50 protein-coding genes, 4 pseudogenes and 1 riboswitch are annotated in these 53293 nt (G+C 71.5%); of the genes and pseudogenes, 34 read left to right on the top strand and 20 right to left on the bottom strand.

The genetic code is table 11. The annotated features are described in order from the left end of the window. Positions 1-95 precede the first annotated feature (95 nt). Positions 96-938, bottom strand: coding sequence for a 3-hydroxybutyrate dehydrogenase (locus tag ACF08M_RS36635; protein ID WP_392189614.1), 843 nt, complete (start codon positions 936-938; stop codon positions 96-98). A gap of 440 nt (positions 939-1378) precedes the next feature. On the opposite strand from ACF08M_RS36635, the gene ACF08M_RS36630 reads away from it, so the two are divergent. Continuing rightward, entirely contained in the window at positions 1379-1822 is a 444-nt protein-coding gene (locus tag ACF08M_RS36630) for a hypothetical protein (RefSeq protein ID WP_392189613.1), read from the top strand. 72 nt (positions 1823-1894) lie between these two features. On the opposite strand, the gene ACF08M_RS36625 is transcribed toward ACF08M_RS36630, so the two are convergent. The 3 genes from ACF08M_RS36625 to ACF08M_RS36615 form a co-directional block, all read right to left on the bottom strand. Further along, positions 1895-2104: a hypothetical protein gene (locus ACF08M_RS36625; protein ID WP_392189612.1), complete on the bottom strand. Its 210-nt coding sequence runs from the start codon at positions 2102-2104 to the stop codon at positions 1895-1897. A 168-nt stretch (positions 2105-2272) separates the two neighbouring features. After that, positions 2273-2506 carry a ferredoxin gene (locus tag ACF08M_RS36620; RefSeq protein WP_392189611.1) on the bottom strand — a complete coding sequence of 78 codons (234 nt, stop codon included), beginning with the start codon at positions 2504-2506 and terminating at the stop codon, positions 2273-2275. Then, entirely contained in the window at positions 2506-3966 is a 1461-nt protein-coding gene (locus ACF08M_RS36615) for an aldehyde dehydrogenase (RefSeq protein ID WP_392189610.1), read from the bottom strand. Before ACF08M_RS36615 ends, ACF08M_RS36620 begins: the two co-directional genes overlap by 1 nt. A 245-nt stretch (positions 3967-4211) precedes the next feature. Here ACF08M_RS36615 and ACF08M_RS36610 point away from each other — a divergent pair, with 245 nt between their 5' ends. The 8 genes from ACF08M_RS36610 to ACF08M_RS36575 all read left to right on the top strand — a co-directional run bounded on the left by ACF08M_RS36610 (position 4212) and on the right by ACF08M_RS36575 (position 13075). Further along, positions 4212-4709 carry a lipocalin-like domain-containing protein gene (locus tag ACF08M_RS36610; protein WP_392189609.1) on the top strand — a complete coding sequence of 166 codons (498 nt, stop codon included), beginning with the start codon at positions 4212-4214 and terminating at the stop codon, positions 4707-4709. Between the two features lie 311 nt (positions 4710-5020). Continuing rightward, complete coding sequence (locus tag ACF08M_RS36605) at positions 5021-6061, top strand: MBL fold metallo-hydrolase (protein WP_392189608.1); 1041 nt, start codon at positions 5021-5023, stop codon at positions 6059-6061. A gap of 52 nt (positions 6062-6113) precedes the next feature. Next, positions 6114-6249, top strand: a riboswitch (cobalamin riboswitch). Positions 6250-6356: 107 nt separating this feature from the next. Then, positions 6357-7631 carry a prenyltransferase/squalene oxidase repeat-containing protein gene (locus tag ACF08M_RS36600; RefSeq protein WP_392189607.1) on the top strand — a complete coding sequence of 425 codons (1275 nt, stop codon included), beginning with the start codon at positions 6357-6359 and terminating at the stop codon, positions 7629-7631. Further along, complete coding sequence (locus ACF08M_RS36595) at positions 7628-8314, top strand: SCO2322 family protein (RefSeq protein ID WP_392189606.1); 687 nt, start codon at positions 7628-7630, stop codon at positions 8312-8314. Before ACF08M_RS36600 ends, ACF08M_RS36595 begins: the two co-directional genes overlap by 4 nt. Next, complete coding sequence (locus ACF08M_RS36590) at positions 8311-9465, top strand: energy-coupling factor transporter transmembrane protein EcfT (protein WP_392189605.1); 1155 nt, start codon at positions 8311-8313, stop codon at positions 9463-9465. Before ACF08M_RS36595 ends, ACF08M_RS36590 begins: the two co-directional genes overlap by 4 nt. Beyond that, a complete protein-coding gene (locus tag ACF08M_RS36585; RefSeq protein WP_392189604.1) occupies positions 9462-11243 on the top strand; it encodes an ABC transporter ATP-binding protein in 1782 nt (593 codons plus the stop codon). Before ACF08M_RS36590 ends, ACF08M_RS36585 begins: the two co-directional genes overlap by 4 nt. Then, a complete protein-coding gene (locus ACF08M_RS36580; RefSeq protein WP_392189603.1) occupies positions 11240-12058 on the top strand; it encodes an ECF transporter S component in 819 nt (272 codons plus the stop codon). Before ACF08M_RS36585 ends, ACF08M_RS36580 begins: the two co-directional genes overlap by 4 nt. Before the next feature lie 384 nt (positions 12059-12442). After that, positions 12443-13075, top strand: coding sequence for a hypothetical protein (locus ACF08M_RS36575; protein ID WP_392189602.1), 633 nt, complete (start codon positions 12443-12445; stop codon positions 13073-13075). A gap of 66 nt (positions 13076-13141) precedes the next feature. Here the strand turns inward: ACF08M_RS36575 and ACF08M_RS36570 are convergent, their stop codons facing one another. Both ACF08M_RS36570 and ACF08M_RS36565 read right to left on the bottom strand, forming a co-directional pair. Then, the gene (locus ACF08M_RS36570; protein WP_392189601.1) at positions 13142-14485 is read right to left on the bottom strand and encodes an alpha/beta hydrolase; all 1344 of its coding nucleotides are present in this window, start codon (positions 14483-14485) and stop codon (positions 13142-13144) included. Positions 14486-14591: 106 nt separating this feature from the next. After that, on the bottom strand, positions 14592-15761 hold the full coding sequence (locus ACF08M_RS36565; RefSeq protein ID WP_392189600.1) for a steroid 3-ketoacyl-CoA thiolase: 1170 nt from the start codon (positions 15759-15761) through the stop codon (positions 14592-14594). Positions 15762-16042: 281 nt separating this feature from the next. Between ACF08M_RS36565 and ACF08M_RS36560 the strand changes: the two genes are divergently transcribed. Beyond that, positions 16043-17314 (top strand): cytochrome P450, encoded by a 1272-nt coding sequence (locus tag ACF08M_RS36560; protein ID WP_392189599.1) that lies wholly within the window; start codon positions 16043-16045, stop codon positions 17312-17314. 274 nt (positions 17315-17588) lie between these two features. After that, on the top strand, positions 17589-17759 hold the full coding sequence (locus ACF08M_RS36555; protein ID WP_392189598.1) for a hypothetical protein: 171 nt from the start codon (positions 17589-17591) through the stop codon (positions 17757-17759). A gap of 306 nt (positions 17760-18065) precedes the next feature. On the opposite strand, the gene ACF08M_RS36550 is transcribed toward ACF08M_RS36555, so the two are convergent. Continuing rightward, positions 18066-20051: a bifunctional glycosyltransferase 87/phosphatase PAP2 family protein gene (locus tag ACF08M_RS36550; RefSeq protein ID WP_392189617.1), complete on the bottom strand. Its 1986-nt coding sequence runs from the start codon at positions 20049-20051 to the stop codon at positions 18066-18068. Between the two features lie 219 nt (positions 20052-20270). On the opposite strand from ACF08M_RS36550, the pseudogene ACF08M_RS36545 reads away from it, so the two are divergent. After that, positions 20271-20381 (top strand): annotated as a pseudogene (locus tag ACF08M_RS36545) (DUF2330 domain-containing protein); the annotation flags it as partial. Between the two features lie 59 nt (positions 20382-20440). Then, a complete protein-coding gene (locus ACF08M_RS36540) occupies positions 20441-20917 on the top strand; it encodes a GNAT family N-acetyltransferase (protein ID WP_392189597.1) in 477 nt (158 codons plus the stop codon). A gap of 189 nt (positions 20918-21106) precedes the next feature. Here ACF08M_RS36540 and ACF08M_RS36535 read toward each other — a convergent pair whose 3' ends face one another. After that, positions 21107-23158: an MFS transporter gene (locus tag ACF08M_RS36535; protein WP_392189596.1), complete on the bottom strand. Its 2052-nt coding sequence runs from the start codon at positions 23156-23158 to the stop codon at positions 21107-21109. Positions 23159-23399: 241 nt separating this feature from the next. Here ACF08M_RS36535 and ACF08M_RS36530 point away from each other — a divergent pair, with 241 nt between their 5' ends. The 3 genes from ACF08M_RS36530 (at position 23400) to ACF08M_RS36520 (ending at position 26878) form a co-directional block, all read left to right on the top strand. Then, on the top strand, positions 23400-23819 hold the full coding sequence (locus ACF08M_RS36530) for a helix-turn-helix domain-containing protein (protein ID WP_392189595.1): 420 nt from the start codon (positions 23400-23402) through the stop codon (positions 23817-23819). A gap of 9 nt (positions 23820-23828) precedes the next feature. After that, entirely contained in the window at positions 23829-24245 is a 417-nt protein-coding gene (locus ACF08M_RS36525) for a VOC family protein (protein WP_392189594.1), read from the top strand. A gap of 194 nt (positions 24246-24439) precedes the next feature. After that, complete coding sequence (locus tag ACF08M_RS36520; protein ID WP_392189593.1) at positions 24440-26878, top strand: excinuclease ABC subunit UvrA; 2439 nt, start codon at positions 24440-24442, stop codon at positions 26876-26878. A 154-nt stretch (positions 26879-27032) separates the two neighbouring features. On the opposite strand, the gene ACF08M_RS36515 is transcribed toward ACF08M_RS36520, so the two are convergent. Genes ACF08M_RS36515 through ACF08M_RS36505 form a run of 3 tightly spaced genes read right to left on the bottom strand, consistent with a single transcriptional unit; the run spans position 27033 to position 29772 of the window. Beyond that, positions 27033-27530: a hypothetical protein gene (locus ACF08M_RS36515; protein ID WP_392189592.1), complete on the bottom strand. Its 498-nt coding sequence runs from the start codon at positions 27528-27530 to the stop codon at positions 27033-27035. Further along, entirely contained in the window at positions 27527-29083 is a 1557-nt protein-coding gene (locus ACF08M_RS36510) for an ATP-binding protein (RefSeq protein ID WP_392189591.1), read from the bottom strand. Before ACF08M_RS36510 ends, ACF08M_RS36515 begins: the two co-directional genes overlap by 4 nt. Next, positions 29080-29772, bottom strand: a complete 693-nt coding sequence (locus ACF08M_RS36505) for a response regulator transcription factor (RefSeq protein WP_392189590.1) — start codon at positions 29770-29772, stop codon at positions 29080-29082. The genes ACF08M_RS36510 and ACF08M_RS36505 overlap by 4 nt, the downstream gene beginning before the upstream one ends. Positions 29773-29907: 135 nt before the next feature. On the opposite strand from ACF08M_RS36505, the gene ACF08M_RS36500 reads away from it, so the two are divergent. The 5 genes from ACF08M_RS36500 to ACF08M_RS36480 all read left to right on the top strand — a co-directional run bounded on the left by ACF08M_RS36500 (position 29908) and on the right by ACF08M_RS36480 (position 34500). Then, the gene (locus ACF08M_RS36500; protein ID WP_392189589.1) at positions 29908-30564 is read left to right on the top strand and encodes a hypothetical protein; all 657 of its coding nucleotides are present in this window, start codon (positions 29908-29910) and stop codon (positions 30562-30564) included. Continuing rightward, positions 30561-31643 (top strand): peptidoglycan-binding protein, encoded by a 1083-nt coding sequence (locus ACF08M_RS36495; protein ID WP_392189588.1) that lies wholly within the window; start codon positions 30561-30563, stop codon positions 31641-31643. The genes ACF08M_RS36500 and ACF08M_RS36495 overlap by 4 nt, the downstream gene beginning before the upstream one ends. Continuing rightward, entirely contained in the window at positions 31640-32359 is a 720-nt protein-coding gene (locus ACF08M_RS36490) for an ABC transporter ATP-binding protein (protein WP_392189587.1), read from the top strand. Before ACF08M_RS36495 ends, ACF08M_RS36490 begins: the two co-directional genes overlap by 4 nt. After that, positions 32356-33549 (top strand): ABC transporter permease, encoded by a 1194-nt coding sequence (locus ACF08M_RS36485; protein WP_392189586.1) that lies wholly within the window; start codon positions 32356-32358, stop codon positions 33547-33549. Before ACF08M_RS36490 ends, ACF08M_RS36485 begins: the two co-directional genes overlap by 4 nt. A 291-nt stretch (positions 33550-33840) precedes the next feature. Next, positions 33841-34500 carry an HAD-IA family hydrolase gene (locus ACF08M_RS36480; protein WP_392189585.1) on the top strand — a complete coding sequence of 220 codons (660 nt, stop codon included), beginning with the start codon at positions 33841-33843 and terminating at the stop codon, positions 34498-34500. 59 nt (positions 34501-34559) lie between these two features. Here ACF08M_RS36480 and ACF08M_RS36475 read toward each other — a convergent pair whose 3' ends face one another. After that, positions 34560-35351 carry an ABC transporter permease gene (locus ACF08M_RS36475; protein WP_392189584.1) on the bottom strand — a complete coding sequence of 264 codons (792 nt, stop codon included), beginning with the start codon at positions 35349-35351 and terminating at the stop codon, positions 34560-34562. Between the two features lie 267 nt (positions 35352-35618). On the opposite strand from ACF08M_RS36475, the gene ACF08M_RS36470 reads away from it, so the two are divergent. The 3 genes from ACF08M_RS36470 (at position 35619) to ACF08M_RS36460 (ending at position 38368) form a co-directional block, all read left to right on the top strand. Further along, on the top strand, positions 35619-36263 hold the full coding sequence (locus tag ACF08M_RS36470) for an HNH endonuclease family protein (RefSeq protein WP_392189583.1): 645 nt from the start codon (positions 35619-35621) through the stop codon (positions 36261-36263). Positions 36264-36962: 699 nt separating this feature from the next. After that, positions 36963-37418: a DoxX family protein gene (locus ACF08M_RS36465; protein WP_392189582.1), complete on the top strand. Its 456-nt coding sequence runs from the start codon at positions 36963-36965 to the stop codon at positions 37416-37418. Between the two features lie 266 nt (positions 37419-37684). Continuing rightward, positions 37685-38368 carry a DedA family protein gene (locus tag ACF08M_RS36460; protein ID WP_392189581.1) on the top strand — a complete coding sequence of 228 codons (684 nt, stop codon included), beginning with the start codon at positions 37685-37687 and terminating at the stop codon, positions 38366-38368. Here the strand turns inward: ACF08M_RS36460 and ACF08M_RS36455 are convergent. From ACF08M_RS36455 to ACF08M_RS36445, 3 genes are all read right to left on the bottom strand, one after another. Then, positions 38355-38579: a DUF2277 domain-containing protein gene (locus ACF08M_RS36455; protein ID WP_392189580.1), complete on the bottom strand. Its 225-nt coding sequence runs from the start codon at positions 38577-38579 to the stop codon at positions 38355-38357. The genes ACF08M_RS36460 and ACF08M_RS36455 overlap by 14 nt on opposite strands. Before the next feature lie 202 nt (positions 38580-38781). Continuing rightward, positions 38782-40134, bottom strand: a complete 1353-nt coding sequence (locus ACF08M_RS36450; protein ID WP_392189579.1) for a DUF1254 domain-containing protein — start codon at positions 40132-40134, stop codon at positions 38782-38784. 154 nt (positions 40135-40288) lie between these two features. Then, positions 40289-40723, bottom strand: coding sequence for a hypothetical protein (locus ACF08M_RS36445; RefSeq protein ID WP_392189578.1), 435 nt, complete (start codon positions 40721-40723; stop codon positions 40289-40291). A gap of 357 nt (positions 40724-41080) precedes the next feature. On the opposite strand from ACF08M_RS36445, the gene ACF08M_RS36440 reads away from it, so the two are divergent. From ACF08M_RS36440 to ACF08M_RS36425, 4 genes are all read left to right on the top strand, one after another. Continuing rightward, positions 41081-41155: a 50S ribosomal protein bL37 gene (locus tag ACF08M_RS36440; RefSeq protein WP_099504217.1), complete on the top strand. Its 75-nt coding sequence runs from the start codon at positions 41081-41083 to the stop codon at positions 41153-41155. Between the two features lie 408 nt (positions 41156-41563). Continuing rightward, on the top strand, positions 41564-43192 hold the full coding sequence (locus ACF08M_RS36435) for an IS200/IS605 family accessory protein TnpB-related protein (RefSeq protein WP_392189616.1): 1629 nt from the start codon (positions 41564-41566) through the stop codon (positions 43190-43192). Between the two features lie 55 nt (positions 43193-43247). Further along, positions 43248-44699 carry a sensor histidine kinase gene (locus ACF08M_RS36430; RefSeq protein WP_392189577.1) on the top strand — a complete coding sequence of 484 codons (1452 nt, stop codon included), beginning with the start codon at positions 43248-43250 and terminating at the stop codon, positions 44697-44699. A gap of 40 nt (positions 44700-44739) precedes the next feature. Continuing rightward, positions 44740-45393: a response regulator gene (locus ACF08M_RS36425; RefSeq protein ID WP_392189615.1), complete on the top strand. Its 654-nt coding sequence runs from the start codon at positions 44740-44742 to the stop codon at positions 45391-45393. An 87-nt stretch (positions 45394-45480) separates the two neighbouring features. On the opposite strand, the pseudogene ACF08M_RS36420 reads toward ACF08M_RS36425, so the two are convergent. Then, positions 45481-45699, bottom strand: a pseudogene (locus ACF08M_RS36420) (phosphatase PAP2 family protein); the annotation flags it as partial. Between ACF08M_RS36420 and ACF08M_RS36415 the strand changes: the two are divergent. Further along, entirely contained in the window at positions 45608-45919 is a 312-nt protein-coding gene (locus ACF08M_RS36415) for a hypothetical protein (protein WP_392189618.1), read from the top strand. The pseudogene ACF08M_RS36420 and the gene ACF08M_RS36415 sit on opposite strands and share 92 nt — an antisense overlap. Before the next feature lie 181 nt (positions 45920-46100). On the opposite strand, the gene ACF08M_RS36410 is transcribed toward ACF08M_RS36415, so the two are convergent. Next, positions 46101-46505 (bottom strand): hypothetical protein, encoded by a 405-nt coding sequence (locus ACF08M_RS36410; RefSeq protein ID WP_392189576.1) that lies wholly within the window; start codon positions 46503-46505, stop codon positions 46101-46103. 59 nt (positions 46506-46564) lie between these two features. On the opposite strand from ACF08M_RS36410, the gene ACF08M_RS36405 reads away from it, so the two are divergent. After that, positions 46565-47506, top strand: coding sequence for an N-acetylmuramoyl-L-alanine amidase (locus tag ACF08M_RS36405; protein WP_392189575.1), 942 nt, complete (start codon positions 46565-46567; stop codon positions 47504-47506). Positions 47507-47616: 110 nt separating this feature from the next. Here ACF08M_RS36405 and ACF08M_RS36400 read toward each other — a convergent pair whose 3' ends face one another. After that, positions 47617-48018 (bottom strand): hypothetical protein, encoded by a 402-nt coding sequence (locus ACF08M_RS36400; RefSeq protein ID WP_392189574.1) that lies wholly within the window; start codon positions 48016-48018, stop codon positions 47617-47619. Positions 48019-48278: 260 nt separating this feature from the next. Here ACF08M_RS36400 and ACF08M_RS36395 point away from each other — a divergent pair, with 260 nt between their 5' ends. Both ACF08M_RS36395 and ACF08M_RS36390 read left to right on the top strand, forming a co-directional pair. Beyond that, entirely contained in the window at positions 48279-48575 is a 297-nt protein-coding gene (locus ACF08M_RS36395) for a GYD domain-containing protein (RefSeq protein WP_392189573.1), read from the top strand. A 463-nt stretch (positions 48576-49038) separates the two neighbouring features. Next, positions 49039-51132: a WD40 repeat domain-containing serine/threonine protein kinase gene (locus ACF08M_RS36390; protein ID WP_392189572.1), complete on the top strand. Its 2094-nt coding sequence runs from the start codon at positions 49039-49041 to the stop codon at positions 51130-51132. A 26-nt stretch (positions 51133-51158) separates the two neighbouring features. On the opposite strand, the gene ACF08M_RS36385 is transcribed toward ACF08M_RS36390, so the two are convergent. After that, entirely contained in the window at positions 51159-51314 is a 156-nt protein-coding gene (locus tag ACF08M_RS36385) for a hypothetical protein (protein ID WP_392189571.1), read from the bottom strand. A gap of 500 nt (positions 51315-51814) precedes the next feature. Then, positions 51815-52234 carry a DUF6578 domain-containing protein gene (locus tag ACF08M_RS36380; protein ID WP_392189570.1) on the bottom strand — a complete coding sequence of 140 codons (420 nt, stop codon included), beginning with the start codon at positions 52232-52234 and terminating at the stop codon, positions 51815-51817. Positions 52235-52247: 13 nt separating this feature from the next. Between ACF08M_RS36380 and ACF08M_RS36375 the strand changes: the two are divergent. Next, positions 52248-52493: pseudogene (locus ACF08M_RS36375) on the top strand (transposase); the annotation flags it as partial. A 158-nt stretch (positions 52494-52651) separates the two neighbouring features. Beyond that, positions 52652-53201, top strand: a pseudogene (locus ACF08M_RS36370) (IS630 family transposase); the annotation flags it as partial. Positions 53202-53293 lie beyond the last annotated feature (92 nt).

The raw sequence follows: 53293 nt of genomic DNA, 5'->3' as shown, positions 1-53293 counted from the left end.
ACCACCCCCCAGGTCATCCGTTCGACAGGGGGCAACAGTCATGCCGGGCCCGGAGGCCAGCGGCCCTCTTGCAGGACCGCGAAAAACATAACGGGTCAGTTGGCGGTCCAGCCGCCGTCCATGGAGAGCGAGGTGCCGGTGATGTGTCCGGTACGCGGCCCGCAGAGCCACAGCACGGCCTCGGCGACCTCTTCGGGTTCGATCAGGCGCTTGATCGCGCTGCGTTCCAGCATGACCCGGCCCACCACCTCCTCCTCGGAGATGCCGTGGGTACGGGCCTGGTCCACGATCTGGTTCTCGACCAGAGGGGTGCGTACGTACCCGGGGTTGACGCAGTTGCTCGTCACCCCGTGCTCCGCCGCTTCGAGCGCGACCACCTTGCTGAGTCCCTCCAGTGCGTGCTTGGCCGTCACATAGGCCGATTTGTAGGGGCTGGCCCGCAGGCCGTGCACGGACGAGATGTTGACCACGCGCCCCCAGCCGCGTTCGTACATGCCCGGCAGGGTCCGGCGCAAGATGCGGAACGGAGCCTCCACCATGACCCGCTGGATCAGTGCGAAGCGGTCCGGCGGGAATTCGTGCACCGGGGCGACGTGCTGGAGCCCGGCGTTGTTGACCACGATGTCCGCGTCGGCGGGCAGCGCGTCCACCGCGTCGGGGTCGGAGAGATCGACCACCCGGGCCGTCCCGCCGATCGCCCGCGCCAGCTCCTCGGCGGCGTCGGCGGCCTTGTCCACGACGTGGACCCTGGCTCCCGCGGCGGCCAGGGCCTGCGCGCAGGCCCGCCCGATACCGCTCGCCGCCCCCGTCACCAGGGCGGTGCGCCCGGCGAGGAGCGGGTCCGTGGACGACGGCGACGGACCGGCGGCGAGCGGCGGGACGGTGGCCGGGGCGGTGTGCGGGGCGGACCCGTGGTCCGGGCTCTGAGGAGTCTCCATGGTCGTCACCGTAAGGAGGCCGGAGCCCGCGTCACACGGGGCCGGTGCACACACCGCCGTAGGTCGGCATGGTGGCGGCGTACATGGTGCAGGTCCGCGCCGGGGACCGTCAGCGGGCCGTGTCCGCCGCCGCCCGCTGCTCCGTGGTCGGCTCCAGGTCCGCCGCGGCCGAGCTGAGAGAGTCACCGGCGGGATATTTCGTGATTGCCGACACCGGTTGTACGAACGGGTGAGCCTCTCTCGAACTGAGAGAACCACATGAATCACGTCGATTCGGCGGACCGCATACTCCGGGAAGCCAAAGCCGAATACCGAAATGGCCGTTTCACAGGTGAAATAAACCGCGCCCGCCGAGATCCGGGTGTCTGATATTCGGCCGGTTCTGCTTTTATTCACGGTGGAGTGCGGAGCGTGCATGACACCCTTGGGCGGTGCTGCTCATGGATCACGAACATCGCATCGAATTGCGTCCGCTGCGCTACCAGTTTCCGGCAGTCATCGGCGACCGGTACGACGACAACTGGCTGGTCGTCGAGGGCAGAGTGTCCACCTCCGGGGCCAGTTGGTCCTTCACCGACCCGTGCCTGCTGACCGAAGAGGCACGCCAGATCTCTCCGTGGCTGCGCGCCGCGGGTGGGGAGACACTCACGGGCACCCTGCCGGACCTCTCGTTCCTGGAGCCCGTTCTGTCGTTCAGTCATGCCGCGGGGCGCCCCGGCGCCGGGGCGGTCCGGGTACACCTCCGCTACGAGGCGGCGCCCGCGCGGCGCGACGGCGGTGACGGCCCGGACGAGTACGTGATCGAGATCAGGGCCACCGGCGAGGAGCTGCGCCGGGCGGCGGACGAATGGGACCACTGTCTGGCCCCGTTCCCACCCCGCTGACCCGGCCGGTCCCGCACCCCTGCGGACCGCACTTGGGAGCCGCGGTCTTCCGGGGTGCGGCGGTCCGGCATTTCAGGACTTGTGGGACCAGCCGATCATGGAGTTGTGGACCGCGGCGGAGCGGAAGGCGGCACGGTTGTGCTGGGCATCGCCCCGTGCCCGCTGCTCCAGGAGAAGGCCGTCGGCGTTCTCCGTACGGGAACTTCCGCGCCGAAGCAGAACGACAATCAGACATGTGGCCGCCGACGCCAGGAGGCCGAACATCACCAGAATTTCCACCATGACAGACGCCCCCTCGCATCGGTCACCGCAGAAAAACGCTTCCTGCGGTGACCCGATCGTATCCGGGCTCCGGGCGGCGTTCACTGCCTGAATCCGGCAGCGCAGGCCGCTCCGGGCCTTCCGGGGCAGGGCAGTCGCGGGGCACGTCCGCCCAAGGGCCGTCCCCGGCTATTCCTCCGGGGGGAAGACCGCCTCCCCCGAACCGGTCAGCGTGATCGTGATCGCCTCGACCGGGCAGCCCTCGGCAGCGGCCAGGACCTGCTCGTTGGCGTCGGTCTCCGGCGCCGACGGACGGGACTGCCGGGCGGAGTCCAGCGCGAAGCCGCCCGGCGCGTGGTTCACGCACATCCCGGAGCCGATGCAGACCCCGCGGTCGACCTCGACGGACCAGCGGTCCCCCATCACGCCCCCTCGTATCCGGCCGGCAGATGGATCATCTTGTGCTCGAAGTACTCGGCGTATCCCTCGGGCCCGAACTCCCGTCCCAGACCGGAGTTCTTGTAGCCGCCGAAGGGGCCGAGCATGTCGAGGCTGAAGGTGTTCACGCTGTATGTGCCGGTCCTGACCCGGCGGGCGACGTCGATGCCGCGCTCCGTGTCGGCGGTCCAGACGCTGCCGCTGAGGCCGTATTCGGAGTCGTTGGCGATCCGTACGGCCTCGTCCTCGTCGTCGTACGGGAGGAGGCAGATGACGGGGCCGAAGATCTCCTCGCGGGCGATGCGCATGGAGTTGTCGACATCACCGAAGAGGGTCGGCTCGACGTACCAGCCCCGCTCCTGGGAGACCGGACGACCGCCGCCGGCAAGGAGTTTGGCGCCCTCGTCCTGGCCGATCCGGATGTAGTCCAAGGAGCGCTGCTGCTGTCGCCGTGCGACGAGCGGGCCGAGTTCGGTGGCGGGATCGAGCGGGTCGCCGACCTTCAGCGCACCCGCGGCGGCGGCGAACGCCTCGGCCGTCTCGTCGTAGCGGGAGCGGGGGGCAAGGATGCGGGTCTGCGCGACGCACGCCTGACCGTTGATCATCCAGGCGAAGGGGACGATGCCCGCGACGGCCGCGTTCAGGTCGGCGTCCGGCAGGATCACGGCGGCGGACTTGCCGCCCAGCTCCAGCGTGACCCGGGTGAGGTTGCGGGAGGCGACCTCCATCACCCGGCGCCCCGCGGCCACGGACCCGGTGAACGACACCTTGTCGACGCCGGGATGCCCGACCAGGTACTCGCTGACCGCACGGTCGGCCGGAAGGATCGACAGCACCCCCTCCGGCAGCCCGGCCTCGGCGGCGATCTCGGCCAGGACGTAGGCGTCCAGCGGAGTTTCGGGCGAGACCTTGAGCACGGCGGAGCAGCCGGCCAGCAGCGCGGGCGCGAGCTTCGCGGCGGCGGTGAACTGCGGAACGTTCCACGGCACCACGGCCGCGACCACCCCGGCCGGCTCCCGCCGCACCAGCAGCGGCCCGAGAACCCCGTCCCGCCGCTCCTCGTACGAGAAGGAGCGGGCGACGGTGATCGCCGCGTCCCACACCATCATCGCGGCGAGCGACTGCACCATGACACCGGACGTGTACGGGGTGCCGTTCTCCGAGCTGATGATCCGGGCGATCTCCTCGTACCGCGCGGCGAACGCGTCCTTGATCCGGGTGATCACCGCGATCCGCTCGTCCACGGTCATCCGCGGCCAGGGCCCCTCGTCGAACGCCCGCCGGGCAGCGGCGACGGCCCGGTCCACGTCCCCCTCGCAGGCGTGCGGCACCCGGCCGATGACGTGCTCGGTGTGGGGCGAGACGACCTCGATGACATCCCGGCCCAGCGGGTCGACCAACTCCCCGCCGATGAACAGTTTTCCGTGTTCGACAAGCTCGGTCATGGCTGCTGCCTCCCGCGACCCGGAACGTTTCCCGACTCCCCAACTGACTCAGTGTCAGAACTGATACCAGTTCCAGTTCCAGGAGTCCACGGCCGCGACAACACCCGCGCGGGCTTCCGCCGCGTGCCGCACGGGTAGGGACGAGGACGAATCCGTCCGCACACATCCCAGAACCCCGGACGCAACCGAGAACCCCAGGACACCGGGAAAGCCCCGAAGCCCTGGAAGCCCAGGAAGGACATCACGTGCACACCCCATCCCGCACCGAACCGCATCGCCGGTCCGCCCCCCGGCCACACAGCTCCGAACACCCACTCGTGGGCGCCTGGCTGCTCAGCACCGTCGCCATCGTGGACGGTTCCGGTCACACACTCGAACACCCCCTGGGGCCGCACCCGACCGGGCTGCTCGCCTACACCGCCGACGGCCACGTGTCCGTGAGCATGCTGAACCCGGAGCTGGAGTCCGAGCCGGCGCCGGGTACGGCCGGGCCGGTCGACACCGCGACCCTGTTCAGGACCTCTCCCTATCTGGGATACGCGGGCACCTACGAGGTGGCGGGCGACCGGGTCGTCCACCATCTGAAGGTGGCGTCGTTGCGCCCCTGGGTCGGCGCCACGCAGGAGCGCCGATGGGAGATAGCGGGGGACCGATTAACGCTGCACCCCCCGACGGAGGGGACCGGCCAGAACGCACGCACCCCGCGACTGGTGTGGCACCGGCCCGCCGCGGACGCGGTGTGAGCAGCGGCGGATCCGCGCCGGCCGGCCCTCCGGTCCCGCACCCCGGTCACGCGCGCTGACCCATGAACCGTGGCCAGCGTGCCGCGTGAACGGCGCACGCGGGCCATGGCCGGGACGGCGGGACGGGAGGCGCCCGTGCCGCACCTCAGCTTGGCGTTTCGACACTGAACGCCAAGCTGAGAGCCTGTCGACGCCGAGCAGATGGCCGACCGGGGCTACTACTGGAACAAGTTCTCGTTACAGTGGGTGCGGTGCACCGCACACCCGTGCGTCCGGTACACCGGCCATGCCTCGGAGAGAGAGGGCAGCCCATGACGCAGGTGACCGACCACGGCGGGGGCGTGCACAGCATCAAGGTCCCCATCCCGGACAATCCGCTCGGCCACACCCTGGTGCACGTCCTCGACACCGATCGCGGGCCGGTCCTGATCGACACGGGCTGGGACGATCCGGAGGCGTGGGACACGCTCACCGCCGGGCTCGCCGCCGTCGGTACGGGGATCGGTGACATCCACGGCGTGGTCGTCACCCACCATCATCCCGACCACCACGGCCTCTCCGGGCAGGTGCGCGAGGCATCCGGGGCCTGGATCGCCATGCATGCGGCGGACGCCGCGATCGTGCGCCGGACCCGTGAGTCCCGGCCGGGCACCTGGCTGTCGTATCTCGCGGCGAAGCTCACCGCGGTCGGTGCGCCCGAGGAGCATCTCGCGCCGTTGCGGGCCGCCGCGGCCGAGCGGGGCCGGGCACGCCTCCTGCCCGGACAGCGGGCCGCGCTGCCGGACCGGGAGATCGTTCCGGGGGAGCTCCTCGGTCTGGCGGGGCGCGCGCTGCGGGCCATCTGGACACCGGGGCACACGCCCGGCCATGTCTGTCTGCATCTGGAGGAGCGGCATCCGGGGAATCTGCCCGGCCGGGGCCGGCTCTTCTCCGGGGATCATCTGCTGCCGGGGATCAGCCCGCACATCGGCCTGTACGGGGACCCGGACGACGCCGCGGTCACCGATCCTCTCGGCGACTACCTCGACTCGCTGGAGCGCATCGGCAGGCTCGGGGCCGCGGAGGTGCTGCCCGCCCATCAGTACGCGTTCGCGGACGCCGCGGGGCGCGTACGGGAACTCCTGGCCCATCACGAGGAGCGGCTGACCGGGCTGCTCGGGCTGCTGGTCACCGCCCTGACCCCGTGGGAGCTGGCCGAGCGGATGGAGTGGAACCGGCCGTGGGACCGGATCCCGCACGGCTCGCGGAACATCGCCGTCTCGGAGGCCGAGGCGCATCTGCGGCGGCTGGTGAAGCTGGGGCGCGCGGAGGCCGTGGCGGGGAGCGACCCGGTGACGTACATCGCGGTGTGACCACCCCACGACGGGGCCCGCTGCGGCCACCGGCCCGGAGCCCGGCCCTCCCCGCCCGGTACAGTGGGCGGGTCGTCATCATGCCCGTTCAGGGGGAAGCCGGTGCAAATCCGGCGCTGACCACGCAGCCGTGAGCCGTCGTCCGCGACGGTGAGCCGGAATGCCCTGTCCGCGGTCGTGACCGGCTCCCGCCACCGGGCCCCCGGTGGTCGGCACCGTCGAGGAATACGGGGCCGGAGCCTGGTGCCTGAGCGTGCCTGTGCCCTGATCCCCCGCAGGAGAGGCCCCGCCCGCCATGACCGTACGCCGCAGAGCAGCAACGCTCGCCGCCACCGCCACCGTGCTCTGTGCGGCCGCTGCCCCGGTCGCGGTCGCAGCGCCGTCCCCGTCGCCCTCGCCGTCCGCGGCACTGCCGTCGGGGCTGTACGGCACGAAGGACCCCACCTACGACGGTGTCTGGCGGCAGTCGCTCGCCTTCCTCGCCCAGCGGGTCGAGGGCGTCACGCCCGCCACGAAGTCGGTGGACTGGCTGATCTCCCAGCAGTGCTCCAACGGTGCCTACGCCGCGTACCGGCCCGACGTCTCCCAGCCGTGCACCGCGAAGACCGTGCTGGACACCAACGCCACCGCGGCGGCCGTCCAGGCGTTCGTCGAGGTGGACGGGCACCGGGACACCGTGAACAACTCGGTCCGCTGGCTGAAGTCCGTGCAGAACGAGGACGGCGGCTGGGGCTACGCCCCGGGCGCGCCCAGTGACGCCAACTCCACCTCGCTGGTGATCGGCGCCCTCGCCCGGCAGGGCCAGCGGCTCGGGGACATCACGACCCACGGCGGCAAGACCCCCTACGCCCCGCTGCTGAAGCTGTCGATCCCGTGCGGTGACAAGGACGGGGGCGCTTTCGCCTACCAGCCCGACAAGGCCGGGAAGCTCGCCGCCAACGCGGACGCCACCGCGGCCGCCGTGCTCGGCACGATGGGCAAGGCCCTGGCCGTCGGGAACAACCCCTCGGCCAAGGAGCCGACCTGCCACCCGGGGCCGGGGCTCACACCCGAGCAGGCCGCCCAGAACGGCGCCCACTACCTCGCGGACGCGCTCGCCACCAGCGGCCATCTCGACCTGCCGCCGATGCCCGGAGCCGACGACTCCACCCCGCAGCCCGACTTCGGCAACACCGCGGACGCGGTCGTCGCGCTGTCCGCCGCGGGCCACCAGGACAAGGCCGCCAAGGCCGTGACCTGGCTGAAGAAGAATTCCGGCGCCTGGGCCGAACAGAGCGGTCCCGCCGCCTACGCGCAGCTGATCCTGGCCGCCCACGCGACCGGCTCCGACGCCCGCGACTTCGGCGGCGTCAACCTGGTCGACCGGCTGAACGCGTCCGGTCCCGCACCCGCGGCCATCACGACGCCCGTCCCGTCCGCCGACACCGGGTACGTGGCCACGGAGAAGGACCAGGTCCACAGCGGCGACGACGTGATCGGCGGCGTGTGGTGGTACATCGGCATCGGTCTCGTCGTCGGCGCGGGCGCAGGCTTCCTGATCAGCGGTCGCCGGAAGAACCAGCAGCTGTGAGGCGGACGGGAAGAGCCACGGTCCTCCTGGTGGTCCTGGGGGCCGTCCTGACCGTGCTCGGCGCGGGGACGGCCCGGGCGGACGGGTACCGGTACTGGTCGTTCTGGGAGGGCTCCGGCACCGACTGGACGTACGCCACCGAGGGACCGTCCCTGGCCCGGCCGGACGACGGAGCGGTACAGGGCTTCCGTTTCTCCGTGAGCGAGGACTCGCAGGACTCGGCGAAGCCGCGCCGCTCCCCCGGGTTCGCGGAGATCTGCGCGGACACCCCGGCCGAGGACGGCAGCAAGCGGGTCGCGCTGGTCATCGACCCGGGCACGGCGGCGGACGCGCCGGCCGGGGAGACTCCTCCCGCGCCGCGTACCGCGTGCGCGCGGGTCGCCCCGGACGCGAGCACCGCGGAGGCACTCGCCTCGGTGGCCAAGCCGCTGCGTTACAACAGCGACGCGCTGCTCTGTGCCATATCCGGCTATCCGGGCTCGGGCTGCGGCGAACAGGTCTCGGGCACCGGGCACGGGACGCCGGCCGCCTCCGCGTCCGCGTCCCCGGCCGAGTCCGCGGCCGGCCCGGACGACTCCGGCGGCTCCGGCGGCGGTCCCTCCGCCGGGGCGCTCGTCGGGGTCGGCGCCGTTCTCCTCCTCGGCATCGCCGCAGTCGTGCAGGCCCGCCGCCGCCGCGGATGACGGCCTCGACCACCCGCCCGGTCCGGCCGCACCGCCCACTGCGCGCCCCCGGGGCGACCCGTGGCAACGCCCTGCCCGCCGGGGCCTGGTGGCTGTGGGCGCTCGGTCTGGCCACCGCCGCGTCCCGGACCACCAATCCGCTGCTGCTCGGGCTGCTGGTGGGGGTGGCGGGGTACGTGGTCGCGGCACGCCGCACGGACGCGCCGTGGGCCCGTTCGTACGGGGCGTTCGTCAAGATCGGGCTGTTCGTCGTCGGCGTGCGGCTGGTCTTCTCCGTCTTCCTCGGTTCGCCGGTCCCCGGTACGCATCCGGTGTTCACGCTCCCCGAAGTGCCGCTGCCCGACTGGGCGAAGGGGGTCCGGATCGGCGGCCGGGTGACCGCCGAGCAACTGCTCTTCGCGCTGTACGACGGGGCGAAGCTGGCCGCCCTGCTGATCTGCCTCGGCGCGGCGAACTCGCTCGCCAACCCGGCCCGGCTGCTGAAGTCGCTGCCCGGGGCCCTGTACGAGGCGGGGGTCGCCGTCGTCGTCGCGATGACGTTCGCGCCGAACATGGTCGCCGATGTGGCGCGGCTGCGCACCGCCCGGCGGCTGCGGGGCCGTCCGACCGGTGGCGTCAAGGCGGTCCTCCAGATCGGGCTGCCGGTCCTGGAAGGCGCGTTGGAGCGGTCGGTCGCGGTCGCGGCCTCGATGGACGCGCGCGGGTACGGGCGCAGCGCGCAGGTCCCGCCCGCGGTCCGCCGCACCACGAACGTCCTCACGCTCGGCGGGCTGCTCGGGGTGTGCGCGGGAACGTACGGGCTGCTGGCCGCGCAGGGCGCGGTGTACGGCCTGCCGCTGCTGATCACCGGCCTCGTCGCCGCGATGGCCGGGCTGCGGCTCGGCGGGGCCCGCTCGGTCCGTACCCGCTACCGGCCCGACCGCTGGGGCGCGCGGGCCTGGCTGGTGGCCGGTTCGGGGATCGCCGTGGCCGTGGCGATGATCTGGGCGGGCGGCGTCGACGCGGAGGCGCTGCACCCCGGAGTCGTACCGCTGACCGCGCCGGTGCTTCCGCTGTGGCCCGCGGCCTCGGTGTTGATCGGGCTGCTGCCCGCGGTGGTGGCGCCGATGCCGCCCCCGGTGGGCGCCCCTCATTCCAAGGAGAGCCAGTGATCCGGTTCGAGCAGGTCTCGGTGGAGTACGAGGGGACCGGGCACCCCACCCTCGCCGGTGTCGATCTGACCGTTCCCGAGGGCGAACTGGTGCTGCTCGTCGGCCCGTCGGGGGTCGGCAAGTCGACGTTGCTGGGCGCCGTCTCCGGTCTCGTGCCGCACTTCACCGGCGGCACGCTGCGCGGCCGGGTCACGGTCGACGGGCGCGACACCCGTACCCACAAACCACGCGAACTCGCCGACCTGGTCGGCACGGTGGGCCAGGACCCGCTGTCCCACTTCGTCACCGACACGGTCGAGGACGAGCTGGCGTACGGGATGGAGTCGCTGGGACTCGCCCCCGACGTGATGCGGCGGCGGGTCGAGGAGACGCTCGACCTGCTGGGTCTGGCCGGGCTGCGCGACCGGCCGATCGCCACGCTCTCCGGCGGTCAGCAGCAGCGGGTCGCAATCGGCTCGGTCCTCACCCCGCACCCGAAGGTCCTGGTCCTCGACGAGCCGACGTCCGCGCTGGACCCGGCGGCGGCCGAGGAGGTCCTCGCCGTACTGCAGCGGCTGGTGCACGACCTGGGCACGACGGTCCTGATGGCGGAGCACCGGCTGGAGCGGGTGGTGCAGTACGCGGACCAGGTCGTCCTGCTGCCGTCGCCGGGCGCCGCACCGGTCATGGGGGCGCCCGCGGACATCATGGCCGTCTCCCCGGTCCACCCGCCGGTCGTGGCGCTGGGCCGGCTGGCGGGCTGGGAACCGCTCCCGCTCTCGGTCCGCGACGCCCGGCGCCGGGCGTCGGATCTGCGCGAGCGACTGACCCGGGCACAGCCGTCCGGGCCGTCGCCCCGGGCGGGCGTGCGGGCCGGGACGACCGGCGCCACCGGTACGGTGGGTGCCGGTGCGGTGGGTGCCGCCGATGCGGTCGTGGCACCGCTGCCCGCCGCCCCGGCGGCACGGCGCGGGGTGCTCGCCCGGCTGCTGGGCCGCGGCGCACCCACCGCCACCGCCGTTCCCGGAACCGTCGTCGACGCCCCGGCGCGGGTCGAGCGGCTCGGCGTGCGGCGTGGGCGCATCGAGGCGCTGCGCCGGGTGACGCTCGCCGTAGCCGCCGGCGAGACCGTCGCTCTCATGGGCCGCAACGGGGCGGGCAAATCCACCCTGCTGGCCACGCTCGTCGGCATGGTCGAGCCCACCGCGGGCACCGTCCTCGTCGGGGGCCGGACCCCGCACCGTACGCCGCCGCGCGAGATGGTGCGCCGGGTCGGGCTCGTACCGCAGGAACCACGCGATCTGCTGTACGCGGACACGGTCGCCGCCGAGTGCGCCGCGGCCGACGCCGACGCGGGTGCCGCCGCGGGCAGCTGCCGGGCCCTGGTCTCCGAGCTGCTGCCCGGTGTACCGGACGACACCCATCCCCGTGATCTCTCCGAGGGCCAGCGCCTCGCGCTCGCCCTGGCCGTCGTACTGACCGCGAGGCCCCCGCTGCTGCTCCTGGACGAGCCGACCCGCGGACTGGACTACGCGGCGAAGGCCCGGCTGGTCGGGGTGCTCCGCGGCCTCGCGGCGGAGGGCCACGCGATCGTCCTGGCCACGCACGACGTGGAGCTCGCCGCCGAGCTGGCCCACCGGGTGGTGATACTCGCCGACGGGGAGGCCGTCGCGGACGGGGAGACCCGGCAGGTGGTGGTCTCCTCCCCTTCCTTCGCCCCGCAGACCGCGAAGATCCTCGCCCCGCAGGAGTGGCTGACCGTGGCGCAGGTGCGCGGCGCCCTGGGAGACCCGTCATGAGCGGGCCCCGGGTACGGCCGGTACGGCTCGGGCCGCGCGCGATCGCCGCGCTCGTCCTCGTCAGTGCGATCGGCGTCGTCGCGTTCGGCTGGCCGCTGCTGGCCGGTGCGGACTCCGGTCTGGCGCACTCCCAGGACGCGCCGTGGCTGTTCGCCGCGCTGCTGCCGTTGCTGGTCGGTGTGGTGGTCGCCATGATCGCGGACTCCGGCCTGGACGCGAAGGCGGTGGCGATGCTGGGGGTGCTGGCGGCGGTCGGCGCGGCGCTGCGCCCGCTGGGCGCGGGTACGGCGGGGCTGGAACCGATGTTCTTCCTGATGGTGCTGAGCGGCCGGGTGCTCGGGCCCGGCTTCGGCTTCGTGCTCGGCTCGGTGACGATGTTCGCGTCCGCGCTGCTCACCGGTGGAGTGGGTCCGTGGATGCCGTTCCAGATGCTGTCGATGGGCTGGTTCACGATGGGCGCGGGCCTGCTGCCGGGCCCGGACCGGCTGCGCGGCCGGGCCGAGCTGCTGATGCTCGCGGGGTACGGGTTCGTGGCGGCGTTCGCGTACGGCACGGTGATGAACCTGTACGGCTGGACGATCGTGCCCGGCCTCGGCTCGGGGATCTCCTTCCAACCGGGCGACCCGCTGCCGGAGAATCTGCTCCGCTTCCTCGCCTACTGCGCGGCCACATCGCTCGGCTGGGACCTGGGCCGGGCCGTGCTCACCCTGGTGCTGACCCTCACCATCGGCGCGACGCTGCTGAAGGCGCTGCGCCGGGCCACGCGGCGCGCCGCCTTCGAGGCCCGGGTCACCTTCGACGCCTCCGGCGAGTGAGGAGCCCCGCAGGCCCTTCGTCCTCCACTACGCGGGGCAGTGGCCCCCGCGCCACGTACCGGCGCCTCCGCGCCACCCCGCACCAGTTCCGGCAGGCCGACCACTGGTACTGAGCCGGCGCCCCCCTGAGCTCGCCGAAGGCCCCGGCGCTCGGGGCCTTCGCCGCGTTCGGAAACGGTCAGCACCGGTCACCACCGATCGCCCAAGAAATGACCACCTTCCTATAACTTGGCCAACTAAATTACTCGTTGGTCCATCTAGGCGCATTTCACTCGGCTATCCGTGCCCAGCAGCCCCCGAAGCGTTGTCACCTACGTGGAACCTCGCGAATTCTGGGATCGAAACACCATCCTGGCGGAAGCTTTTTGCGCCAGTGACGAACGCATGCGCTGTGCACAGGCGTTGCTGGACGAGGCGCGGGCGGAGCGGAGCAGGGCGCTCGCGGCCTTCGCCGTCACGGTCGGCGACGACGGCTCGATCGCGGATCTGATGGGCCTGAACGAACGCGAGGTGCGATTAGCGCGACGCACGGTGGGCCGCACCGATGCGCGGTCCCTCGCCGAGAAGATCCTGAACCAGACCACGCAAGCGGCGCGGGAAGGGGTGGCCGAGCCCCCTCCCGCGCCGGAGGTCCCCGTGCCGCATCCGCGCGAGGAGATGCTCGTCGCACCGCTCGCCGCGCCCCCGGATACGCCACCGGTCCCGCCCCCTCCCCCGTCTCCCCCGCTCCCGCCGGCCGAGATGGACGTCACCGTCGCCTGGTCGCCCAGCATGGACTCCGTACTGCTGTGGAGCTGGGAGTCCGGACTCGACGTACAGACGGTCGCCGCCGAACTCGGCCTGGACGTACGGGCACTGCTGACGCGCGTGCAGGAGCTCGCCAACGACGGACGGCTCACGCTCTCGCCCTCGGTCGCCGAGGTGAGCCGGTCCGGTCGGCACCGCCGTCAGTACGAGGAGGGGTACGCCTCGCTGTTCGGCCCCATGCCCGCCTTTCCCTCCCCCGCGCCGTACTGAGCGGTGGGTCCGTCCGTCGGGGCGGCTGCCGGGCCCCGGCCGGCCCGGCCCTCGGCGGCACCGGGCTCAGCGCCGCGCGGCGACCGTGTCGAACCAGCGCACGATCTGCGGTCCCGACTTCATGTACGTGGCGTTGTGGCCGGTCGATCCCTGGTCGACCACCTGGGCCACGGCACCGTGCGCGGCCAGATCGGCGGCGCAGTCACGGGAGTTGGCGATCGGCACGTCGGTGTCGCCGGACGAGGAGTAGAGGCGCACCGGGACGTCGGGCTTCCAGGCGCAGTTGCCGTCCTGGGCGCGCACCGCCGCCAGCAGGGCGCCGGTGGGGTGCTGGACCTGCCGGTAGTAGTCGTCGGTGAGCAGTTCCTTCAGCGTCGCGGGGAGCGCCGGGATGATCTGTTCCTCGGTGTGGTTGGTGTCGAAGAGGTCGTCGACAACTCCCGCGTACGGCTCGCGGAAGGCTTCGGAAGGGTCCTTGTAGAGCGGGTGCAGCCTGTTCTGCGCGGTGAGGAAGTAGGTCATGTAGAAGACGCCGCTGGTGTCGTTGATCCGGCCGTCGAAGAGGCCGGGCGTCTCCGCGTGTTCGATGTCGTACGGCCCCGAGACGGGGGCGAGAGCGCGGAGCCTGAAGTGCCGGTCGGCGCCGCCGTCGATGGCCCTGGCCAGGGCCATCGCCACCTGGCCGCCCTGGGAGAAGCCGCTCGCGTACACCTCGCCGGTGAGCGGCCGGCCCAGGCGCAGCGCGGCCGTGCGGGAGGCTCGCAGCATGTCGACGGAGGCGGTGACGGAGGATTTCGTGTCCATGTACGGGTGGCGGCCCGGGCCCTTGCCGAGGCCCAGGTAGTCGGGGGCGGCGACGGCGCGGCCGGCCGAGGCGTGGAGGTAGGGGGCGAAGCGGCCGAAGTCCTCGCCGACGGAGGGGGCGTAGTCCCGGTGCACCATGGTGCCGTGCGTGTCGGAGACCAGGTCCAGCCGGTGCGGGCCGCCCTTGGGGAGGACGAGGAGTCCGGTGGCGGTGGTGGGGGTGCCCTGCGGGGTGATGGTGCGGTAGGTGAGGCGGTAGGCGCGCAGGCCGTGCCGGACGGTGGCGGTGTCCATCCCTCCGGAGGCGAGGAAGCGGGCGACGTCGGCGCGGCCGAGGTCGGCCACGGGGGCGATGTCCACGAGGGCGCCCCTGCCGTGCGCGGCGGCCGGGCGGGACGGGGCGGCTGCGCCGGGGGCCTGTTGGGCGACGGCCGGCGCGGTGCCGAGCACGGCGAGAACCACCACGGCGGCGGCCGCCGCTCTTCGGCGGGCGGCGCGGCGGTGTCGGCGCGCCTTCCACGTGGCGTCGCTGACAAGGCTGTTGCTGCCCGTACGGCTGTTGTTGTCCGTACGGCTGTTGTTGTCCATACGGCTGTTGTTGTCCATGGACAAGACGCTAGGCAACCGCGCCCGGCGCCGGTATCGGCGTGGACCCCCGACCGGGGGTACACCTGACAACACCCCGGTCGGCGGGTTTCCCGACGATGCCGTGTCACAGCCGCTGGATGATGGTCCCGGTCGCCAGCGCACCGCCCGCGCACATCGTGATCAGTGCCAACTCCTTGTCCTGGCGTTCCAGTTCGTGTAAAGCGGTGGTGATCAACCGGGCGCCGGTGGCGCCCACCGGGTGGCCGAGCGCGATGGCCCCGCCGTTGACGTTGACCTTTTCGAGGTCCTGCCCGAAGACCTGGGCCCAGCTCAGCACCACCGAGGCGAAGGCCTCGTTGATCTCGACGATGTCGATGTCCTTGAGCGACATCCCGGCCTTGCCGAGCACCGCGCGGGTCGCGTCGATCGGTCCGTCGAGGTGGAAGTGCGGGTCGGCGCCGACCAGCGCCTGCGCGACGATCCGGGCGCGCGGCCTGAGCTTGAGCGCCCGCGCCATCCGCTTGGACGCCCACATGATCGCGCAGGCGCCGTCGGATATCTGCGAGGAGTTGCCCGCGGTGTGGACCGCGGTGGGCATGACCGGCTTGAGCCGGCCGAGCCCCTCCATCGTGGAGTCCCGCAGCCCCTCGTCCCGGTCGACCAGACGCCACATGCCCTGCCCGGCCGCCTGTTCCTCCTCGGTGGTCGGCACCTGGACCGCGTACGTCTCCCGCTTGAACCGCTCCTCGGCCCAGGCCACGGCCGCCCGCTCCTGCGAGATCAGCCCGAGCGAGTCGACGTTCTCCCGGGTCAGGCCGCGGTTGCGGGCGATGCGCTCGGCGGCCTCGAACTGGTTGGGCAGGTCCACGTTCCACTCGTCGGGCCAGGGCTTGCCCGGCCCGTGCTTGGATCCGCTGCCCAGCGGCACCCGCGACATGGCCTCGACACCGCAGCTGATTCCGATGTCGATCACTCCGGCCGCGACCATGTTGGCCACCATGTGGGATGCCTGCTGCGAGGACCCGCACTGGCAGTCCACGGTGGTGGCGGCGGTCTCGTAGGGAAGTCCCACGGCGAGCCAGGCGTTGCGGGCCGGGTTCATCGACTGCTCGCCGGCATGGGTGACCGTGCCGCCGACGATCTGTTCGACGCAGTCGGCGTGGATGCCGGTGCGGGCGAGGAGCTCTCGGTAGGTCTCGCCCAGCAGATAGGCGGGGTGCAGATTGGCGAGCGCGCCTCCGCGCTTGCCGATGGGGGTGCGTACGGCTTCGACGATGACGGGTTCCGCGGCCATGAGCTCGTCCTCTCCTCGCGCCTCCGCGGGGCGTCCCGGCGCCCACGGAAGGGAACTAGTACGCGTTCTAGTTCTGCGAGCAGTCTTATGAGGCTTACCCCCGGTACGCAAGGGTCTTGCACACACCTTGCGTCCGCTTCATGCCTGCCTCACCCACTCTTCACGCAACAGATCGGGCCACTCCTCTTGCCAGTTGTAGAACTCGTTACTACCTTTCGGGCAACTTCTGATGGGTCGTCACACATCGTTCGGGCGGCTCTCGGACCGACCTGGAGTTGCCGATGTCCTGCCCCCATCTGCCCGAAGGGTTCGACTTCACCGACCCCGACCTGCTCCAAGCCCGCATTCCGCACCCGGAGTTCGCACAGATGCGGCAGACCGCACCGGTCTGGTGGTGCGCCCAGCCGGCCGGTATCTCCGGCTTCGACGACGAGGGCTACTGGGTCGTCACCCGGCACGCGGACGTCAAGTACGTCTCCACCCACCCGGAACTGTTCTCCTCGAACACCAACACCGCGGTCATCCGCTTCAACGAGTCGATCAGCCGCGACCAGATCGACGTCCAGAAGCTGATCATGCTGAACATGGACCCGCCCGAGCACACCCGGGTCCGCCAGATCGTCCAACGGGGTTTCACGCCACGGGCGATCCGCTCCCTGGAGCAGGCCCTGCGCAGCCGCGCCCGCTCGATCGTCGAGACGGCGATGGCCTCGGCCGACGACGACGGCTCCTTCGACTTCGTCACGAACATCGCCGTCGAACTGCCGCTCCAGGCCATCGCCGAACTCATCGGCGTACCGCAGGAGGACCGGTCCAGGATCTTCGACTGGTCCAACAAGATGGCCGCGTACGACGATCCCGAGTACGCGATCACCGAGGAGGCCGGCACCGAGGCGGCCATGGAGATCGTCTCGTACTCGATGAACCTGGCGGCCGCCCGCAAGGAGTGCCCGGCCAAGGACATCGTCTCCCAGCTGGTCGCCGCGGAGGGCCAGGGGAACCTCTCCTCCGACGAGTTCGGCTTCTTCGTGATCCTGCTCGCCGTCGCCGGCAACGAGACCACCCGCAACGCCATCAGCCACGGAATGCATGCCTTCCTCACCCACCCCGACCAGTGGGAGCTCTACAAGAACGAACGGCCGGAGACGACCGCCGAGGAGATCGTCCGCTGGGCCACTCCCGTGGTCTCCTTCCAGCGGACCGCCACCCAGGACGTCGAACTGGGCGGGCAGCAGATCAAGAAGGGCGACCGGGTCGGGCTGTTCTACTCCTCGGCCAACAACGACCCCGAGGTCTTCGAGAACCCGGAGGCGTTCGACATCGCCCGCGATCCCAACCCGCATCTCGGCTTCGGGGGCGGCGGTCCGCACTTCTGCCTCGGCAAGTCCCTCGCGGTGATGGAGATCAACCTGATCTTCAACGCGGTCGCGGATGTGATGCCGGACCTGCGGCTGGTCGGCGATCCTCGGCGACTGCGCTCGGCGTGGCTCAACGGGATCAAGCAGCTTCAGGTCGCCAGTGCGGCCGCGAGCGCCACGACCGCCGGGAGCTGACCGCTGCCGGGAGCTCCGGACGGCGGGGCCTTCCCCCTCAGAGCCTGTCGGGTGACCTCCGACCGGGCGGCCACGCCCCGGCCCCCGCCGTCCGTACCGGCAGCCCCTGTCCCGTGCGAGCCCCCGCGCGGGACACGCACCCCCGCGCGAGGATCATGGCGGGCATGCACGCCCTGCTCTCCGCCTTCGCGCCCATCTGGATGCTCACCGCCATCGGGTACGCGGTCGGCCGCAGCGGTCTCCTCGGCGAACAGGCGGAAGCCGTGCTCGGCCGGTGCTGGCCGTCGTGCTCTGTTCCACGCTGCCGACCGCTCAGAACGCCTTCATCTACGCCCAGCAGTACGGACTCGACACCCGTGTGGTCCGCAACTCCGTCGTGGCCTCGACGGTGGTGTCCATGGCCACGCTCTCCCTCGCCTCCTGGGCGCTGGGGGCAACTCCCTGAACCGTTCGAGTGGCGGCCCCGGGCCGATGGGCGGATGCTGGTCGGGCGGCGATCCATACCGAAGGGGTACGGGGGACGACTCGTCGTCCCCCGTACCCCTTCGGCCCGCGCGGATGTGCGCCGGTCCCGCACAGGCAGGCAGCACCCACTGCTGCGCGGCCTCCACGGTTTGCAGGTACGGATCAGCAGCTGCGCACCGCCCACGGCGCCGTCCTCGGCATGCAGGCAGCGGACCTGCCGCCCCGTCGAACGCTCTCCCCCATCGCTGTCCCGCCCCGGGCCGAACGCCCGCCGACGCGCCCGCTCCTACGCGCCGCCCGATCTGCTGCCCACCGCGTCGCCGGTCGTCCTCGGCGACGGCACCGGCACCGGCAGGTCGTCCTGCGGTTTCGCCGCCGCCGGCACGGCCGGCGCCCGCAGCTTCCGGGGCCCCGCCAGTACGTAGGTCAGCCCGAAGCCGAGGGCGACGACGAGCGCGCCGCCCACCGCGTCCAGCACCCAGTGGTTGGCCGTGGCGATGATCGCGGAGACCGTGAACAGCGGGTGCAGCAGCCCCAGCGCCTTCATCCACAGCTTCGGGGCCAGCATGACGATGACCACACCGCACCAGAGCGACCAGCCGAAGTGCAGCGAAGGCATCGCCGCGTACTGGTTCGTCATCGAGGTCAGCGATCCGTAGTCCGGCTTCGCGAAGTCCTGGACGCCATGGATCGTGTCGATGAAACCGAGCCCCGGCATCAGCCGGGGCGGGGCCAGCGGGTACAGCCAGAAGCCGACCAGCGCGAGAAACGTGGCGAAGCCGATGGAACTGCGGACCCAGCGGTAGTCCGCGGGGCGTCGTACGTACAGCACGCCGAGGATCGCCAGCGGCACGATGAAGTGGAACGTCGAGTAGTAGTAGTCGAAGAAGCCCCTCAGCCAGCCGACCCCGACGACCGCGTGGTTGACCCAGTGCTCGATGTCGATGTGCAGCCACTGTTCGAGGGAATGGATCTGGCGGCCGTGCTCTTCGGCGGTGGCACGGCCCGCCGTCGCCGCGAGCCTGACCTGCGCGTACGCGGAGTACACGACCCGGATCAGGAGCAGTTCCAGCAGCAGGTTGGGCCGGCTGAGCACCCGCCGCCAGAACGGCAGCAGGGGGACGCGGCTCCAGCGGGCCGGGGCCGGGGCCGCGTGGTCCGTGGGGATCGGCTGCTGCCAGTACGGGGAGGTGCGCAGCAGGAACGGTGCGGCGCAGGCCGCGCCGAGCGCCGCGATCAGCAGCACGTTGTCGCGCAGCGGGAAGACCACCGCCTTGTTCGGCAGCAGCATCTTCCCCGGCAGCGTGCTCACGAGCACCACGACCGTCGGCCACACCAGCCGGTCGGAGGCCCGCTTGCCCACCCGGCCGACCACGGCGAGCAGCACCCACAGCAGCTGGTGCTGCCAGGCGGTCGGCGAGACGGCGACGGCGACGCAGCCGGTCACGGCGACGGCGAGCAGCAGCTGCCCGTCGCGCGCGTACCGCACGGCGCGGCGCAGTCCGAGCCAGCAGACGGCAGCCGCCAGCACCACGAACAGCACTCTTTCGAGCGGGCCCGCCAGACCGAACCGGAGCAGCGCGCCGTGCAGGGACTGGTTGGCCAGACTGTCCGGGCTGTCACCGAGCCCGGCGCCCGCGACATGGTGCACCCAGTAGGTCCACGAGTCGCTCGGCATCGCGGCCCAGGCCAGTGCGGTGCAGGCGGCGAACGCGGCACCGCCGGTCACCGCGGCCTGCCGGCGGCCGGTGAACCAGAGCAGGACCGCGAAGAGCAGCACGGCCGGCTGGAGCGCGGCCGCGAGCCCGATCAGCAGTCCCGAGGCGCGTTCCCCGCGAACGGCGAAACAGGCCAGCAGCACCAGCAGGACCGGCAGGATGCTGGTCTGCCCCAGGTGGAACGCGTTGCGGACCGGCAGGGACAGCATCAGCAGGCTGATCGCGACAGGGGCGGCCAGCAGTGAGGTGCGGCGGCTGACGGGGCCCGGCAGCGCGCGGGCGGCGACGATGCCCAGGGCGACGACGAGCAGCAACGAACCGAAGGTCCAGACGACGCCCAGGCTCTGTTCCGCGGTCCGGGTCAGCGGCTTCAGCACCAGCCCGGCGAACGGGGTACCGGTGAAGCGGTCGTTGTCGTACAGCGAGCCCGTCACATGCAGGACACCGTTCTCACCGATCCAGGTCTCCAAATCGGTGAGCCGTTCCCCCGGTGGCTGACGCAGCACCACCGCCATCTGCCGTACGGCCAGTGCGGCCACAACCAGCCAGAGCAGAGCCCGGGCAGCCCCGGTCCTCGCCTCCGTCGCCGCATCTTCGCGCACACTGTGCTCCGCATTCGCCACGCTGCGCCGCCCCTCCCGCCGTTTCCGTGCCCGTCCCTCGACCTGGGCGTGCTGTGAAACCTTCGCATTGCGCTATGAGGTAGACACAATCAACCCCCTCTTCGCCTGACTGTCATCCTCCTTTTTCCGAAAGAATGACCGAAACGCCGCAGGCTCGCCTCGACGCCGCAGCAGCTCGGCCTGTACGTCCTGGCGGCGCACCGGATGGAGCCGCGCGGCGCGATCGGCGGCGATGCGCCGCAGGTGACGTACGCGGGCAGGAGCGCCGCCTGCGGACAATCCGTTCGCACCTCTGATCATGCTCAGGCCAGAATGACGGCATGACCTGGACCGCGGCCGCCGAGCCCTTCGACTCCCCCGATGCCGCGCTGCTGCGTCGCGACTACTACGACGAGGTCGCCAGTCGCTACTGGGGCCGGCCGGCCACCGCCGAGGAGATCGACGAGGGGCTCACCGACGACGGTGCCGACCGGCTCGTCCCGCCCACCGGCCGGTTCCTCGTCGGCCGGTTCGGCGGGAAGCCGGCGGCCTGCGCCGGGTTCCTGCTGGTGGACGCGGGGCTGGCGGAGCTGACCCGGGTGTTCGTACGCCCGGAATACCGCGGCACGGGCGGCGGCGGGCTGCTGCTGGCGGCCGTCGAGAGCGCGGCGCGCGCCGTCGGCGTACGAACCATCAGGCTCGACACCCGCAGCGATCTGGTCGAGGCACGGGGGCTGTATGCCAAGCACGGGTACCGGGAGGTCCCGGCGTTCCACCGCCGGCAGTTCGCGGAACACTGGTTCGCCAAGGAGCTGTAAGGGGCTGAGGGGCTCCGGAAATCACCGGAGCCCCGGCGGGGTCCCCGGGGGGCGGAGTTCCGGTGGGGTCCCCGGGGGCGGAGTTCCGGTGGGGTCCCCGGGGGCCGGAGCTCCGGCGGGGTCCCCGGGGGCCGGAGCTCCGGCGGGGTCCCCGGGGCCCGGAGCTCCCGGGGCTGTTCGCAGGGCGGCTCACGCGGGTCCGGCCGCGTGGTTCCGCCTCGGCTCGGGGCTGCGCGGCCGTTCCTTGCTCGATCCGCTCGTCTCGGCGGTCAGCTCCGCCACGAGCCTGACCAGATCGGTCGGCCGCTCCGGCCCCCACCAGTCGCCCAGCAGTTCCGCCATCGACTGTTCCCGGGCCTCCGCCAGCTTCACCACCACTTCCGCACCGGCCTCGGTGAGCACCAGCTGTACCCCTTCGCGCCGGACCAGTCCGCGCTCCTCCAGCTGACGCGCCGCCGCGGTGATCACCCGCACCGGCACCGGGGCGTCGTCGGCGAGCCGGGCGGGTTCGACCGTCCCGTGCCGCCTGATCCGCAGCAGCATCCAGCTCGCCGCGGGCAGCAGGTCGTATCCCGCCCGCTCGGTGATCTCCTCGTAGATCTCGCGGCGGCCCTCACGGGTGGCGAGCACCGAGAGAGCCCGGGCGCATTCGTCGTACGAGGACCGCTCGACCGGGTTCGTCGCCAGGGTCTCGGTGGGTTCCGGGGCGGTCACCGAGCCGCGCAGCCTGTCCTCCTTGAGGAACCAGGCGAAGGCGAAGGCGACCAGGACGACGGGTGCCGCGTACAGGAACACATCGGTGATCGAGGTCGAGTACGCGTGGAGCACCGGGGGCCGCAGCGCGGGCGGCAGCCGGCCGATGGCCCGCGGGTCGGCGGCCAGCCCCCCGGCACCGGCCCCGGGCGGCAGGGTGCGGCCGGCCAGCGCCGCGGCCAGCTTGTCGGTGAGCCGGTTGGTGAAGATCGTGCCGAAGACGGCGACGCCGAACGAGGCCCCGATGGAGCGGAAGAAGGTGGCTCCGGAGGTGGCGACACCGAGGTCCTCGTACGTGACGGCGTTCTGCACGACCAGCACCAGGACCTGCATCACCAGGCCGAGCCCGGCACCGAAGACGAAGAAGTAGACGCTCATCTCCGCCGTACTGCTGGTCTCCGTGAGCCGGTGCAGGAGCAGCAGTCCGATGGTGGTGATGCCGGTGCCCGCGACCGGGAAGACCTTCCAGCGGCCGGTGCGGCTGACGATCTGTCCGGACGCGGTCGAGGTGAGGAGCAGACCGGCCACCATGGGAAGCATGTGCACACCGGACCAGGTCGGCGTGATGTTGTGCACCACCTGCAGGAAGGTCGGCAGATAGGTCATCGCGCCGAACATCGCGAACCCCACCACGAAGCTGATGACGGAGACGAGGGTGAAGGTCCTTGTCCGGAACAGCTCCAGCGGGATGACGGGCTCATCGGCACGGCGCTCCACCTGTACGAAGGCGATCAGCAGCAGCACGCTCAGCACGGCGAGACCGATGCTCTGCGCCGAGCCCCAGGCCCAGGTGGTGCCGCCGAGCGAGGCGACGAGGACGAGGCAGGTGGCGACGGAGGCGATGAGGAAGGTGCCGAGATAGTCGATGGTGTGCTTCGTGCGGTGGACCGGGATGTGCAGCGCGGCGGCGATCACGAGGAGCGCCACGACGCCGACCGGCAGGTTGACGTAGAAGACCCAGCGCCAGCTGAGGTGCTCGGTGAAGAGACCGCCCAGGAGCGGTCCGAGGACGCTCGTCGCACCGAAGACCGCGCCGAACAGGCCCTGGTACTTGCCTCGTTCGCGCGGCGCGACGAGGTCACCGACGATCGCCATCGACAACACCATGAGGCCGCCGCCGCCGAGGCCCTGAAGGGCGCGGAAGCCGATGAGCTGCACCATGTTCTGGGCGACGCCGCAGAGCGCCGAGCCGATGAGGAAGATGACGATGGCGCTCTGGAAGAGCTTCTTGCGCCCGTACTGGTCGCCGAGCTTGCCCCAGAGCGGGGTCGCGGCGGTCGATGCCAGCAGATAGGCCGTGACCACCCAGGAGAGGTGTTCCAGCCCGCCGAGGTCGCTGACGATGGTCGGCAGCGCGGTGGAGACGATGGTCTGGTCGAGTGCGGCGAGCAGCATGCCGAGGAGCAGCGCACCGATGGCCACCATGACCGACCGCGTGGAACGGTCCCCACCGAGGGCGGGGGCCGGGGGGCTCAGGTGCTGGGCCATAGAACATCTCCTCGGGTCCACTACGTCCCCATCCTGGCCGTTCCCTGCCGTTATGGCCTGCCGAACGGGACCGGTAGAGGCCGAACGGGCTCTGCGCACGGCGGGCCGCTGCCCGTCGGCCTCGCCGCCGTCGGCCGCTTCCCGTCGGCCCGGGAGCACTGAGCACCGTCGGCCGCTTCCCGTCGGCCCGGGAGCACTGAGCACGGAGGCGGGCCACCGCCGCCGTGCGATGCTGGTGCACATGACCCTGGAGGACCTGGTACGGCTGCGCCGCGCCCGGGACGCGATGGACCGCGACTACGCGCGGCCGCTGGACGTTCCGGCACTGGCCGGCATCGCCCTGATGTCCCCCGGGCACTTCTCCCGCAGCTTCCGCGCCGCCTTCGGCGAGACGCCGTACGGCTATCTGATGACCCGCCGCGTCGAGCGGGCGAAGGCGCTGCTGCGCAGGGGCGACCTGAGCGTGACGGAGGTCTGCTTCGCGGTCGGATGCACCTCGCTCGGGTCGTTCAGTTCACGCTTCAGCGAGTTGGTCGGCGAGAGCCCCAGCGCCTACCGGGCCCGCCGCCACGAGGCGGGCGCAGAGATCCCGGCGTGCGTCGCCAAGATCCTGACGCGACCGGTCAGGAATGGAGAAGCGCGATCCGCCGCCGCCTCGTAGCGTCGAGGCATGAACATCAAGCTCTCGCAGTGCTTCATCGCAGTCGACGACCATGACAAAGCGCTCACCTTCTACCGCGACGTCCTCGGCCTGGAGGTCCGCAACGACGTCGCCTTCGAGGGGATGCGCTGGGTGACCGTCGGCTCACCCGCTCAGCCGGACGTGGAGATCGTCCTCGAACCGCCGCTCGCCAACCCCAATGCCTCTCCGGCCGACAAGCAGGCGATGGCGGAACTGCTGGCCAAGGGCATGCTGCGGGGCGTGATCTTCTCCACCGACGACTGCGACGACACCTTCGAACGCATCCGGGCGGGCGGCGGGGAGGTGCTGCAGGAGCCGATCGACCAGCCGTACGGCGTCCGCGACTGCGCCTTCCGCGATCCGGCCGGCAACATGCTCCGCTTCACCCAGCCCCGCGAACGGTAGGGACCGTCTGCGGGGGGAGGCGTCCGCCGGACGGGCATCGCCCCCGGCGGGCGCCGCCCGTCCCGGGACAGCGGCGCTCTGTCGCGACCGCGCCGACGAAGAAGAACCGGCCGTTACGCTCGAAGCCGGCCGGATACAGCCAGGCGACACCGACGGGGACCGCGCAGGCGGCCCGTCCGACAGATGGAGACACGATGAGCAAGCCCTCGGGGACGGACCCGCAGTCGCCTGCGCCGCACGCTGCCAACAGCCACGATCTGATCCGTGTGCACGGCGCGCGCGAGAACAACCTCAAGGACGTCAGCATCGGTATCCCGAAGCGTCGGCTGACGGTGTTCACCGGTGTCTCCGGCTCGGGCAAGAGCTCGCTGGTGTTCGACACGATCGCCGCGGAGTCGCAGCGGCTGATCAATGAGACGTACAGCTCCTTCGTGCAGGGCTTCATGCCGACGCCGGCGCGGCCCGAGGTCGATGTCCTCGACGGGCTGACGGCCGCGATCATCGTCGACCAGCAGCGGATGGGGGCCGATCCCCGCTCCACGGTCGGCACCGCCACCGACGCCAACGCGATGCTGCGCATCCTCTTCAGCCGCCTCGGGCAGCCGCACATAGGCCCGCCCGGCGCGTACGCCTTCAACGTCCCGTCGGTCCGGGCGAGCGGTGCGATCACCGTCGAGCGCGGTGCCAAGAAGGCGGTGAAGGCCACCTTCTCCCGCACCGGCGGCATGTGTACGCGTTGCGAAGGCCGGGGCACGGTCTCCGACATCGACCTCACCCAGCTCTACGACGACTCCAAGTCGATCGCCGAGGGAGCGTTCACCATCCCCGGCTGGAAGTCCGACAGCTTCTGGACCGTGCGGGTCTACGCCGAGTCGGGCTTCCTCGACCCGGACAAGCCGATCCGCAAGTTCACCAAGAAGGAGATGCAGGACTTCCTCTACCGGGAGCCGACCAAGGTGAAGGTCGAGGGCGTCAACCTCACCTACGAGGGGCTGATCCCCAAGCTCCAGAAGTCGATGCTCTCCAAGGACAAGGAGGCGATGCAGCCGCACATCCGGGCGTTCGTGGAGCGGGCGGTCACCTTCACCACCTGCCCGGACTGCGACGGAACCCGGCTCAGCGAGGGGGCCCGGTCGTCGAAGGTCGAGGGGATCAGCATCGCCGACGCCTGCGCGATGCAGATCAGCGACCTGGCCGAGTGGATCCGTCGCCTCGACGATCCTTCCCCAAGCTCTTCGAGCAGGGGATACCCCATGGTGGCGCCGCTTCTCACCGCGCTGCGGCAGAGCCTCGACTCGTTCGTGGAGATCGGCCTCGGCTATCTCTCGCTCGACCGGCCGTCGGGCACGCTGTCGGGCGGCGAGGCGCAGCGCGTCAAGATGATCCGCCACCTCGGCTCCTCGCTCACCGATGTCACCTACGTCTTCGACGAGCCCACCATCGGCCTGCACCCGCATGACATCCAGCGGATGAACAGCCTGCTGCTCCGGCTGCGGGACAAGGGCAACACGGTGCTCGTCGTGGAGCACAAGCCGGAGACGATCGCGATCGCCGACCATGTCGTCGACCTCGGCCCCGGCGCCGGTGCGGCGGGCGGCACCGTGTGCTTCGAGGGCACCGTCGAGGGGCTGCGGGCCGGCGGCACCATCACCGGCCGCCATTTCGACGACCGGGCCGTCCTCAAGGAGACGGTGCGCAAGCCCACCGGCACGCTGGAGATCCGGGGCGCGACGACGCACAACCTGCGGGGCGTCGACGTCGACATCCCGCTCGGGGTGCTGGCCGTCGTCACCGGCGTCGCCGGCTCCGGCAAGAGCTCGCTCGTGCACGGGTCGCTGCCCCGGCAGGTGGGGGCCGGGGGTGTGGTGTCGGTCGACCAGGGCGCGATCCGCGGCTCGCGACGGAGCAACCCGGCGACGTACACCGGACTGCTCGACCCGATCCGCAGGGCGTTCGCCAAGGCCAACGGTGTGAAGCCGGCCCTGTTCAGCGCCAACTCCGAGGGCGCCTGCCCCACGTGCAACGGCGTCGGCGTCATCTACACCGACCTGGCGGTGATGGCCGCAGTCGCCACCACCTGTGAGGAGTGCGAGGGGAAGCGGTTCCAGGCATCGGTGCTGGAGTACCACCTCGGGGGGCGCGACATCAGCGAGGTGCTCGCGATGCCGGTGACCGAGGCCGAGGAGTTCTTCGGCGCCGGCGAGGCGCACACGCCGGCCGCGCACCGCATCCTCGGCCGCCTCTGCGACGTCGGGCTCGGCTACCTCGGCCTCGGCCAGCCGCTCACCACGCTGTCCGGCGGCGAGCGGCAACGGCTCAAGCTGGCCACCCACATGGCCGAGAAGGGCGGTGACCAGCTCGTCTACGTACTCGACGAACCGACCACCGGCCTCCACCTCGCCGATGTCGAACAGCTCCTCGGGCTGCTCGACCGGCTCGTCGACTCCGGCAAGTCGGTCATCGTCATCGAGCACCACCAAGCGGTCATGGCGCACGCCGACTGGATCATCGACCTCGGCCCCGGCGCCGGCCACGACGGCGGCCGGATCGTCTTCGAGGGCACACCCGCCGACCTCGTCGCCGCCCGCTCCACCCTCACCGGCGAGCACCTCGCGGCCTACGTCGGCACCTGACCGAGGCCCTCACGGACGGAGCGGGGCGAGTGGGCGGTGCGGCCCTCGCGAATGGTGCGGGACGAGTGGGCGGTGCCGCCCTCACGGGCGGCGCGGTGCGGACGGCGGCGCGACCGCTCACCGGGCACGCCGCCGCGAACTCACTTGCCCCGCCTCACCTGTTGAGGAACTCCGCACACCGGAAGGGACCCAGCACGGCGCCCTCGGACGGTCGCAGAGTGACCTCGACGTCGTCGGTCCTGACCTTCGGGTCGAGTACGGACTGGGTGCGTGCCAGCGTGCACACCAGCTGCCCCGTGCCCAGATCGTGCCCCGTTTCCCCATAGGGGCCGTCGATGCGCACCGTGACACGGGTGCCCGCCCCGGTGGCCCCGTACCCGCCGAGCCGGACGAGCGAGGTCAGGCCGTCGCGCTGGTACGCGCGCGACGGGTCCTGGCCGAGCAGCTTCAGCGCCCCGTTGAGATCCTTGACCTCCTTGTCGGGCACGGGCACTCCGCGCAGCCCGTCGGCGGACACGTAGTACAGCCGTATCCCGCGCGTCAGCCCGGACGCGGGCTCGCCCGCGCCTATCACTCCGGTCGGCTGGACGCCGCAGCCCATGAGGGCGATCATCCCGAGCGCGACGACCACGCCCTGCTGCCGGACCTTCATTCCGTGCCCTCCCCTGTACGTCGCAGGGGCAGCCGCAGCGTGAACACCGCGCCGCGCCGTGGCCCATCGGCCACATCGGCCACATCGGCCACGTCGGCCACGTCGGCCACGTCGGCCACATCGACCGTGCCGCCGTGCAGCCGTGCGTTCTCCAGCGCGATCGCCGTGCCGAGGCCGCTGCCCTGCCCGCTGTCGTCGGCCGCGCCACGCGTGCGGGCCGAGTCCGCCTTGTAGAACCGGTCGAAGACGCGCTCCCGGGCCTCCGGCGGCAGCCCGGGGCCGTGGTCGGCGACCTCCAGCGTCACCCACTCCCCGTCCGCCGCGAGGACCGTCCCGAGGGTCACGACGACCGGCGGGGCTCCGTGCCGCAGCGCGTTGCCCACCAGGTTCGCGACGATCACATCGACGCGGCGCCGGTCGACCACCGCCCTTACACCGTCAGGGAGGTGCGTCCGCACCCGGTCCGTCCAGCCGCGCAGCGCCAGCGACGCCCGTACGGTGTCGGCGAGGTCCGTCTCGGCCGCGTTCAGCCGTACCGCCTTGGCGTCGAAGCGGGAGATCTCCATCAGGTCCTCGACCAGCCGGGACAGCCGGGCCGTCTCCGCGCCGACGGTACGGGCCGCCCGCGCCGCGTCCGGCGGCAGCTGGTCGGCGTCCTCCTCCAGAACGGTCGCCACCATCGTCATCGCCGCGAGCGGCGTGCGCAGTTCGTGCGACACGTCCGCCACAAAGCGGCGTGCCTTCGCCTCCTGCTCGCGCAGTTCCGCGTCGGAAGCCTGGAGCGCGTCGGCGGACTCGTTGAACGTCCGTGCCAGGTCGGCGAGTTCGTCGTGTCCGGTGACGGCGACCCGGCTGCCGAGGTCGCCGGCCGCGAGCTCGCGGGTGGCCCGGCCCAGCTTCCGTACCGGCCGAAGGACCGTCCCCGCGGCCAGCAGCGCCAGCACGGCGGCCAGCAGCACCACCGGCACGATGCCCGCCCGTACGGAGTCCAGCAGAGCGGCGGTGTCATCGCGCTCGGCCCGCAGGTCGGTGATCGCGAAGACCTCCAGGCCGGAGGTGCGGCGGTCCCCGTCGGCGTACGTCACGGGCATACCGACCACCAGATAGGGCTCCCCCCGCCACTGCACCCGCTGGAACATGGCGTCGTCGCCGGCCGCCACGGCGGCGCGCAGCCCGACGGTGATCCGGCCCTCCGTCTCGGCGAGCGGGTCGGAGACCGCGACGAGGTCCTGGTAGCGGGCGACCACGATGCGGGCGCCGATGCCGTCCGAGACCTTGGCCGCGAACCGGGACAGCGACTGGTGGTCGGGCGGTACGTCGAAGTCGGCGGCGACCGCGGTGACCCGCTCCCGGAGGTCGTTCACGGCGGAGTTCTGGGTGCGCTGGAGGACGGCGGTGCGGGCGTCCCGGTAGGCGAGGGCGGTCGCGGTCACCGCGCTGATGAGGGCGACGACGACGACAGTGACGACGAGCCGGGTGCGCAGCCCGCCGACGAGCCGCCAGGAGCGCCTCTTCGGGGCGGCGCCGCGCCCGTCCTTGTCCGTACGGTTCACAGCGGCCCGAAGCGGTAGCCGAAGCCCCGCACCGTCTGTACGTACCGCGGCTTGGCCGGTATGTCCTCGATCTTGGCCCGCAGCCGGCCGACCGCCGCGTCCACCAGCCGGGAGTCGCCCAGGAAGTTGTGGTCCCAGACGGATTCGAGGAGATGCTCACGGCTGAGGACACGGCCGGGAGCGGCCGACAGCTCCAGCAGCAGCCGCATTTCGGTGGGCGGCAGCGGGACCGGGGTGCCGTTCCTGGTGATGGTCAGTCCGGCGCGGTCGATCACCAGCCCGGCGAGACCGGCGTCCGGACCCTGTCGTGCGGACGGTTCCGCGCGCCGCAGCGCGGCCCGGATGCGTGCCTCCAGGACGGGCGCGGTGACCGGCTTGACGACATAGTCGTCGGCGCCCGCCTCCAGGCCGGTCACGATGTCCGAGTCGTCGCCGCGCGCGGTCAGCATGATGACCGGCAGGGTCGCCGAACGGGCGCGGATACGGCGGCACACCTCGAAGCCGTCGATACCCGGCAGCATCAGGTCGAGTACGGCCAACTCGACCCGCGCGCCCCGCTCCCCGGCCAGCAGGGCGAGGGCCTGTTCGCCGGTGGCGGCGGTGTCCACGCCGTACCCGTGTCGGCGCAGCACGAGCTCCATTCCGTCCCGTACGGACGCGTCGTCCTCGATGAGCAGTACATGCGGCATGGGGCCGATTATGAGCATGCCGGGGCCGTTCCCGCCTGCTCCGTAGGGGTGCGGACCCGCAGGCCGGAGGCATTGTTACGTTCCCATCATGTGGCCATGGACGGGTCATGATCTGCGGCGGCGAACGTGAGGCGCATGAAACTCCTCATCAGGACGAACCCCCGAGCCACCACCCGGCTGCGCCTGGCCGCCTTTGTGGCCGTGCCCGTGCTCGCCCTCTCCGTCGCCTGCGGCGGCGGGGACGACAGTGCCGGCGGGACGAAGAAGGACGACGCGATCGCCGACGTACCGCAAGCGCCCGCCGAGAGCGCCAAGAAGGACGGGAAGAGCCCGGGCGGCCAGGCCGCGGGCAAGAGCGAGTTCTACGACGCCCAGATGAAGTACGTCCAGTGCATGCGCGCCAAGGGCGGCTACAAGGACTTCCCCGACCCCAGGCTCAGCGGGCACCTCGACTGGGACAAGATCAACGAGATCGGCGCCCGGCCCGGCGCCAACGCAGGTATCAAGGGCGGCAAGGGCGGCGTCTGCGTCGACGAGTTGCAGGCCGCCATGGCGGCCGAGCCCAAGCGGGACCAGCAGAAGGACTACGAGTCGATGCTCGCGCACGCCAAATGCATGCGGGACAACGGCGTCTCCAAGTTCACCAATCCGACCATGAGCGGTGGCATCGCCCAGCCGGGCGGTGACCCCAACCCGGCGTCCACGTCCATCGACTCGAACTCGCCGGCGTACAAGCAGGCCCGCGAGGCGTGCAGGACGAAGCTGCTCGACGGCCTGGACGGCATGCAGTGAAGCGCCGCACCACCCACCTCGCGCTCGGCGCGGTGGCCGTCGCCGCGGCCGTCACCGGGGGCGTCCTGTTCCTCGGAAACGGCCGCGGCGATGCGGGCGCCTCCGGCCGGGACGGCGACCTGCCACCCGCCACCGCGACCGTCCGGCGCACCGACCTCGTGCAGTCCAAGACGGTCGACGGCAAGCTCGACTTCGCCCAGCGCCGCACGGTCAAGTCCGCCGTCGAGGGCACCGTCACGGTGGCCGCTTCCGAAGGGAAGACACTGACCCTGGGACAGGCCCTGTACGAACTGAACGACAAGCCCGTCACCCTTCTCTACGGACCGGTCCCGATGTTCCGCGAGATGAAGGTGGGCGACCGGGGCAGCGACGTACTCGAACTGGAGCGCGGTCTGCGCGACTTGGGGTACGGGGCGCACCTGTACGTCGACACGCGGTACGACACGGACACCGAGGCCGCCGTCAAGCGGTGGCAGAAGTCCCTGAACCGTGAAACCACCGGCAGGGTCGGCCGGGGCGACGTCGTCTTCCAGCCCGGCCCGGTCAAGGTGGTCTCCGCCGACGCGGCGCTCGCCGACCAGGTGGGCCCGGACACGCCGGTCCTGACGGTCGGCTCCACCAAGCCCGTTGTACGGGCGCAACTCGACCAGACCGACGGCCCGCTGACCGCGCGCGGGACCAAGGTCGAGGTCACCCTGCCGAGCGGGAAGACCGTGGCCGGCGATGTCACCGGGACGGTACGCCCGGAGGGCTCCGCCGCCGAGGGCGGTGCCGACGCGCAGGACGGCATCATCGTCGAGGTCGCCCTGGACGGCGGGGTGAAGGCCGCGTCCGGCGAGGACACCAAGGTGTCGGCGAGCGTGAAGTTCGTCAGCGAGGCGCGCAAGGGGGTCCTCGTGGTCCCCGTCGAGGCGGTCGTCGCGCTGCGGGGCGTGAACGGTGGTTACGGCCTCCAGGTCGTCCGGGGCACCACCTCGACGATGGTGCGGGTGGAGACGGGCATGACCGCCGACGGGCTGATCGAGGTCAGCGGCCCGGACGTGCGCGAGGGCCTGAAGGTCGGAGTGGCGAAGTCATGACGTCCGCCCCGGTGATCGAACTGCGGGACGCCACCAAGTCCTACCCCGGCGGCGTCCACGCCCTGCGCGGAGTGAACCTCACCGTCGAGGAGGGTGAACTGCTCGCCGTCGTCGGCCCGTCCGGCTCCGGCAAGTCCACGATGCTCAACGTCATGGGCACCCTCGACAAGCCCACCACGGGCACCGTCCGGGTCGCCGGGTACGACGTGTCCGCACTCTCCGACTCCCGGCTCTCCGCACTGCGCGCCCGCCACATCGGCTTCGTGTTCCAGCACTTCCATCTGGCAGCGGGGCGCGACGCGGTGGACAACGTCGCCGACGGGCTGCTGTACGCGGGCGTACCGCTGAGGCAACGGCGGGCGCGGGCGCGGGAAGCGCTCGCCCAGGTGCGGCTGGACCACCGCTACTCGCACACGCCGAACGAGCTGTCCGGCGGCGAGAAACAGCGCGTGGCCATCGCCCGTGCCCTGGTGGGGGAGCCCCGGCTGCTGCTGGCGGACGAACCGACCGGGGCGCTGGACACCGCGTCCGGCGAGATCGTCATGGAGCTGCTGCACGAGCTGAACGCGTCCGGCACCACCATCTGTGTGATCACCCACGACAACGAGATCGCGGACTCGCTGCCGCGCCGGGTCCGCTTCAGGGACGGCGAGATCGTCTCGGACTCGCGTTCCGGCGCGCGCACCGACTCCCGTACGGAAGAGGCCGGTTCATGAGGAACGACCTCAGGCCGGCCCGCCTCTCCCCCCGCGATGTCCTCCGCGTCGGTGCGGTCGGCCTTCGCGCGCGCCGTGCGCGCGTGGTGCTCTCGGCGCTCGGCATCGCCATCGGCATCGCGACCATGGTCGCGGTCGTCGGCCTGTCCGAGTCGAGCCGCGCGGACCTGATGGCCCGGCTCGACCGCCTCGGCACCAACCTCCTCACCGCCGAGGCGGGCAAGGACGCCATGGGACAGGAGATCAAACTGCCCAAGAACGCGGTCGCGATGGTCGAACGCGTCGGCCCGGTGCTGCACGCCACGGCCACTGCCGATGTCGACGCGCGGATCCGCCGCAGCGACGTCGTCCCCGAGGAACGCACCGCAGGCGTCACTACGCAGGCGGCCCGTCTCGACCTGCTGTCCGCACTCGGCGGCGAGGTCGACAAAGGCGCCTGGCTCGACCCGGCCGGTGAACGCCTCCCGACCACGGTCCTCGGTGCGGTGGCGGCCGAGCGCCTGGGCATCACCCGCACCGGCGAGACGATCATGATGAACGACACCCGCGTGGTCGTCGTCGGCATACTCAAGCCGATCGAGCTGGTGCCCACCCTGGACCGGGTGGCCATGGTCGGATTCCCCGCCGCCGAACGCTACTTCGGCTTCGACGGCCACCCCACCACCATCTTCGAGCGTTCCACGGACGCCTCGGTGGAGGACGTGCGGGCAGTGCTGGCCCGCACCATCAGCCCGGGCGACGAGGCGGGCGTCAAGGTCTCGCGTCCTTCGGACGCGCTGGCCGCCAAGGCCGCCACCGACGAGGGCCTGACGACCCTGATGCTCGGTCTGGGCGCGGTGGCCCTGCTGGTCGGCGGGGTGGGCGTCGCCAACACCATGGTCATCTCCGTCCTGGAGCGCCGCCAGGAGATCGGCCTGCGCCGCTCACTGGGCGCGACCCGCAACGCGATCCGGCTCCAGTTCCTGACCGAGTCGCTGCTGCTGTCGGCGCTGGGCGGGGCAGCGGGCGCACTGCTGGGCGCGGCGGCGACGTACGGCTTCGCGCGGGTCCAGGGGTGGACGGCGGTGGTCCCGCCCTGGTCGCTGGCGGGCGGCCTGGCCGCCACCCTCCTGATCGGCGTGGTCGCGGGCCTCTATCCGGCGATCCGCGCCTCCCGCCTCCACCCGACGGTGGCTCTCAACGCGACGTGAGGCGGCGGCGTACGGGGCGCTCCCTGGGGGCAACGGCATACGGGCGCTCCCTGGGGGCAACGGCGTACGGGGGCACCTTCCGGGGCGGCGGCGTACGGGGCGTCTTCCCTGGACGGCGCCCCCGCCCCGTACGCCCCGGATTGGCATTCCCGGACAGGTTTTTGTATCGTGAAGGAACAAAGTAGCCTCCGCTCGCCACCCCCTGACCGGCGAGCGAGGCTGCTTGTTCTCTTTGCCGCGCCTTCCTGCCCTTCCCGCGTCCTCGCCTCCCCCGCGCCCTGGAGCCCGCCCATGCCGGCCACCGTTCTCACCGCCCGTGCACTTCTCCTCGACATGGACGGAACCCTCGTGAACTCCGACGCCGTCGTGGAACGCTGCTGGCGGCGCTGGGCACTGCGGGAGGGGCTGGACCCGGAGGCCGCGCTCAAGGTGGTTCACGGCCGGCAGGGGTACGCCACGATGGCGGTGCTCCTTCCGGACCGCCCGATGGAGCAGAACTACGCGGACAACCGGGTGATGCTCGCCGAGGAGACCGCCGACACCGACGGCGTCGTGCCGGTCGCCGGCGCACCCGCCTTCATGGACGCGATCGCCGCGCTCCCGCACGCCCTGGTCACCTCGGCCGACGAGGCGCTGGCCCGGACCCGGATGACCGCGTCCGGACTGCGGATGCCCGCCACCCGCGTCACCGCCGAGAGCGTCGGCGCCAGCAAGCCGGACCCCGAGGGCTTCCTCAAGGGAGCGGCCGAGCTGGGCTTCGCCCCGGCGGACTGCGTCGTCTTCGAGGACTCGGAGGCGGGCATCGCGGCGGGCCGGGCAGCGGGCATGCGCGTCGTGGGCGTCGGCCCGCGAGCCGCGGCGCTCTCCCCCGACGCACACGTCGAGGACCTGACGCGGCTCCGGGTGGAAGCAGCGACCGACGGAACGATCCGGCTGCACATCGGCGCGTAAGGGCCGCCCCGACGAGCCCGGCGTGATCCGGCCTCCCGGGCAATACGCCTAAGGGTCGCCTAAGGGCTGTCCCCCGGCTGCCGGCGGCCGGCATCGGGCCGTCGCTCCGGCGGCCCCGGGTCCCGGTGCAGCCGCCCCCGTGCCACCAGTTCGAGCACGACCGTCACCGCCACCGCCTGTACGGCCATCAACGCCACCAGCACGAACAGCTGCACGGCCCCCGCCTGGACCGGTGAGGCGCCGCCCAGCAACATGCCCACGAAGGCGCCCGGCAACGTGACGAGCCCCACCGTCCGCGTCTGGTCGAGCCCCGGCAACAGCGCGTCCGCCGCCGCCGGACGGGCGATCTCCAGTCTCGCGTCACGGTCGAGCAACCCGAGCGCCATCCCCGCCTCCACCTCCCCGCGCCGGGTCGTCAACTCGTCCAGCGCCCGCCGCCCGGCGAGCACGGTCGCGGTCAGCGCACCCCCGATGAGGATTCCGGCCACCGGGATCAGGGCGACGCCCCGGGCCCGGACGAGTCCGGTGAGCAGCAGCAGGGCGACCACCGGCCCGACCCCCGCCCCGATCGGCAGGGCCGCCCACCACCAGGTGCGGTTGCGGGTGACCCGGCGGCCCGCGGTCCATACCGCCACGGCGTACATCAGCGCGAGGAACGCGAGCAGCGGCGGCAGCGAGCGGACCACCCAGCCGATGAGCAGGGAAACCGCGGCGAGCTGAGCCGCGGCCCGCAGTCCGGCCAGCAGGATCTCGCGCGACCGGCCCAGCGAGGCCAGGGCGGCGACGGTGGCCGCCGCCGCGAGCAGCAGGGCGAGGACAACCCCGAGCGTGGTGTCGACCGGAAGCAGCACACCGCAACCCTACGGCCGGTCCGGCTCGGACCACAGGCACGAACCGAGCCACCGCACCGGCGAATTGCCGGTGCATCAGCACGTACGCCCGCGCAGATGCGGACGTACGCCCCCACACTCCGGCCCTGTCGGTCAGAACCCTTGATGTGACGTGCCCATGTCGCCACTCTGTTACCTGGCGCCCACCCCACGGAAACCTGGCGCCGCCACGATGGCCGGGCCCCACGGGTCACCCGTCCAATGTCCCCCCATGTCAAGGGAGTTCGCATGTCAGGTGTCTACGCGCGTCGCATCGCCGTCGTCGCCGCATCCGCCGCACTCGCCGCATCCACCGGACTGCTCACCGCCCCCACCGCCCAGGCGGCCATGCCCACCCCAGTCTCCGCGTCGACCGCCCGCACCTATCTGAGCGAGCTGACCGTCTCCGCGGAAGGCTCGTCGACCGGCTACAGCCGCGACAAGTTCCCGCACTGGATCACCCAGTCGGGCGCCTGCAACACCCGCGAGGTCGTCCTTGAGCGGGACGGCACGAATGTCACACAGGACTCCAACTGCGCGACTGTCAGCGGCAGTTGGTATTCGGAGTACGACGGCGCCACCTGGACCGCCGCCTCCGACCTGGACATCGACCACATGGTCCCGCTCGCCGAGGCCTGGCGGTCGGGCGCCAGCAGCTGGACCACCGCCCAGCGCCAGGCGTACGCGAACGACCTGACCCGGCCTCAGCTCATCGCGGTCACGGACAACGTCAACCAGGCCAAGGGCGACAAGGACCCGGCCAAGTGGCTGCCCCCGCGCACCGCCTACCAGTGCACGTACGCCCGCGCCTGGGTCCATGTGAAGCACTACTACGACCTGACCGTCGACTCGGCCGAGAAGAGCGCCCTGCAGTCCGTCCTCAACAACTGCTGAACCCTCCGCACCCCCTCCCCGCCGTTCCGCACCCCACGGAGCCGTGCACCCCGCACGGCTCCGTACGCGCATTCCGGGACGGCGCGGCGAGGGCGTGGCGGGGCGCGTTTTCGGCCGAGTCCGGCCGCCGGCGAGGAGGACCCGCGCCGGCGGCAGGCCCGGAGAACGGCGGCGGGCGGCGCTCGACGCCGATGAGGCGCAGCGGGCACGCGGGGCGCCCCTCACCCGGCCCCGGGCCGCACATCTCCTCCCCCGGCCGGCACTCCGCCGCCGCCACTGCCACCGCCGCCCGCCTCCGGCACGGAGCGGTGACACACGGCGCGGCGCCGCGGGAGGCCGACGGGTCCGCCCGCACCCTCGATCTGACCTGCGCACCCTGCCCACGCCCGCCCGACGCGGCGGCCACAACCGCACGACGCGGCCGCCGGGACCGCTCGGGGCCGGCTTCCGTCGCGACAATCAGCTCTTGACACCCACCTCCCTCGTGGCCGGAAACCTGCGCTGCCATTGGTTCAGGCCAGAGCGGCGAAGGAAGGTGCGCAGCTCGGGGCGGTGCCGGGCCGATCCCCGACCGACAATCGCGGGACGGTTTTCGGACAGTGGACAGGATGTTTGAACTTGCAAGCATTGGTGAGGTTTCCCTAATCTGGGGCACTCAATCGGTTCACGTCCCCACCAGACCGAAGGAGCCCTCCCCTCATGCACGCACGCTTGAATCACGCTCAGCCCTACGCTCTCGGCCTGTTCCGGATCGTCGTAGGTCTGCTCTTCGCCTGCCACGGCGCCGCCTCGCTCTTCGGCGTCCTCGGTGGCGCGATGGGCGGCGGCTCCATACCCGCCGGCACCTGGCCCGGCTGGTACGCGGCGGTCATCCAGCTCATCGGCGGCAGCCTGGTGATGCTCGGCCTGGGCACCCGTGCCGCAGCCCTGATCTCCTCCGGCTCCATGGCGTACGCGTACTTCAAGGTCCACCAGCCCGAGGCGCTCTTCCCGCTGCAGAACGGCGGTGAGCCCTCGGCCGTCTTCTGCTGGGCGTTCCTCCTGCTGGTCTTCACCGGCCCCGGCGCACTGGCCCTGGACCGGCTGTTCAGCCGGGGCGGCGCGGAGCGCGGCGAGGACCGCGCACGTGAGCAGGCACCGGCCGTGACGGTCTGACGGCCCGACGGCCTCAACGGCCCGGCCTGCACGGACCGGCCCTTCCGCTCACGGGCCGGCCCGTGCGGGCCGTTCCTCACAGCGGGCCGTTCCTCACATACGAACGGAACCCTGTCTTCCCATTTCCGGGCGTACGTGAGCTTCCCAACATCGTCCGTATTTATGGATCACCCGATCAGTGTCGGGCGTACGCTGTACAGCTGGCCCTGCCGCTCCTGCCGCTCCCCTGCGACGTCGCGGCGTTGTTCCGGATCGGGGAGTAGTAGGTGCTTGAGAGTGTGGGTGCGCTGGCCGGCAGCTCATGGATCTACGCCGTGGTCGCCCTCTCGGTGCTCCTGGACGTCTTCCTGCCCGTGCTGCCCAGCGGAGTCCTGGTGATCACCGCCGCCACGGCAGTCGCCGCCGGTTCGACGACCGTCGCGGGCGCGGCCTCCGCGACGAGCGCCGCCGAGCAGGTGTCCGAGGCACCCTCGCTCATCGCGCTGGTCCTGTGCGCGGCCGCCGCGTCGGTTGCCGGCGACCTGGTCGCCTATCGGCTGGCCTGGCGCGGCGGTGAACGTCTGGACCGGGCCATCGCCCGCTCCCGCCGTCTCACCTCGGCACAGGAACGCCTCGGCGCCGCCCTCGCCCGGGGTGGCGGCATCCTCGTCATCATTGCCCGCTTCGCCCCGGCCGGCCGCTCGGTCGTCTCGCTGGGCGCGGGCGCCGCGCATCGCAAGGTGAAGGAATTCCTGCCCTGGTCGGCCCTGGCGGGCGTGGCCTGGGCCGGCTACAGCGTGAGCCTCGGCTACTTCGGTGGCCAGTGGCTCGGCGCGACCTGGGTGGCCACGGCCGTCTCGGTCCTCGCCCTGTTCGTGGCGGGTGCCCTCGCCGCGTACGTCATGCGCCGCCCGGCCGCCGCGGCGGCCGCACAGGCGGCGGCGCACGCGACGGTCACTACGGCGTCCTGACGGCGCCCCGTATCTCCAGACCGTCCAGCAGTCCGGCGGTCGCCTCGGCTATCTCGTCGACGGCCCGGTCGAACACCTCCTGATTGTGCGCGGCCGGGGCACGGAAGCCGGACACCTTGCGTACGAACTGCAGGGCGGCGGCCCGGATCTCCTCCTCAGTGGCCTCTTCGGGGAGGGCGGGCGGGCGAAGGGTCTTGATGCTGCGGCACATGCCCCCAGTGTGACCCGAGCCACTGACAACGGCCGAGGCGATCTTCTGGCGACGGCCTCACCCGCGCCCCACCACACCCCACATCGCCACGCATCACGTCGCCCCATGCATCTCACGGCACCTCACGGCGCCCCATGGCACCCCATGCCCCCTCACCGCTCACCGCTCACCGCTCACCGCTCACCGCTCACCGCTCACCACCTCACCGCTCAGTGCTCCGTTCAACGGCGGGGATCTCGTACGCACCGTCGAGGATCTCCGGCCCCGGTTCATAGAGCCTGAGCACCACCCGGAACTCCCCGTCCGGCACGGGCAGCCGGTTCGCGTCCGCGACCGGGCCGGCCGGCCGCTCCCTCCCGAGGTGAATCGTCAGCGAACCGTCCGCGTCGTGCACGAGGCCCGCGGTGCGGTCGCCGATCGAATACCGCGCGGCCCGGTTCTCGACCGTGCGGTGGTCCCGCGTGCCGTACGTGGTCAGGGACCAGAACGCCCCGACCGGCGGCTGCCGCTCGAAGCGCAGCACATACGCGTGGGCACCGTTCAGGCGCGCACCGTCGGCGTCGCGGCAAGTGCGGGCGTACACCGCCTCGTAGCCATGACTCCCCCACAGCGCGTTCCGTGCCGCCACCGCCCTGGCCAGGTAGGAGGCCTCCCGGTCCGCGATCCGCCACTGCGGGGAGTCGATGGTCCCGACGCCGTGCCGGTCGAGGGCGTAGTCGAAGAGATGCGGATCCATCTCCCAGCCGCCGTCCACCGCCGAGGGCCCGCCCGCCCCCTCCACCCGCGCCCTGCCCCGTGCCAGGCCCTCGGTCAGTGCGTGTACGAGGCCGGGCTCGGCGGACACGTACGGCGACGGCCCCTCCTCCAGCAGCCCCAACGGCTGGAACCGGTCCTGATACGCCTGGTCGGCCGTGGACGGCGGGAAGTCGGCCATCCACACCCTGAGCCGTTCGAAGAACCTCAGCGACTCCGGCACATCGGGATCGGGCGCCGGCAGACCCGTACGGTGGAGACCCGGCTCGACGTGCGCGAGGGCGAGCTGCGCCTGAAGCGCGCGGACCCGCCCCATGTCGTCGGGACCGTCGCAGGCGCCACGGCCGATGACGGAGACGACGGAGGTCGGCGCGTCGATCACCCCCCGCACCCCGTCGGGCACACTGTCCGCCCAGCCCGGCGGTACGACGAGCCAGTCACCGGCCTCCGTACCGGTGGCACGGTGACCGACGTACGCGAAGTTGTTGGTCCAGGCGTCCACGAACTGCAGCACGTAGTACGCGCCGTCCGTATCGGGGACATGGAGGAGGACCGGGCCGCCGGAAAGGTCGAGGTGGGCGAGGGAGTGGACCGTGTCGTCGTCCCCGACCGACGCGAAGCGCGCGTCGGGGGGCTCCGGCCGGCCGGAATACGCGAAGTGGTTGAAGGGGGCGGGCGGCAGCGAGCCGGAGCCCGTCTGCATCAAGTCCTCGGCCGCCGACAGGCCATGGACCAGCGGGCTGCCGTAGACGTACGCCTCGGCGGCAAGAGCGACGTGTTCTTCCGTGTTCTCGTCCGACACCGCAGTCCTCTCCCTCACACGCCTGCTCACTTGCTCACTCACGGCGGAGGCGCGATGAGGGCCCGGCACGGACCGCGACTCCGTCCGCGAGGGCCCGGTCGAGTCCGTACGCCCCTACGCCCGTACGGCCCGTGCGCCCGTACGCCGATGCGCCTCAGATGACGGCCTTCGAAGGCTCCGTGCACAGGGCCCAGATCACGAACCCGTCGATGGCGACGGAAACGATCGCCCAGATCGGCTGATACGGGAGCCAGACGAAGTTGACGATCAGGCTGATCGCGGCGATCACCACACCCGTGGCACGGGCCCAGGCCGCACCTTTGAGGACGCCCCAGCCGACGCATCCGAGCACGATGCCGAGAAGGAGGTGGATCCATCCCCATGAGCTCACATCGAACTTGAACGTGTAGTTCCTGACATGCGCGTAGACGTCGTCGGAGGCGAGGCCGGAGATGCCCTTGACGACGCCGAGGACACCGTCGACGAGAAGCAGCACGCCGGCGAACATGATCCCGCCGGCCGCCCAGGGGTTGAGGTCCCCCGGGGCGGCGGGACGGGCCGGGCCGGGCGTGGACGCTGTGTGTGCCATGGGAACTTCCTGACCGGAGCGGGACTGCACGACAGAACCGACCCTGCGCGGGACCTTCCCGGGCAACCACCCGGACGCGCCCATACGGGTGGCGCGCCGAAGAACAGCCGCGCCCGGACCACGGTGCCGGAAACCACGGCACCTTCGCGACCCTGCACGTCGTCCCGCCCGGGAACTTCCCCGGACGACGCCCTGCCTTCCCCGGACGATCCGGCACCGGACCGCACCCGGTTCCCCGAGGCGCTGCGCGCCCGGCCGCCGGGGTGATCGCCCGGCGACACGACGATGATGCGGCCGCGACGGGCCGAATCTAGACTGACGGACGCCCGAAAAGTCATAAATGAGGGAGAGTTCAGCATGGCCAAGCGAGGAAACAAGCGTCGTGGCCGCAAGAAGAAGAAGGCCAATCACGGCAAGCGTCCCAACGCCTGAACCGGCCGAGCGCCGAGTCCGCCACGGTCGACGGGGCACATCATCTGCGGTGCGCCCCACCCCGTGAAGCAGTCGACGCGTCGCACGCCGGTGCCTTCGCGACGCACACCGACGGCTTCGCAACACCTACCGATCGCTCAGCAGCACATGCCGACGACTTCACAGCACGCGCCGATGGCTTCGAGGGGCTGGCGCGAACAGACCCCGGCCTCCTGAAAGAGATCTCACAGGGGTGTGGACTGCTGTTGGTGTGCTGCGTTGAAGTGAGTTGTGGTGAGCAGGAGTGGGTCCTGACGGTGGGTTTCGTGGGGTGGGAACGGGGGTTCTGGGGTCGAATGGGTGACCTTGGCGGCTGGTGCTCGTTGGGCTGGGTGGCGGGTGTCCGGCCTTGAGGGAGGGGGGGTTGTGGTGAGTGGTGTGCGGGAGTTGGCGGCGCCGTTCGTGGTGGCCGGGCCGTGCGGGGTGGCGGTCCGGGACCGTCTCAAGCACCTCACGCCCCGGGACGAGGAGGTTCTGCGTGCGGTCGGTGAGCACCAGGGCCGTCTGGCTTCCCGCGATCTGAAGGCCCGTTGTGCGGGTGGACTGGAGCACAGTGCGCAGACCTGGGCGTCACGCAAGCGGGACCTGACAGGGGTGTCGTCGTCGCGGATCGCCGGTGCGATCACCAAGGCCACGCATGATCAGTGGGCGCTGGCGCGGCGTTGCCAGGCGGCGCACGTCCAGACGCTGGAGGCCGGGATCGGGACGCTGCGGCACCGCCTGTCCCTCCCTATCGGCGCGCCGGGAACGAAGCGGGCCCCGGGTGGTTACCGGTCCAGGGGTGAGTGGTTCCACAAGTCCCGCCGTCTCGCGGCGCTGGAAGCCCGGCATGGTGCTGCGGTCCGTGACCGGCAGGCCGGACGCGTCCGGGTCGTGCGGGGCGGCAAACGCCTCCTCTACACCCGCCACCACCTCACCCAGGCCCGGCTGACCGAGGAGCAGTGGCGGGAGCGCTGGGAGGCGGAGCGCTGGTTTCTTGCCGCGGACGGTGAGTCGGGCAAACGGTTCGGGAACGAGACGATCCGCGTCACCCCGGACGGCGAGATCAGCATCAAGCTGCCCGCCCCGCTCTCCCACCTCGCCAACGCCAAACACGGCCGGTACACCCTCGCCTCGACCGTAAGGTTTGCGCACCGGGGCGTGGAGTGGACCGACCGCATCACCGCGAACCGGGCCGTCGCCTACCGCATCCACCTCGACACCGGCCGTGGCCGCTGGTACCTCACCGCGTCCTGGCAACGCCCCGCCGTCCAGACGATCCCGCTGGCCACCGCCCGCGCCCGGGGCATGGTCGGCGTCGACACCAACGCCGACCACTTCGCCGCCTACCACCTCGACCCACACGGCAACCCCACCGGCGAGCCCCGGCGCTTCTTCTACGACCTGTCCGGCACCGCTACTCACCGCGATGCCCAGATCCGCCACGCCCTGACCCAGCTCCTGCACTGGGCCAAGCAAACCGGTGCGGGCGCGATCGCCATCGAGGACCTCGACTTCACCGCCGAGAAGACCCGGGAGAAGCACGGCCGCAGGAAACGGTTCAGGCAGCTGATCTCCGGCATCCCGACCGGCAAGCTCAGGGCCCGGCTGGTCTCCATGGCCGCCGGACAGGGCCTGAGCATCGTCGCGGTCGACCCCGCCTACACCAGCATGTGGGGGGCCCAGCACTGGCAGAAACCACTGACCACCCCCAAACGAAAGATGTCCCGTCACGATGCCGCCGGCATCGCGATCGGACGACGCGCCCTCGGACACCCGGTCCGGCGTCGGACGGCACCGCCCCCACACGACCGGAGAGATCGTGCGGGGCATCGGACCACCCAGGCCAGGCCAGGCACCCGAGGACGTGAGGGAACCCGCCCACCCGCCACGGACCACGCCCCCAAAGACGTGCTGCCGAACGGGACGAAAAAGCGGCAACCCAGCGCATCCAACACCGTTCGGGACGCGCCCAGCACACATGACTGGGTCCAGGACCCACTCATGCACACTGGCTAGGAACGGTGACTTTCGGCAGTGCCCGGACCGTCCCGGGCTGCGTACCGTCGTCCGGATGGACAGAGCGATGATCAGCGGTGCGGCCCGGCGGGCCATCGGCCCGGGGACTCTTCTGACCGTTGCCGCGGCGGTCTGTGTCGGGTTGAGTGCCGTCAGCATGTGGTGGGCCCTGCCCGCGGCCGCGGCGGCCTTTTTCGCCGGCCGGGAGCCGGGAAGGACCGGTCCCACGGTCCTCGTGCTCGTGGCTGTCGTCGCGGGCGGGGTGGTGGCGGTGGCCCTGGTGCCCTCCTGGCTGCTGATGGCGGGGCGGTACGTCGCCGTGGTGGCGATGGCCGCGATGCTGCCCTGGTTCGCCGGACGCTTCTGGCGCCAGTACCAGGAGCTCGTCCGGGCGGGCTGGGAGCGGGCCGGCCGGCTGGAGCGCGAACAGCAGCTCGTCGCCGCGCAGGCACGGTCCCGGGAGCGGGCCCGGATCGCCCAGGACATGCACGACGTCCTCGGGCACGACCTCAGTCTCATCGCCCTGTCGGCGGGCGCCCTGAAGCTCGCCCCCGGACTCGACGAGGCCCACAGGGCCGCGGCCGGGGAGATCCGGACCCGGGCGGCCGCCTCGGTGGAGCGGCTCGGCGAGGTGATCGGCATCCTGCGCGAGGAAGCGGACGACGAGCCGCCGCGTACGCCCGGCACGGGCATTCCCCGGCTGGTCGACGAGGCCGCGGCCGCCGGTCTCGCCGTCGAACTGCGGATCGACGGCGACGGCGACGCCCTGCCCCGGCCGGCGGCACGCGCCGCCCACCGGGTCGTCCAGGAGTCCCTGACCAATGCGGCCAAGCACGCGCCGCACGCGCGGGTGACCGTAGGGGTGACACACGCGGCCGAGGAGACGACGGTCCGGGTGCGGAACGGGCCCTCGCCCGCGCGGGGCGGCCCGGAGGGCGTACCGGGCACGGGGCGGGGACTGATCGGGCTCGATGAGCGGGTGCGGCTGGCGGGCGGCACGTTCGAGTACGGACCGTACGCGGGCGGCTTCGCGGTCACCGCGCGGATTCCGCACACCCCAACCGCCCTCCGTCCGGTCACCGCGCCGCGGACGGCAGTCCCGGCACTGCCCCCGGAACACCGGCACGCCCGCAGCCTGGCCCGCCGGGCACTGGCGACCGCGATCGTGCTGCCCCCGGTGGCATGGGCGATGCTGAGTGCCGCTCTCATGGGCTGGGACATCTACTCGGCCCAGCAGTCCGTACTCGACCCGGGCGACTACGCCCGGGTGCGGGTGGGACAGGATCAGAACGCGGTGCGACGGCTGCTGCCCGAGCGCCAGACCACCCAGCGGCCGGTGGCCGGGGAACCGAAGGGACAAGGCACCACGTGCGAGTACTACGCGATGTCGGCGGACCGTTTCGACGACCGGTCCGGGGACGCCTACCAGCTCTGTTTCCGCGACGGCAGGCTGATGTCCAAGGAGGCCCTGACCCCACAGGTGCGCCGTGTTGTGGAGGAACGGTGAGCAGCCGGTGATCCGGGTACTGATCGCCGACGACGAACCGATGATCCGCAAGGGCGTGTGCTCGGTTCTGTCCACCGACCCGGGCATCGACGTGGTCGCCGAGGCCGCCGACGGGCACGACGCCGTCGAACTGGTCCGCCGCCATCGCCCGGCCGTCGCCGTGCTCGACATCCGGATGCCGGGGATGAACGGCATCGAGGCGGCGGCCGAGATCCGGCGCACCGTGCCGGAGACCGGGGTCGTGATGCTGACGACCTTCGGCGAGGACGACTACATCCTCCAGGCGCTCGGCGGCGGCGCCGCCGGCTTCCTGATCAAGTCGGGCGAGCCCGAGGAGCTGATCGCGGGGGTCCGCGCGGTGGCCGACGGCGCCGCCTATCTGTCACCGAAGGTCGCGGCGCGGGTCGTCGCCCATCTCTCGGCGACGGGCGCGGGCGCCGTGGCCGGTCGCCGTACCGCCGCCCGAGAACGGGTCCGCGGGCTGACCGGCCGGGAACGCGACGTGCTCTCCTTCCTCGGCAGCGGGCTGTCCAACGGACAGATCGCCCGGCGGCTCCATGTGGTGGAAGGGACGGTCAAGGCGCATGTGAGTTCCATCCTGGCCCGGCTGGGCGTGGACAATCGCGCCGCCGCGGCGGTCGTCGCCCACGAGGCCGGAATCGTCGCGCCTGCGCAGCCGCCCCGCGATCGCTGACGCCGCCGTCCGGGCGAGCGGCAGGAAGGCGAGCAGCACGGCTGTGACCACCGAGCCCCCGAGGACCGCACCGGCCAGCACGTCGTGCGGGTAGTGCACCCCTACGAGGACGCGCAGCAGTGCGGCCGCCCCGGCCAGCGGCAGGGTGACCGCGGCGAGGCGGGGCCGCAGCACGGCCAGGCCCACCCCGAGGCCCGCGGCCAGGGTGGCGTGGTTGCTCGGGAAGGACCAGTCGCCGAGGGCCGGGCACTCGGCGACGGTCTCCGCGGCACTGTGCAGAGCCCGGCAGGGCCGCTCCTCGTCCACCACCAGCTTCACCGCCTCGCTGACGGCGTACGCCACCACGGTGCCGACGCCGGCGAGCACTGTACCGGCGGAGAGCCGGGTGTCCCCGTGCCGTACACCGCTCCACCAGACCCACACCAGCAGCAGCCCGAGAGCCACCAGGGTGCCCTCGGTGGCCGCCTCCAGCAGCGGCCCCATCCAGGACGGGCCGTCGGCCACCGCCCCGGTCAGCGAACGATAGGCGGACGCGGAGGCACCCCCCGTCACCTCCACGGCTTCGTCCTTGCCCAATCCGCCGGGTGCGAGCCCCACGACAGCGGCCGCACCCGCCCCCAGGACGGCGCAGGCGAGCAGCGGCCGCCCGTTCCGGGTCCTGTTTCTTCCGGTTCCGGTTCCGTTTTCTCGTTTCATGAGAAGCGAACCTAGGAGCGGGGAGAGCGGGAGGCCCGGGCCGAACGACAGGGACCTCCCCTGACGATCGTCGGGGTAGCGGTGCCCGCGGGAGCGGCTGTCACCCCGGCCCCACCGCCCGTCATCCGGGCCGCCGCCGACGGCGCATCCGAAGAGCCCGCCGCCAGCAGCCGGACGAAAAGGGCGAGTTGCGTGTGCGTAACCGGCAGGGCGTACACGTTGCCGGCCGCACGGCCGAGTCCGGCGATCGTGGCAGGGGTATGGAACTCCTGCGAGCCAGTCGTCGATCCGGAACGGCCGGCGTGCACGCGGACATCGACGAAGGGCACGAAGTACACGGTCGCGGCGGCGGGTTCGACGTGACGTGGTCCGTACTTCCGGGTGGAGAAGGTGAAGTCGGCCGACGGAGTCACCAACAGGCTTGAGGGCACGTCCCGGTACGTCGCGTACACCTCAGGGTGAAAGGAAGAACCACATGGCAAAGCCCCTGACTGCCGCGCAGGTCACATCCGCCTTGCGGGCGGAAGGCGTGCGCATCGTCGAAGTCGGCAACTGGCGTACACACAACCGGAACTCGAAGGGGCCGTGGGGTCCGGTCCACGGGTCGATCGTGCACCACACGGTCACGAAGGGCACCGCGTCCACGGTTGCCATGGTCCGTGACGGGTACGCAGACCTGCCGGGCCCCCTGTGCCACGGGATGATCGCGAAGGACGGCCGGGTGCACATGGTCGGCTGGGGCCGCGCCAACCACGCCGGCGGTGGCGACCCGCGTGTGCTGGAGCAGGTCATCGCAGAGTCCTACGGCACCCGCCCGACCCCGCCCACGAAGGGCAACGCGAACGGAATCGACGGCAACGCGCGCTTCTACGGCTGGGAGTGCGAGAACCTCGGTGACGGCAAGGACCCCTGGCCCAAGGCGCAGTACCAGGCGATCGTCCGCGTCCAGGCCGCGCTGTGCCGGGCTCATGGATGGTCGGCGAAAAGCGTGATCGGCCACCTGGAGTGGAGCGCGGACAAGGTCGACCCCCGCGGCTTCACCATGGCCGGACTCCGCTCCGATGTGGCCGAGCGGCTGAAGCACCCCGCGAGCTGGAACCCGAATGAGGAGGACCCCATGGCAGGTATCACCAAGAAGGACATCTTCGACGCCGTCTGGAAGACGGACGCGATCGCCGGCCCGGCGGACGCGGCGGACCACAAGACGAACCCGACCTGGCAGGCGCAGTCGATCCTGAAGGACATGCAGGTCCGCATCCGGTCCATGGACAAGCGGCTGGCCGCCCAGACTGCCGCGATCACGGCCCTCGCCGGACAGCTCGGCAAGGGCGCGGACACCGCGACCGTCGTGGCCGCGGTCGAGACCGCGATCGACCGGGCCGTATCGGAGGAGAACGCCGGCACCGTGGAGACGTGAGGGCGTCGGTCAGCACGTCCGGGGCCGGGGCCGGTCCGGGGCCGGGTGCTCAGTGCGTCCGCACCGTGGAGACGTGAGGGCGCGCGCCGGCACACCTGCGGCCGACGGGGTCACCGGCCCCTCTCCTCGGAGTCGAGGTCGACCCCGGGGTGGGTGAACCGGACCGGCTTGCCCAGCTCGCGGGCGTAGGCGATTTCCGCGCGGGTGGAGTCGCCGATGTAGTCCCCGACCACGAGCACCTCGTCGGCGAGCCGGATCTTCGCCCGGTGCAGGTCGTCGAGCCGGGCCTTGAGCGGCCCGGCCAGCTCCTCGGTCGCCCACAGCGAGTGCGGTTCCTTCATGTTGCAGCCGGGCTTCACGACGATGTGGCCGGCGGCGGTGAGTTCACGGTCGGCGTCGCCCATGGCGTCCATGAACCTGGTGGAGCCGCAGATCACGACGATCGGCGGGATACCGAGGCGGGCCTTCGCGTCGGCGAGCCTCTCTTCCGGGGTGGACAACTGCGAGGACATGTGGATCTCCTGAGGCTGGTGTGTCCGGTTTCAGGCGGCGCGGTGGTAGTCGGGAAGGGGCTGTACGACTGCGTCTGCTCCGCAGAGAACCGCGGCGACCGTTGGTGTCCGCTGCCGTTCATGTCAGGCGCGGATGCCGGCCTGCCCCTCGATGCTTATGGTCGCTCGTATTGCTCGTTCGGGTGCGTATCTCGTGCAGGTTCCAGCCCGGATGTCCAGGCTTGACCTCACGATATGTCTCCTCGTGAAGGTGAAAGAACATGCCGACATACGTCACCTTGCTGAGCTGGACCGATCAAGGGCTCCGAAACTACAAGGACACCGCAGAGCGCGCGGAGGCCTTCGAATCAGCACTACAGAAGCTCGGGGCGAAGCTCCTGAGCATCTACTGGACCGTCGGTCCGTACGACCTCGTGGCCATCGTCGAGGCGCCCGACGACGAAACCGCCACGGCAGCACTCCTGCAGCTCGGTGAGGTGGGCAACGTCCGTTCCACGACTCTGCGGGCTTTCGGCCCACACGAGATGGAGCGCATCGTCGCCAAGGCGGCCGGCTGACGACCCACGTCATCCAGGGCACCCAGCGCGAGGCCGTCAGTCGCCTGGACCGCATGCTCGAACAGCGTCCCGACCGTGAGTGACCACGCCCCTGACTGACCGCGCCCATGACTGACCGCGCCCGTTGCTGCCGTCCGGCGGTCAGCCCGCCCCCTTGTGGATACCGCATGCACCGGTGACACCGCACGGGCGACAAGCCGCCGGCCCCTACGACACCACGAGTTCAACCTCAGTAGTACGGGTCCGGGCGGCCGGGCCGCGGCCGTCGTCGGACCGCCGCTTGTGACAGGACCGGAACAGACGCCCCGGCCGGGGCTCCATTACGCTGACGCTCGAACCAGCACGGGCCTCGATGGAGCGCCAGGTTCCGTACGGTGGGGGCGCGTTGTGCCGTGTCCTCGTACGAGGCAGCTGCCCGCGTGGCGCAGGCACGACCAGCTACCAGCTAGGGGTGACAGTCGGCATGTCCCAACCGGACCATGGCCCGCGCGCGGTTCCGCACCTGGCCGGCGCCCCGGGGTGGCCGACCGATCCACCGCCGGTCCGCCCGCTGGGATCCGGCGATCCGGTCACCGCGGGCCCGTACCGGCTGGAGGGCCTGCTCGGTTCGGGCGGCATGGGCCGGGTCTACCTGGCGCGCACCCCGGCCGGCAGCGCGGTGGCGGTCAAGGTCGTGCACCGCGAGTACGCGGCCGACGCGTCGTTCCGTAAGCGGTTCGAGCAGGAGGTGTCCGCGGCCCGGCGGGTGCAGGGCCTCTACACCGTGCCGGTCGTCGACGCGGATCTGGGCACCGACGAACCGTGGCTGGCTACGGCGTACGTCCCCGGGCCGGCCCTGCACGACGCGGTGGCCGCGCGGGGGCCGCTGGCGGTGGAGGCGGTGCTGGCGCTGACGGCGCAGGTGGCCGAGGCACTGCAGTCCATCCACGCGGCCGGGGTGATCCACCGCGATCTGAAGCCCTCCAACATCCTCCTCAGCGCCGACGGCCCCAAGGTCATCGACTTCGGGATCGCCCGGGCCGCGGACGTCACATCGGTGACGAGTACGGGCATGCTGGCCGGGACGCCCGGCTATATGGCGCCCGAATACATCAGGGGCGAGAGCCTCACCGGGGCCGTCGACATCTTCGCGCTCGGCGCCATCGCCGCGTACGCTGCCACAGCGCGACCCGCGTTCGGCGGCACCGGGCACAGTGTGCTGTACCGCATCCTCGAACAGGCGCCGGATCTCGACGGCTGCCCCGAGCCCGTTCGGACCGTGGCCGCCCGCTGCCTGGCGAAGGATCCGGCGGAACGGCCGGGCCTGGCCGAGATCATCCGCCTGTGCCGTACCGACGGCCCCGACCGGCCGGACCCCGCCGTACCGCCGCAGCGGACCGTCGTCGACCCTGCACCGGACTTCCACAACGCCGCCACCGCGCCCGCGGCGCCGCAGGCGCGGAATCCCGGGTCCAGGCAGGGGGGTTCGGCGCAGCCCGCACCGCTCACGGAAACACCGGCGATGTCGGTGCCCGCGCTGGTGGGCGGCATCGGGGTGCTGGCCGTGGTCACCGTACTGGTCGCCGTGCTGCTGCCCGGCAACTCCTCCGACCGCGACACACCCACCGAGTTGAAACCGGCTGCCACGCTCGGGGGTTACCCCCGGGGCAAGGGGCCGGAAGGCGTGGCGTTCAGTCCCGACGGCGCCACCCTCGCAACGGGTGCCGGGGACGGCACGGTGAGGCTGTGGGACGTGGCCGGGCGCAAGGTGCGCGCGCGGCTCGGCCCGCGGACGGCGCCCGGCGGCACCCCGGGGGCGGTGACCACGGTCGCCTTCAGTCCCGACGGCCGGCTGCTCGCCGCCGGAACGGCCGGGAACGTCGTCACGCTGTGGGACGTTGCCGGGCGGCGGCAAGTCGCCTCCATCACCACGACCGACGAGGATTCGGACTCCCTCGACAGTGTGGCGTTCAGTCCCGACGGCCGGCTTCTGGCCACCGCGAGCGAGGGCGGTGCGCAGCTCTGGCACGCAAGGACCGGCTCGGATCTGGGCAAACGGGTCGCCGTTCTCGACGACGACATGTGGGCGCGGCAGGTGGCCTTCAGCCGGGACGGCAGGACTGTGGCCACCGTGGGCTACTCCCACGATCAGGGTTCCAGTTCCGAGTGGACCGTGCAGCTCTGGGACGTGGCCCGGCACAAGGCGCGCAAGGAGCTCTTCCGCGCCGAGGAAATCTACGGCGTCTCGTACAGCGCCGACGGCAAAACCATCGCCACCGCCGCCGAGAACCGACGGGTCGAGCTGTGGAACGCGTCCGACGGCCGTGCCACGGGCAGCGTTGACGAGACGACCAGCGTGCCGGTCCAGAGCGTGGAGTACAGCCCTCGCGGCTCCACCCTCGCCGTGTTCGACGGCGATGTGGTCCGGCTCTGGGACATGGCCGAGAACAAGCTGACGTACCGGCTGGTCGGCAACAACTGGAACGTCCGGACCCTGGCGTTCAGCCCCGACGGCACGCAGGTCGCCACGACGAGCTCCGACGGTGTCGTGTACCTGTGGAAGACCCCGGCGTCCTGACCGGATCCGCACCGGCCGGGCGCCGTTCACCCTCGGGGGCGGCGCCCCCATCCCGCGTAGCCGCCGTCCACGCGAATCGTGTCGATCCCGCTGATGTCCTCGTCGCGCCACAGTCCGTCGAGGCGGTCACGTACCCATAACGCCGTCGTGCCCACCGGGTTGCTCGCCCGGGCGATCTGCACAGTCAGGGACGGAACTTGCTCACCGGAACGGGGGCGAAGCGACAACAGGCACCTCGACAACGAGATCAGCGTCGGTCTTCGAAACAGCCCTGTTGCCTGGGAGTTGCGAGGCTCGGTGCTCGATGACCAGACCAGGCGGGCAGAGGCGTCGTGCGGTGCTCCAGCGGAGGAAGGGGATGGAACGGGAGCGCAGGGTCGACTCGCAACGGTCGCACGATCGAGCCGAGGAACCTCAGCCGTTCGTTCGAGCGCATCACAGGGGATGCAGGGCTCCCCCGCAGCAGCTCGCTGCGGGGGAGTTCTGGCTGGTGGGCGCGGACGGTTTCGAACCGCCGACATCTGCTTTGTAAGCCTGGCACCCGCAGCTGACCCGTCATGGCAGCTCAGCCCCTCTGCCCGCTGGGACGGCTGTCACGAGCTATGGACGCCGCAGCGATCTTCCAGTGACCGTGGTTGACCGCTCGATCTGGCACGCATCTGGCACGCGTCCGCCGACTCCCTCATTGGCCGCGAGCAACTGCACCTTCCGGCAGCTCTGTGACACGCCGGGCGGTCACCAGGTAGCCCGCGAAGCTCACGTCCGGCCTGGCCTTCGCCCACCCGTCCGCCTTCTCAACCGGTACCAGTACGGTCGTGCCCGGAACGGGGTAGTTCACCTTGTCCGTGGCGCCCGGGGGTACCCCGTAACGGCAGTGCACCTCGACGATCGACACCACCTCCACCGAGGTGGGCGCGTGCCCCTCCCCCTGGCCGTGATGCTCCTCGCAAAAGTCGATCTCAGCCGCACGTTCGCTACCGACGACGTCGGCGTAGTCCTCCGGATCGACCTCCAGCAGGGTCCACGAGACAACATCTCCTGGCGCGAAGCTCTCTCCGCAGCACTGCATCTGCCAGTCATCGACCCAAATCGTCAGCGTCATGCGGTCATTGTCCGCCGAGCGACCCACGCTCTCCAACCTGCCCGAGACCACCCCGTTGCCCGTCCTCGTACGCACCGCGAAGCTCCGCTGGCGCATCGAGAACGACTACCGCGAGATGAAACAGGCCCTGGGCCTGGCCCACTTCGAAGGCCGCACCTGGCCAGGCTGGCACCACCACGTCACCCTCGTCTCGGTTGCCCACGCCTTCTGCACCCTTCAGCGACTGACCCGATCCCCAAAAGAGACGGCGTCGGCCTGAGCCTCTACCAAGTCGTCCGCGATCTGCAGATACTCATCGCGACCTGGACCGGCGCCTGCCCCACCTGTCACCGCGACATGCCAGACCCCGCACCAACATGACCAAGCCCTACTAGTGTTCTGAGTCGGGAATTCTGTTCAGATGTATAAGCTTGCTGTATGGCACGGACGGGGCGGCCGAAGGCCGAGTTGACACTGTCGGACGAGGAACGGGCCGCACTCGAGGAGTGGGTGCGGCGACGTTCCACGCCACAGGCATGGGCATTGCGGTGTCGGATCATCCTGGCCTGTGCCGAGGGCGCCTCGAATAAGGATGTGGCTGCTCAACTCGGTCCCACACCCCATGCAGTGGGCCGCTGGCGGGCCCGGTTCGTGCAGTACCGGATCGCCGGTCTGGGTGACATGCCGCGTCCGGGCGGCCCCAGGACCGTGACGGACGAGCAGGTCGCCGCGGTAGTCACCAAGACGCTGGAATCCACTCCGAAGAACGCAACGCACTGGATCGACGCGGTCGATGGCGAAAGAGATGGGCCTCTCCCAGTCGTCGGTGTCACGGATCTGGCGGGCGTTCGGCCTGCAGCCGCACCGCTCGGAGACCTTCAAGCTGTCGACCGATCCGTACTTCGTCGACAAGGTCCACGATGTCGTCGGCCTTTACCTGGACCCGCCCGAGCGGGCCCTGGTGTTCTGCGTCGATGAGAAGTCGCGTGCGCCACGAGGCGCTGATGGATCCGTGCGGGAGGAAGGACCCGCCGCCGGTTATCGCAGTGACCGGTCGAAGCTGGAGGCAGGCTGAGCCCC

It is taken from the genome of Streptomyces sp. NPDC015032 (assembly GCF_043080425.1).
GTDB lineage: Bacteria > Actinomycetota > Actinomycetes > Streptomycetales > Streptomycetaceae > Streptomyces.
The sequence above is the reverse complement of the archived record's forward strand: the minus strand, read 5'-3'. Positions and strand labels throughout refer to the sequence as shown.

Bases quoted from the DNA above. Each gene is read 5' to 3' on its own strand.
- ACF08M_RS36630 (WP_392189613.1), top strand. From the start codon at position 1,379: ATGGATCACGAACATCGCATCGAATTGCGTCCGCTGCGCTACCAGTTT.
- ACF08M_RS36390 (WP_392189572.1), top strand. From the start codon at position 49,039: ATGTCCCAACCGGACCATGGCCCGCGCGCGGTTCCGCACCTGGCCGGC.
- ACF08M_RS36525 (WP_392189594.1), top strand. From the start codon at position 23,829: ATGAACATCAAGCTCTCGCAGTGCTTCATCGCAGTCGACGACCATGAC.
- ACF08M_RS36480 (WP_392189585.1), top strand. From the start codon at position 33,841: ATGCCGGCCACCGTTCTCACCGCCCGTGCACTTCTCCTCGACATGGAC.
- ACF08M_RS36530 (WP_392189595.1), top strand. From the start codon at position 23,400: ATGACCCTGGAGGACCTGGTACGGCTGCGCCGCGCCCGGGACGCGATG.
- ACF08M_RS36515 (WP_392189592.1), bottom strand. From the start codon at position 27,530: ATGAAGGTCCGGCAGCAGGGCGTGGTCGTCGCGCTCGGGATGATCGCC.
- ACF08M_RS36500 (WP_392189589.1), top strand. From the start codon at position 29,908: ATGAAACTCCTCATCAGGACGAACCCCCGAGCCACCACCCGGCTGCGC.
- ACF08M_RS36600 (WP_392189607.1), top strand. From the start codon at position 6,357: ATGACCGTACGCCGCAGAGCAGCAACGCTCGCCGCCACCGCCACCGTG.
- ACF08M_RS36470 (WP_392189583.1), top strand. From the start codon at position 35,619: ATGTCAGGTGTCTACGCGCGTCGCATCGCCGTCGTCGCCGCATCCGCC.
- ACF08M_RS36620 (WP_392189611.1), bottom strand. From the start codon at position 2,506: ATGGGGGACCGCTGGTCCGTCGAGGTCGACCGCGGGGTCTGCATCGGC.
- ACF08M_RS36560 (WP_392189599.1), top strand. From the start codon at position 16,043: ATGTCCTGCCCCCATCTGCCCGAAGGGTTCGACTTCACCGACCCCGAC.
- ACF08M_RS36395 (WP_392189573.1), top strand. From the start codon at position 48,279: ATGCCGACATACGTCACCTTGCTGAGCTGGACCGATCAAGGGCTCCGA.
- ACF08M_RS36565 (WP_392189600.1), bottom strand. From the start codon at position 15,761: ATGGCCGCGGAACCCGTCATCGTCGAAGCCGTACGCACCCCCATCGGC.
- ACF08M_RS36445 (WP_392189578.1), bottom strand. From the start codon at position 40,723: ATGGCACACACAGCGTCCACGCCCGGCCCGGCCCGTCCCGCCGCCCCG.
- ACF08M_RS36505 (WP_392189590.1), bottom strand. From the start codon at position 29,772: ATGCCGCATGTACTGCTCATCGAGGACGACGCGTCCGTACGGGACGGA.
- ACF08M_RS36485 (WP_392189586.1), top strand. From the start codon at position 32,356: ATGAGGAACGACCTCAGGCCGGCCCGCCTCTCCCCCCGCGATGTCCTC.
- ACF08M_RS36540 (WP_392189597.1), top strand. From the start codon at position 20,441: ATGACCTGGACCGCGGCCGCCGAGCCCTTCGACTCCCCCGATGCCGCG.
- ACF08M_RS36425 (WP_392189615.1), top strand. From the start codon at position 44,740: ATGATCCGCAAGGGCGTGTGCTCGGTTCTGTCCACCGACCCGGGCATC.
- ACF08M_RS36430 (WP_392189577.1), top strand. From the start codon at position 43,248: ATGGACAGAGCGATGATCAGCGGTGCGGCCCGGCGGGCCATCGGCCCG.
- ACF08M_RS36605 (WP_392189608.1), top strand. From the start codon at position 5,021: ATGACGCAGGTGACCGACCACGGCGGGGGCGTGCACAGCATCAAGGTC.
- ACF08M_RS36535 (WP_392189596.1), bottom strand. From the start codon at position 23,158: ATGGCCCAGCACCTGAGCCCCCCGGCCCCCGCCCTCGGTGGGGACCGT.
- ACF08M_RS36580 (WP_392189603.1), top strand. From the start codon at position 11,240: ATGAGCGGGCCCCGGGTACGGCCGGTACGGCTCGGGCCGCGCGCGATC.
- ACF08M_RS36520 (WP_392189593.1), top strand. From the start codon at position 24,440: ATGAGCAAGCCCTCGGGGACGGACCCGCAGTCGCCTGCGCCGCACGCT.
- ACF08M_RS36400 (WP_392189574.1), bottom strand. From the start codon at position 48,018: ATGTCCTCGCAGTTGTCCACCCCGGAAGAGAGGCTCGCCGACGCGAAG.
- ACF08M_RS36625 (WP_392189612.1), bottom strand. From the start codon at position 2,104: ATGGTGGAAATTCTGGTGATGTTCGGCCTCCTGGCGTCGGCGGCCACA.
- ACF08M_RS36405 (WP_392189575.1), top strand. From the start codon at position 46,565: ATGGCAAAGCCCCTGACTGCCGCGCAGGTCACATCCGCCTTGCGGGCG.
- ACF08M_RS36455 (WP_392189580.1), bottom strand. From the start codon at position 38,579: ATGTGCCGCAGCATCAAGACCCTTCGCCCGCCCGCCCTCCCCGAAGAG.
- ACF08M_RS36380 (WP_392189570.1), bottom strand. From the start codon at position 52,234: ATGACGCTGACGATTTGGGTCGATGACTGGCAGATGCAGTGCTGCGGA.
- ACF08M_RS36465 (WP_392189582.1), top strand. From the start codon at position 36,963: ATGCACGCACGCTTGAATCACGCTCAGCCCTACGCTCTCGGCCTGTTC.
- ACF08M_RS36635 (WP_392189614.1), bottom strand. From the start codon at position 938: ATGGAGACTCCTCAGAGCCCGGACCACGGGTCCGCCCCGCACACCGCC.
- ACF08M_RS36575 (WP_392189602.1), top strand. From the start codon at position 12,443: ATGCGCTGTGCACAGGCGTTGCTGGACGAGGCGCGGGCGGAGCGGAGC.
- ACF08M_RS36570 (WP_392189601.1), bottom strand. From the start codon at position 14,485: ATGGACAACAACAGCCGTATGGACAACAACAGCCGTACGGACAACAAC.
- ACF08M_RS36615 (WP_392189610.1), bottom strand. From the start codon at position 3,966: ATGACCGAGCTTGTCGAACACGGAAAACTGTTCATCGGCGGGGAGTTG.
- ACF08M_RS36490 (WP_392189587.1), top strand. From the start codon at position 31,640: ATGACGTCCGCCCCGGTGATCGAACTGCGGGACGCCACCAAGTCCTAC.
- ACF08M_RS36590 (WP_392189605.1), top strand. From the start codon at position 8,311: ATGACGGCCTCGACCACCCGCCCGGTCCGGCCGCACCGCCCACTGCGC.